We start from the raw sequence: 57,671 nt of genomic DNA, 5'->3' as shown, positions 1-57,671 counted from the left end.
TGAGTCTGCTGTTCTGCCTGCTCTTGCTCTAAATCTTGAGCGTCTTGATTTTGCTCAGTTGCCATTGATTTACTCCGTTTAAATGGGTTCTTAAACATGTACAGTCCCTTAAGGCGTCAGTGTTAACTGGGTTAATCTGAACTGCCATGCGTTATTGAATTCATGATTACTGTAAGAGGTCGGGGCAAGCCTTAAAAATTCAAGATGCCTGTGGGACAAAATTTAATGAAAATGGAAGAAATACTGAAGCTGTGAATGATTGCGCTAAAATTGCGGTACCTGATCTGTTGAGCCCCACTTCAGTCTGAGAGACTGAATTTTTTACTGGATGGTACAGAAAGTCGGGGTGTAACTGCCTTGCAGGTATAAAAAATAATCAAAATAAATCAAACATGTATAATAATTATACTTAAAAGCAATAAATTGATTGTTTTATCGTCTTTTACAGCGGTTACGGATTTATCTAAACTCATATTCAGATTCTATATCGCTGTAGTTTCTTTTTTGTCTTTCTGAATTGTGTTTTCAACGCCCATCCATCCTTGGATGGGCTTTTTTTTATTCAAAATACGGTTTTATGTTTCAAACCCTGGTGAAGTGTAAGTTTAGGCTGGCTTTACTGGAGTCTTCTGCTGTCATGCTCAGATCTGACAGACATATTATCTGAATATCTAAAAAGTCTGATTAAGCTGTATCTTTATAATAAAAAGAGCATTTTATTGTTTTGTTCGCTGTATTCTGAGCTGAAAAAAGATTGCTGCAGAATTAATAAAAAATTGCATAAGCACAACTCAGAGGGATAAAACCTTAACGATTTATGCGGGCAGCCCTGGGAATGTTGGGTCATGATGGCTCGGTCAAAGCAGGACTTTGGCGTTTATTACTCAATAACTCAGGAAAAAGTTATGAAAAAATCAGGTTTATTCTCTTTAATTATTTTGGGTGCATCACTCGCTGCTGTGGGATGTTCATCTGCAGAAACGGCTCAGGCTCCACAAAGTGCCCAGACACCTGAAACTGCTGCAAACTCAGGTGGGGCTCAGCCAGGCAGTGTGTCAGCAGTGGATACAGTGGATCAGTCGGGTGCAGTAACACAGGCAGACCCAGCAGAACAGTCTGCTCCGGTTCAGTCTGAGTCTGTTGAAGAAGCACCGGTGGTTCAATAATTCATACTCATCTGCATAAGAACAGTCGCTATATACTGAGCTGGATGCCTTCAGTAATCATGCAGTACATGGCGAATGTTTTGAGACAGAACATTTCCTGCTCAGCACAGCTCAGGTGGACAGACTGCTGAATCCGCCTGTATATAAAGCACGGGATCCATCAAAGAAAAACCCTGTAAAAAATTACAGGGTTCTGTGTTTAAAGCTCAGCTGGAATATCAGTCTTTGTGGCGGTCAGACCATCTTTGCTGACGGTTTTCCTGCTGCTGTTTACGTTGTTCAGCATATTTCTGGCGCTGGTTCTGTACGCGCTCACGCTGCTGTTCAGATTTTTTACGATTCCATTCCGCGCGTTTCTGACGCTGTTCTTCAGCTTTTTTACGCAGTTCTTCCCGGTTCTTCCGGTCAGCTTCCCGTCTGCGTTGATCCCACTGAGCTTCCTGCTGACGCTTCTGTTCCCATTGTCTGTGGTCATGTTCCCGCTGTCTGCGTTCAAGCTCGATTCTTTGCTGACGCTGTTGATATTCCCAGCGCTGACGGTTGTGATTGTGGTCATAACGGTTATCGTAATCACGGTCATAGCGACGGTCATAACGATTGTCATATTGACCATTGTAATAGCCACCATCTTCTGGAAAAGCGACACAGCCTACAGCCAGAAATGTTGTGGCTATGGAAAGCAGAATCAGTTTTTTAGCCATAACCTTTATCCTTTATCTGAACAGAGTAGCAAAACGACTCTGTTATTATCGTGAAAATTGTCAATGACAAGCAGTTAAAAGAAGATTAGCGTATTGTAGTTTCAGCTGTGTATGCAGATGACATGTCTTATATAACAATATGGTCACATGAATGCTGATCATGTAGGAAATATGAAGAATACAGATAAGGAAAGACTCGCCATGGTTGCTTTCAACACTAAAATTCAAAAAATGATGGAAAAGGGACAGGGTGCAGCAGCACGGACGCTGGACCGTTTGCCTGGCATTGCTCAGGAAACATTAAGCAAGGCACTGGGATATCCATACCATTATCCAGACCTTGATCCTTTTATTAAATGCATGATGGCAGCGCAGATCAAGCAGGGGAAAATCGGTTTTATTGGAGACGATCCTGCCCATTCCCGAAAAGTGTTTGATCAGCAGATGCAGTCGATCCGTGCCCAGGCAACACCTGTTAAGCGGATTGAAGATCTACGTTTGCCTTTACACAGTGGAACCATTTTCGCCCGTCATTATCATCCTGCGCCGCATAAAAAGCTGCCTATGATTGTGTTCTATCATGGGGGCGGTTTTGTGGTTGGCGGAATGGACACTCATGATGAAGCATGCCGTCTGATTGCAGTACATGCAGGTGCACAGGTATTAAGTATTGATTATCCACTGGCACCTGAAGCCAGCCCTAAACAACTGATTCAGACCTGCGAAGATGCACTGGCCTGGGTTTATCAGAACCGCAGACAGTTTAAAATTCTGAAAAACAGAATTGCTGTGGCAGGTGACAGTGCAGGCGGCAACATCAGTGCAGTAGTGGCACAGCGCAGTGCAAACAAAGTGTATGCACCTGAAGCTCAGTTTCTGATTTATCCTGTGGTGGATTTTAAAAGCCGTCACCCGTCATTTTATGCTTATGAAAATGGACTGGTGCTGACGGGGGCTGATGTGAGTTATGTGACAGACTATTATGTCACTCAGCATGATTTTCAGCTCGATGATCCCATGATTTCACCTACTTATGGCAATCTGAAAAGACAGCCTCCTGCATTTGTGGTGACTGCAGGGCATGACCTGCTGCATGATGAAGGCGAAATCTATGCACATAAACTCAGACATCAGGGCAATAAAGTGGAGTATCAGGAATACAGTGATCAGACCCATGGATTCATCAATCTGACTCCGGTTTCCAGACGGGCAAAAAAAATCACAATCGAAATCAGTAAGAATTTCCGAAAATTCTGGGACAGACAGCGTTAAGTACGGACAGATTAAGGCGTTTCCATTTGAAACGCCTTTTTTTATGCTTCTTCGATCTGAGCTTCAGGAAAGATCAGCTGAAATTCAGGAATATAAAAGCTTTTCAGTGCAGTCGCTTTAGAAAAATCAGGAAAGATGTCCTGAGTATTGATCCATTCTATAGATTGCATTGGTTTCAATGCACCCGAAAACTGGGGTGCAAAACTGAACGTCCGACTCTGATCATGCTGTTTGATTTTCAGGATCAGATCGGGCAGATATTTACTGCTGACCAATGCTGTCTGAGTGGCTGGTTTTTTCATCAGTTTAACGGACATGATCTGTTCGCCGAACTGAATCTGACAATAGCAGGTGTTTTCACGTTCCAGCCATTCAAATTGAGCCAGTTCCTTTGGGATACCCCAAAGCGCTTGACCATGCTGAACCGAGACCTCGGTAGATACATATATTTTAGGAATAAAGGAAAGACTGCCACCATATTTAATGCTGTGATCAAGTAACAGCAGTTCATCATAGGGGCCGACAGGCGATGTTTCATAGCGCACCAGCATGACCTGAACCATTCTGCCCAGATAAGACGGCGCAATTCCAAAATGGGCTGATGCTTTGGTTAAAGCAGGGCTCAGCCAGTAATTCATAATAAAAGCATCGCCATTCAGGTGCCATGGCGGTGGATGAGTCACAACAGGATTAAGTAAATTTTTATTCATTTTATTCTCATAGTGAAGCAAAGACAGCTCAGTGAATATATTGTATGATTCTTATGCGATAATCCATGCGCATTGAGCGATACAGAGTAAGGATATGTTAAAGCAGACATTATTTGCCGTTTGTGCAATGACTACAAGTTTCAGCCTGATGGCTGCCAATACCGTGGTGGAAATGAAAACCTCCCTGGGAAATATTGAAATTGAGCTTTTCAATGATCAGGCACCCGTTTCAGCAAAAAACTTTGAAAACTATGTAAAAGCGGGCTTTTATACCGATACGCTTTTTCATCGCGTCATTCCGGGTTTCATGATCCAGGGTGGTGGTTTCAATGCAGATATGAGCGAAAAGCAAACTCAGGCTGCAATTAAAAATGAATCATCCAACGGTCTTAAAAATACCCGTGGCACTCTGGCTATGGCACGGACCAACAATCCTGACTCTGCAACCAGTCAGTTCTTCATTAATGTTGCAGACAATGCCTTTTTGAACAGAAGTCCAATGAATGCAGGCTATGCAGTATTTGGTAAAGTGACCAAAGGTATGAATGTTGTCGATAAAATTACGGCTGTTCCAACAGGAAACTATGGAATGCACCAGAATGTTCCAAAGCAAAGTGTGAAAATACTGGGTGTGCAGATCAAAACAGCAGCAGCATCCAAATAAAGTCAGTTTTTGGTGCAGATTTATAAGATGTTATATTTTTGCACCATTATCAAACAGTTAAATGCATTTTTTAGTATTTTGAAAGAAGTTTAGCGTATAAAAATACAACACTCGATAAAACAATCAGTTAAAAGCACTTGCACGTGTAAGAAATTGTCCTATAATGAGCTCATCCCGACGCGATACAGCAAACGAACTTAGCTCAAAGGGTTAAGTTGTTAAATGTTTATTGCGTTTTATTTATCACTGACGAGGTGATAAATAATTCATTAAGAGAATATGAAGAACAACTTGTGTGGATTTTTACTGATTGATCGATCGAAATTATTTTCATTGATTGAATGGTTTAAATTACTCGAAGTTTATTTGAGAGAATTTGTCAGAAAATTGATGAGCCAAGATTGGCACCCTTTAAGGTGCTAGCAAGTATTAAACTGAAGAGTTTGATCATGGCTCAGATTGAACGCTGGCGGCAGGCTTAACACATGCAAGTCGAGCGGAGAGAGGTAGCTTGCTACTGATCTTAGCGGCGGACGGGTGAGTAATGCTTAGGAATCTGCCTATTAGTGGGGGACAACATTCCGAAAGGAATGCTAATACCGCATACGCCCTACGGGGGAAAGCAGGGGATCATTAGACCTTGCGCTAATAGATGAGCCTAAGTCGGATTAGCTAGTTGGTGGGGTAAAGGCCTACCAAGGCGACGATCTGTAGCGGGTCTGAGAGGATGATCCGCCACACTGGGACTGAGACACGGCCCAGACTCCTACGGGAGGCAGCAGTGGGGAATATTGGACAATGGGGGGAACCCTGATCCAGCCATGCCGCGTGTGTGAAGAAGGCCTTTTGGTTGTAAAGCACTTTAAGCGAGGAGGAGGCTACTCTGGTTAATACCTGGAGATAGTGGACGTTACTCGCAGAATAAGCACCGGCTAACTCTGTGCCAGCAGCCGCGGTAATACAGAGGGTGCGAGCGTTAATCGGATTTACTGGGCGTAAAGCGTACGTAGGCGGCTTTTTAAGTCGGATGTGAAATCCCTGAGCTTAACTTAGGAATTGCATTCGATACTGGGAAGCTAGAGTATGGGAGAGGATGGTAGAATTCCAGGTGTAGCGGTGAAATGCGTAGAGATCTGGAGGAATACCGATGGCGAAGGCAGCCATCTGGCCTAATACTGACGCTGAGGTACGAAAGCATGGGGAGCAAACAGGATTAGATACCCTGGTAGTCCATGCCGTAAACGATGTCTACTAGCCGTTGGGGCCTTTGAGGCTTTAGTGGCGCAGCTAACGCGATAAGTAGACCGCCTGGGGAGTACGGTCGCAAGACTAAAACTCAAATGAATTGACGGGGGCCCGCACAAGCGGTGGAGCATGTGGTTTAATTCGATGCAACGCGAAGAACCTTACCTGGTCTTGACATAGTAAGAACTTTCCAGAGATGGATTGGTGCCTTCGGGAACTTACATACAGGTGCTGCATGGCTGTCGTCAGCTCGTGTCGTGAGATGTTGGGTTAAGTCCCGCAACGAGCGCAACCCTTTTCCTTATTTGCCAGCACTTCGGGTGGGAACTTTAAGGATACTGCCAGTGACAAACTGGAGGAAGGCGGGGACGACGTCAAGTCATCATGGCCCTTACGACCAGGGCTACACACGTGCTACAATGGTCGGTACAAAGGGTTGCTACCTAGCGATAGGATGCTAATCTCAAAAAGCCGATCGTAGTCCGGATTGGAGTCTGCAACTCGACTCCATGAAGTCGGAATCGCTAGTAATCGCGGATCAGAATGCCGCGGTGAATACGTTCCCGGGCCTTGTACACACCGCCCGTCACACCATGGGAGTTTGTTGCACCAGAAGTAGGTAGTCTAACCGTAAGGAGGACGCTTACCACGGTGTGGCCGACGACTGGGGTGAAGTCGTAACAAGGTAGCCGTAGGGGAACCTGCGGCTGGATCACCTCCTTAACGAAAGATTGACGATTGGTAAGAATCCACAACAAGTTGTTCTTCATTGATGTATCTGAGGGTCTGTAGCTCAGTTGGTTAGAGCACACGCTTGATAAGCGTGGGGTCACAAGTTCAAGTCTTGTCAGACCCACCATTCTGACGAATCAGCACAGAAACAGATATATCGGGATCTTAACTGGGGACTTAGCTTAGTTGGTAGAGCGCCTGCTTTGCACGCAGGAGGTCAGGAGTTCGACTCTCCTAGTCTCCACCATCACATTAAGTGAAGTTCTGAATTATAGAATTTAGTGAATATGACGATCATCTGATCTCAGTTTATTAAGTTCTGTGATTTATCACAGTTTGCTACCTGCTGACGAGGCGGTAGTTAATCATTAACAGCATATATTTGAGTTGAAATAAATTGTTCATACTCATGACCGACATTAACACTGACAGTAATTTATTACTGTGATGTGAAAATGAAGGAAATGAGAAACTAGCGATTAAACTGAATCAAGCGTTTTGGTATATGAATCTAATTGAAGCTGTACAGTGATTAATTTCACAGACGCCAACTGTATGAGAGTGATGAGAAATCGTCGCGATCTGTTGCTCATCCTACTTGTAGGGATGAACGACTGTTTGGGGTTGTATAGTCAAGTAATTAAGTGCATGTGGTGGATGCCTTGGCAGTCAGAGGCGATGAAAGACGTAATAGCCTGCGATAAGCTCCGGGGAGGCGGCAAATATCCTTTGATCCGGAGATTTCTGAATGGGGAAACCCACCTGCTATAAGGCAGGTATCGTAACATGAATACATAGTGTTACGAGGCGAACGAGGGGAAGTGAAACATCTCAGTACCCTTAGGAAAAGAAATCAATTGAGATTCCCTCAGTAGCGGCGAGCGAACGGGGAACAGCCCATTAAGTCATATAAGCTTTAGTGGAATGCTCTGGGAAGTGCAACCATAGTAGGTGATAGTCCTGTACGCGAAAGGGCTTATATGATGATGTCGAGTAGGGCGAGGCACGTGAAACCTTGTCTGAATATGGGGGGACCATCCTCCAAGGCTAAATACTCCTGACTGACCGATAGTGAACCAGTACCGTGAGGGAAAGGCGAAAAGAACCCCTGTGAGGGGAGTGAAACAGATCCTGAAACCGCATGCATACAAGCAGTGGGAGCCGACTTGTTCGGTGACTGCGTACCTTTTGTATAATGGGTCAGCGACTTATATTCAGTAGCAAGGTTAACCGTATAGGGGAGCCGTAGGGAAACCGAGTCTTAATAGGGCGTTCAGTTGCTGGGTATAGACCCGAAACCGGGTGATCTATCCATGAGCAGGTTGAAGGTTGGGTAACACTAACTGGAGGACCGAACCCACTGTCGTTGAAAAGCCAGGGGATGACTTGTGGATAGGGGTGAAAGGCTAATCAAACTCGGTGATAGCTGGTTCTCCCCGAAAGCTATTTAGGTAGCGCCTCGGACGAATACCATTGGGGGTAGAGCACTGTTTCGGCTAGGGGGTCATCCCGACTTACCAAACCGATGCAAACTCCGAATACCAATGAGTACTATCCGGGAGACAGACTGCGGGTGCTAACGTCCGTAGTCAAGAGGAAAACAATCCAGACCGCCAGCTAAGGCCCCAAAATTATAGTTAAGTGGGAAACGATGTGGGAAGGCATAGACAGCTAGGAGGTTGGCTTAGAAGCAGCCACCCTTTAAAGAAAGCGTAATAGCTCACTAGTCGAGTCGGCCTGCGCGGAAGATGTAACGGGGCTAAAACTATATGCCGAAGCTGCGGATTTGCAATTTATTGCAAGTGGTAGGGGAGCGTTCTGTAAGCCGATGAAGGTGGATTGAGAAGTCTGCTGGAGGTATCAGAAGTGCGAATGCTGACGTGAGTAACGACAAAACGGGTGAAAAACCCGTTCGCTGAAAGACCAAGGGTTCCAGTCCAACGTTAATCGGGGCTGGGTGAGTCGACCCCTAAGGCGAGGCCGAGAGGCGTAGTCGATGGGAAACTGGTTAATATTCCAGTACTTGTGTGTAATGCGATGAGAGGACGGAGAAGGTTAAGTCAGCCTGGCGTTGGTTGTCCAGGTGGAAGGATGTAGGCATGTATCTTAGGCAAATCCGGGGTACTCTATGCTGAGATCTGATAGCAAGCTGTACTTGTACAGTGAAGTGGCTGATACCATACTTCCAGGAAAAGTCTCTAAGCTTCAGTTACACAGGAATCGTACCCGAAACCGACACAGGTGGTCAGGTCGAGTAGACCAAAGCGCTTGAGAGAACTCTGCTGAAGGAACTAGGCAAAATGGTACCGTAACTTCGGGAGAAGGTACGCTGCCGGCGGTGATTTCCCTTGCGGAATGAGCGGCCAGCAGCCACAGAAACCAGGCCCCTGCAACTGTTTATTAAAAACATAGCACTCTGCAAACACGAAAGTGGACGTATAGGGTGTGATGCCTGCCCGGTGCTGGAAGGTTAATTGATGGGGTTAGCGTAAGCGAAGCTCTTGATCGAAGCCCCAGTAAACGGCGGCCGTAACTATAACGGTCCTAAGGTAGCGAAATTCCTTGTCGGGTAAGTTCCGACCTGCACGAATGGCATAATGATGGGGGCGCTGTCTCCAGCAGAGGCTCAGTGAAATCGAATTCGCCGTGAAGATGCGGTGTACCCGCGGCTAGACGGAAAGACCCCGTGAACCTTTACTGCAGCTTGACATTGAACTTTGATCTTACCTGTGTAGGATAGGTGGGAGGCTTTGAAGTAGTGACGCCAGTTGCTATGGAGCCATCCTTGAAATACCACCCTGGTAATATTGAGGTTCTAACTCTGTCCCGTTATCCGGGACGAGGACCATGTCTGGTGGGTAGTTTGACTGGGGCGGTCTCCTCCTAAAGAGTAACGGAGGAGTACGAAGGTGCGCTCAGCGTGGTCGGAAATCACGCGTAGAGTATAAAGGCAAAAGCGCGCTTAACTGCGAGACCCACAAGTCGAGCAGGTACGAAAGTAGGTCTTAGTGATCCGGTGGTTCTGTATGGAAGGGCCATCGCTCAACGGATAAAAGGTACTCTGGGGATAACAGGCTGATACCGCCCAAGAGTTCATATCGACGGCGGTGTTTGGCACCTCGATGTCGGCTCATCTCATCCTGGGGCTGAAGCAGGTCCCAAGGGTATGGCTGTTCGCCATTTAAAGAGGTACGCGAGCTGGGTTTAGAACGTCGTGAGACAGTTCGGTCCCTATCTACCGTGGGCGCTGGAAATTTGAGAGGATCTGCTCCTAGTACGAGAGGACCAGAGTGGACGAACCTCTGGTGTACCGGTTGTGACGCCAGTCGCATCGCCGGGTAGCTATGTTCGGAAGGGATAACCGCTGAAAGCATCTAAGCGGGAAGCCTACCTCAAGATAAGATTTCCCTAGGACTTTATGTCCTCTAAAGAGCCGTTGAAGACTACGACGTTGATAGGCTGGATGTGGAAGCACGGTGACGTGTGAAGCTGACCAGTACTAATTGCTCGTGAGGCTTGACTATACAACACCCAAACAGTTGTTGTATAAAGCTCAGTTGATTCGATATTCATCAGAATGACTTGATTCAGAATCGCAACAGTATGACAATGTTCCAACTCAGATAGAGCTGTTAATAACTCATTTGGAAAAAGCATTGGCATCTAAATAAGACCAAAGCAAGTATCCATAAACAGTTGTGCTGGCGACAATAGCAAGAGTGAACCACCTGATCCCTTCCCGAACTCAGAAGTGAAACCTCTTTGCGCTGATGGTAGTGTGGGGTTACCCATGTGAGAGTAAGTCATCGCCAGCTCATTATTCTAAAAAGCCCCCGCAGTTAATACTGCGGGGGCTTTTTCTCGTCGGAATGAAAGGAAAAGCAAAAGACATGGAGGATCCAGGGTATAATCCAGTTCTGTTAATAATGAATAAGAATGGAACAGCTTTGGATCAGTCAAAGTTCAAACAAATTAAAGCTGAGTTGAGTGCTGATGGAATAGTTAAGCTGTCTCAGTTTATTGCTAAAAAAGAAGTAAATTTAATCAGACAAAGTTTGATGAGTGAGCTGAAACGTTTAAAAATTTATGAAAATAATAAAATAATTTCTAAAGAATTAAAAAATCTGAGTCATTTTCAACAGATTGTAATGCTCTCCAAGGTGGTTAAACAGCCGAAAGCACTGGAAAATTATTCAGATATTTTCGGTGAAATTTTATTTAAAATTTTTGCTGAAAAGTTTCATTTTGATCAGCAGCAACAACTTCTGTTGACATTACCTCAACAGGAAAAGTGGACACTGAATGATTTAAAATGGCATGTCGATTCACATTCAACAGCTTTTGAGTCACTGCAGTTTTTTTTATTAATTGATGATATTCAATCGCATGGTGGAGGAACTCTGATTTTAAAAGGTTCACATCATTTATCTGAACGATTATCTCTAAGTCAGTTGAACAGCCTGTTGAGTCTGAAAAATTTAAATCAGCCTTTTGATTTTCAAAATAAAAAATTAGAGATCATTGAATTAACCGGTGTACAAGGTGATGTTTATTTAATGGATATGAGAGTTATTCATTCTCCAGCGATCAATGCTGCAAAAAAGATAAGAATGATGGCAACGTACAGATATTTTCAGAATATTTAAAGATAAATAAAGAAAACCCCATCATCCTGATGGGGTTTCTTCGTATTGGTTCGTTAGGTAAACTCCTGTATTACCTCACTTCCTGTTGCTCAGACCGATTATTGTTGTTTTTGTCTGGGAAACTTCCTGTTCCCTATAACTGTAGAATAGCCAGTTCGATGCCGGATCAAAATAGCTGTTGACGGCATGCAGTGTACGCAATTTCGTACACTATCATTTTTAGAGGCAGTATGGTCTGAAGCATTAAAAAACTCAGTGAAGAACGCTGGATCAGTGTATTTTTCTACTTTCAACAGAGCATTCAATGGGGCAAAGATCGACAATTTTCAGATCAAACCCTCTTTAGTCTTAACTGGTATATTATATTTTCTAACATATTGTTTGATATCAATAAAAATACGTGAACTGAAGTTCACAGAAAAAAATACAAGAGAAAGGCTCATTTTTATATGGAAAATTACTGACATTTTCTACCAGAATGATTTTTTATACCCTGGGGGTATGACTGTATGCCTTTCAGGTTTTGGACAAAAGTCAGGCAGAAATTCATTGTATGTTGAAATTAAATCTCACAATTGGAGGTGAGTCTCAATGACAGCGAAAACAATGAATGTAAATGCTGTAGTGGATCATGCAAAATTTAACAAGTCGCATTTGAGCATCGTACTTTGGTGCTTACTGATTATTGTTTTTGATGGTTATGACCTTGCAATTAATGGGGTCGCACTGCCTTTACTGATGAAAGAGTGGGGACTGACCACAGTTCAGGCAGGTATGCTGGCAAGTACGGCATTGTGTGGGATGATGTTCGGAGCAATGCTGTTTGGAACACTGGCTGATAAAATTGGCCGTAAAAAGGTCATTATGATCTGCGTTTTTCTTTTCAGTGGCTTTACGTTCTGGGGTGGTTTTGCTTCCAGTCCGACAGAATTTGGTGTTTTACGTTTTGTGGCTGGTTTAGGCATTGGCGGTGTATTGCCGAATCTTGTAGCTCTGACTTCAGAATATGCGCCTAAAAAACTGCGCAGTACACTGGTGACAACCATGTTCAGTGGTTATGCCATGGGCGGTATTATGGCCGCATTATTTGGTTCATGGTTTACTGCAGACCATGGCTGGCAGATCATGTTCTATATTGCAGGTTTTCCTTTGCTGTTTTTACCTCTGGTATGGAAGTTCCTGCCAGAATCACTGACTTTTCTGGTTAAGGTGGGTAAGCATGATGAAGCCCGTAAGATGATCAATGCAATTGCACCTGAACATCAGGTCAGTGCATCGACTAAGCTCGAGCTGGATGAAGTGGTCGTACCTGGGGGAACAACAGTCAAAGCACTGTATCAGCAGGGACGTAGCCTCGGGACTGCACTGTTCTGGCTGTGTTTCTTTATGTGCCTGCTGACACTGTATGCTTTAGGCAGCTGGTTGCCGAAACTGATGATGGCAGCGGGTTATTCACTGGGCAGCAGTCTGATGTTCCTGCTGGCAATGAATATTGGTGCCGTGATTGGTACAGTTGGTGGCGGTATTCTTGCAGATAAGTTCCATCTGAAACCTGTCATTATGACCTTATGTGTTTCTGGTGCGCTGGCACTTTACGGCTTAGGTTTTAATTCTCCGCCATTTGTGCTGTATTTCCTGGTTGCCGTTGCTGGTGCTGCTTCAATTGGTTCGCAGATATTACTTTATAGCTATGTTGCACAGTATTATCCATTGTCTGTCCGTTCTACAGGCATTGGCTGGGCTTCAGCAGTAGGACGCACGGGCGCAATTGTGGGACCTATTCTGATTGGATTCCTGCTGTCCAAAGAACTGCCGCATCAGCTGAATTTCATGGCAGTTGGTATTCCTGTCATTATTGCTGCGATTGCACTGATTTTCATTCGTACACCTGTTACTCAGTCAGAGCAGGTACCGGTATCGACTGTAAAAAGAAGACGTTCATACAGCAGCTGATACTGATCTGAATAAAGAGAGCTCCTGAAAAGGGGCTTTTTTTATGGGAGAATCCATCTGAAATTAAAAAGCCCCCGACATCCTGTCGAGGGCTTTTTATATTCGTTATAGGTATAACTCCTGTCGTACCTCAGCATCCTGCTGTTTATTTTCATGTTGTTATTTTTATGCTCTGAACACTTCCTGTGTCCTGATGAAATGTATATTAGCAAGAGAGGATCAGCAGTGGAATCCGCAAAAAGTTGCAGTTCATGTAAGCTGAAACGTACATCACTGGGTATAAAAAAAGCAGCTCCGGAGCTGCTTTCAGGTTTTGAAGATGAATCATTTAAAAATGTGCAGCGAGTCCAATATATGGACCTTTAAATTCATATTCAATCTGTTCATTTTTCGATTCTTCAATTTCGATTTTCATGATCCGGTATCCGACTTTTGCACCGATATCCAAAGCAATGCTTTTGACAAAGTCGTATTGCAGTTCTGCCTGAGCATCAGTCATTTTCGTATCATTAATATCAGTTACGATCAGTTCAGCATTGGCACTTAAGCCTGTAAAAGGCAGCTTTGCACCAGCCTGTGCATAAAGAAACGGAGTTGAACCACTGATATCGTAGTCTGTATATAAGCCTGCAGTTGAGATACGGGTTGTACCATCAAGATAGGCAAGTCCTGCACCAATATCGGCACTGATGATATTATCCAGGATTTCATAATAAAGAATTAAGTCTGTATTGGTCAGTTCGGTTTTTGAACGGAATGCGGAGTCTCTGGATTCGTTGTCCAGATTGGCATATTTAAGTTTTACATTGGGCAGTAAAGGTACAGGATGCTCAAATGCAGCTGAGAGCTGAACGGTTCCCTGACGGTCCAGTTCATAGGTTCTGTTCAGATCTGTGGCGATGCCAGGAACGGAATGTTCAGTGCGGGTATGTCCATCAAAATTCCAGTAACTGATATCTCCTTTTAATCCGATAAAATCTGCATTTGCTAAAGAACTCAGTCCGAACGCGACAGATAAAACAGCCATTCTGGTCAGTTTCATATTATTCCTTTTGATTGTCATAAAAATTATAGTGGTTGATCGTTTTGTTACTTAAATACATTTCATTGATCTATGAACTGAGGGCATGATATAGGGGATTAAAAAAATTTGCATTATCAGAATAAGGATCGCTACAAATGGTAAAAACAACAACAGCAACCCAGATTCTGGAATCTCCATTGTATGTTGCGGGTAAGGCGGTCAAAACCGGACAATGGCTTGAGGTACTCGATAAATATTCTTTACAGCCCTATGCCAGAGTAGCACTGGCAGATGCCCGTGTCCTTGAAAAAGCAATTGATGCTGCGGTTAGAGCCGAACAGGAAATGGCAGATTTAAAACCATTTCAGAAACAGAAAATTTTATTGCACTGTGTCAGACGCTTTTCTGAAATAAGGGATGAACTGACTGAAATTTTAATTGCAGAAGGGGGCAAACCCCGTAAGGCGGCAGTCGCTGAAGTGGAGCGGCTGATCAATACTTTTCAGCTGGCAGCCGATGCTGTGACACAGCTTGATGATGGACGTATGCTTCCTTTAGCCGTAACAGCTGCAGCAGCAGGCTATCAGGGCATAATGAAACAGGTTCCGGTCGGTGCAGTTTCACTGATCAGTCCATTTAATTTTCCATTGAATCTGACGGCACATAAAATTGCACCTGCAATTGCTGCTGGTTGTCCCTTTGTGCTGAAACCCGCCAGTCTGACGCCTGTATCTGCGCTTAAAATTGCTGAGGTTCTAGCAGAAACAGATTTACCGAAAGGGGCTTTTTCCGTACTACCATGTCCACGTGAACATGCAGATGTTCTGGTGACCGATGACCGTTTCAAACTGCTGAGTTTTACAGGTTCAGATCAGGTGGGCTGGGATATGAAAGCCCGTTCAGGTCGGAAGAAAGTCACGCTGGAACTGGGAGGCAATGCGGCGGTACTGATTGAACCGGATACTGAAGTGACGGATGCCTTGATTGAGCGTTTGATCGGCGGGGCATATAACCATGCCGGTCAGGTCTGTATCAGTGTGCAGCGGATACTGGTGCATGCAGACATCTACAGTGAATTAAAGAAAAAACTGGTGACCCGTCTGAAAAAACTGAAAGCAGCTGACCCTGCTTCAGACAGTACAATTGTGGGACCCATGATCAAAGAAGCTGAAGCAGTCCGTTTAAAGAAATGGGTGGATCGGGCTGTGAAAAAAGGTGCAAAACTGCTGGCAGGGGGTGAACTGAAAGGCGTGATGTTTGAACCGACCTTACTTGAAAATGTCGATGAATCTCTGGAAGTTTATAAAGATGAAGCCTTTGGACCTGTGGCTGTCATTGAAAAATATAAAACTTTTGAGCAGGGAATTGAACGGATCAATCAAAGCCGTTTTGGACTGCAGGCAGGTGTTTATACTCAGAATCTGAACAGGATGATGTATGCCTGGGAACACTTACATGTGGGTGGTGTCATTATTAATGATATTCCTTCTTTCAGGGTGGACAACATGCCCTATGGCGGTGTGAAGGATTCAGGGCTGGGACGCGAGGGTATTCAGTTTGCCATTCGGGATATGCAGGAATCACGTATTTTAGTGATACGAAGTGCTGACTAAGTATCCATCATGAGGAGTAGCGTGGATGATCAGACGATTTACAGGAACAGCCATTTTTCTGTTGTCTTTGGTGATCAGTGGAGCAGGATGGGCTTTTTCTGGCTCTAAAATGGTGCAGGATGCACGTTCTCAGATTGGTCGGACGCTTTATTATGACCCTGCTTATACTCAACTGACGTACCCAGGGGGCGATGTTCCCCTCGTGAAAGGTGTCTGTACGGATGTGGTGATCCGGGCTCTGCGTCATCAGGGCATTGATCTCCAGCAGCGTATTCATGAAGATATGACCACCAGTTTTAAAAGATATCCTCAGAAATGGGGTTTAAAAAAAGCGGACAGAAACATTGATCATAGGCGGGTTCCGAATATTCAGACCTATTTCAACCGCAAAGAGTACAGTGTTCAGGGACAGCATTTTTTACCTGGAGATATTGTCACCTGGGATCTCGGGCGTGGATTGGTTCATATCGGCATCGTTTCAGACAAAAAAGCACTTTTCAGTTCCACACCTTTAATTATTCATAATATTGGACGTGGAACAGAGGAAAATGATTTACTGTTTAAATATAAGGTTACAGGGCATTTTCGAATTCCTGCGACTGTGAAGTAAAACTGAAATGACATATTCAATAAGGAGATTGAATATTTGGATAAAAAAATAACCAGTTGGGATCAATGACAGCCTTTAAGCATGAAATTAGTGTCGAAATTACAGAAATATTCCACAAAAACGAGTATTGTTGCCTCATTAAACAGCAATATTTGAACATAATTTCTTAACCAGAAAGCGGTTCTTTGTGCTGGTTTGTAATTAGAACAAAGTGCTCAAAAGGTGCTGTCTTATTCAAACAACAAAATTTTTATTATTCGGCTTTGCATGCCTGTGTCATCAAAATGAAAATAAGCAGCGTGTGAGGGCATCTACAGAATTAGGTGTTGTATGACAGATACTCGTGAAAGCTGGTCGGCACGATCAGGCTTTATTTTAGCGGCGATTGGTTCAGCCGTGGGTTTGGGTAACATTTGGCGTTTCCCCTATGTTGCTTATGAAAATGGTGGGGGAGCATTTTTAGTCCCTTACCTGGTTGCAATCTTTGCAGCCGGTTTACCGCTGTTATTTTTAGACTATGCAGTTGGTCATAAATATCGCAAAGCACCGCCTACAGCTTATAAAAAGTTAATGAATACTGAATCACTGGGCTGGTGGCAAGTGATGGTGACTCTGGTCATCGGGATTTATTATGCCAGTGTTCTGTCATGGGCTGGCAGTTATATGTACTACTCCATTGGTCAGCAATGGGGCGCAGATACAGAAGCTTTCTTCTTTAAAAGCTATTTGCAAAATGGCGAGGGGCTTGCCTTTGGTTTCGTACCGACTTTATTTTTGGGCTTAGTTATTGTCTGGGCAGTGGTGATGTTTATTCTCTATGGCGGGGTACGTCGTGGGGTGGAACTTGCCAATAAAATCTTTATGCCATTACTGGTGATTTTATTCTCGATTCTGGTGATTCAGGCATTACGTCTACCTGGTGCAACGGACGGCTTAAATGCGTTCTTTACTCCGAACTGGGAAGCGATGGCGAACTATAAAGTATGGTTAGCTGCCTTTGGTCACATCTTCTTCTCACTGTCTGTGGGCTTCGGGATCATGCTGACCTATTCATCTTATCTGAATAAAAAAGCCAACATGACAGGTTCGGGTGTAGTCGTGGCATTAGCCAACTCATCCTTTGAAATCTTAGCTGGGATCGGGGTATTTGCAGCTCTTGGTTTCATGGCGCAAAGCTCAGGCGTACCTGTAAAAGAAGTGGTTTCGGGTGGTATCGGTTTAGCCTTTATTGCATTCCCGAAAATCATTTCAAGCATGGGCGCAGGTGGTGACTTATTTGGCTTCTTATTCTTCGCTTCACTTGTGGTGGCAGGGATCACCTCAATGGTCAGTATTTTGCAGGTACCGATTGCAGCATTCCAGGATAAGTTAGGCTGGTCTAAGAATAAAGCTGTAACAATTATTGGTGGTGTTTCAGCAGTCATCTCTACAGTTTTATTTTCGACACACAGTGCCATCACGTTCGTTGATATCATCGACTACTTTGCCAATAACATTGGTATTGTGGGCGGTGGTTTATTGTCTATTATTCTGGTGTCCTGGTTCCGTCGTCCATTGATGAAACAACTTCAGGAACATGTCAATCAATACTCAAGTATCAAGCTGGGTGCAGGTTGGAATTTCTTACTTACCGTGATTACACCACTATCTTTACTGGTTGCATTATTGCTGACGATTAAAGCGGTGATGACTGAAGGTTATGGTGGTTATCCTGCTTCAACTTTATGGTTGATTGGTGGTGCTGTACTGGTATTCTTCGTTGTTGGTTCAGTGTTATTGAGTATTGTAAAAGACAAAACTTCGGAGGAGAAATAACATGAATACATCTGCAATTATCATGATGATTCTGTCGATTGTTCTGTTGTGGGGCGGTCTGATTTTAGCAACGATTCATCTGGTGAAAAACCCAGATGAAGCTGAAGATTGATTCTGCTGAGTTGAAATAAAAAATGCCCGATCATGTGATCGGGCATTTTTTATAGCCTTTCAGTGAAGCAAAGGCTCATGCAGTTTTCTGGATTTTACAATAATAAAAACCATCACCAAACCCAGTTTCAGGCAATAACTGACGACCGTGAATCTGAGTTAAACCCCATTTCGCTTCAATTTTCACTTCCTGAGCATCTGCATGTTCAGCAAAGAAATTCACCATCTGTTGCTCATTTTCAACTTTTAAAATTGAGCAGGTGATATAAAGCATCGTGCCACCAACTTTCAGTTGTTGCCACATGTGGTTCAAAATCTGCTTTTGCAAATCAACAGTTTTTTGAATATCGGTAGACTGACGCAGTAAACGAATATCAGGATGACGACGCATCACGCCGATGGCAGAACATGGCGCATCCAGGACGATACAGTCAACAGCTTGCTCGGCTGTCCAGGTGGTTGCATCCGCGGTGATAATTTCAACATCCGCATGTGCATTTAATTCAAGACGTTCTAAGTTTTCAGAAACACGGACCAGACGCTTTGCATCATGATCAAGTGCGATCAGTTTCTTAGGATTAAAACGTTCTAAAATATGCGCGGCTTTGCCACCAGGTGCAGCACAGGCATCGACCACAACTTTGCCATCTAAGTCTGGAAGTAAAGTTGCACAGAGTTGAGCATGCTCATCCTGAACTGAAAAACCACCTTCTTCAAAACCTGGTAAACTGGTGATATTCCCTGTTTGATCAAGTACGATCCCAACATCAGAAAGTTCACATGCATGAGCTTCAATGTTTTCTTCTTCTAAAATTTCGAGATACTCATCACGGCTGATCTGACGCTCATTCACACGGAGGGTCAGTGGCGCAACCTGCTTCAGGTTATGGCACAGTTCAGGCAGTTGTTCAGGCCAGTCCTTTTTCAAGCGTTTGAATAACCAGCTCGGTAGACCATGAGCTTCATCCAGTGCAGTCTGGAATTCTTCTGTTTCACGTGAAACACGACGCAGAACGGCATTGACCAGACCACTCATTGGCTCAAAACCAAGTTGTTTAACAGCATTCACCGTTTCAGAGATCGCAGCATGTGCAGGGATACGGGTACATAAAAGCTGATATAAACCGAGATATAAACAGCTTTCCAGGGCTTCATTGTCCAAAGGCTTGGTCAGTAAAGGCAGCGTAATTGCTTTTAGCCCATACCATTGACGTAAACAACCCAAACTTAACTCATGGTACAAACCACGATCACGTTCAGAAACAATATTTAAATGCTGATTCAGAACAGATGTTAAAGATTGACCATTTTGAACAGCTAACAGCGTTTTCACCACTTGAGCACGCAAATTCAAGTTTTTTGCTGATGATTGAATCTGGCTCATGAGAATGTATGTCCTACAGAAAGTTTATGACTTTGCAAAATTTGTACTGCGTTAATGGCTTTACCACCTGGCCATTGTAAGCTTGAAAGACAGATTACACCTTCTCCACAAGCAACATGCACGCCGTGTTTATTGATCTCAATAATCGTCCCTTCGGACTCACCATTGGCAACGACGTCTGAGATCTGAGAATTCCAGATGCGTAAACTATTGCTTTCATCAATTGGGGTAAAAGCCACAGGCCAAGGATTGAAGGCGCGAATATTACGGTCAATCTCAATGGCAGATTTTGACCAGTCCACTTGAGCTTCAGCCTTTGAAAGTTTATGTGCATAAACCGTGAATTGCTCGTCCTGAACTTCACGAGTATTCAGGTAGTGCTCTAAAGTCTGTTCAGTTTCCACAACTGTGCAAATCGCTTCCGCACCTTGAATGGCAAGTTTGTCATGCAGGGTTGCTGAGGTATCTTCGGCAGTGATTGGACACAGGGTTTTATACATCATGTCACCGGTATCCAGTCCCGCTGCCATTTTCATAATGGTTACACCTGTTTCGGTATCACCTGTGGCGATGGCACGCTGAATCGGGGCTGCACCACGCCAGCGGGGCAGTAACGAACCATGAATATTCAGGCAGCCATATTTTGGGGTGTTCAGTACAGACTGAGGGAGAATCAGACCGTAAGCAGCAACAATCATGACATCGGCATTCAGTTCAGCCAGTTCCTGCTGTGCTGCCAGACCTTCTTCGGTGGATGCTTTAAAATGTAGCGGTTGATAAACGGATAAATTATTTTCCAGGGCGAGCTGTTTGACAGCAGAAGCTGACAGCTTTTGACCTCGACCTGCTTTACGGTCGGGTTGGGTATAAACAGCAACGATCTCATGATCTGTCTTTAACAGTGCCGCCAGGGCAGTTGCTGCAAATTCTGGGGTACCTGCAAAAATAATTCTCACATGAACAACCTGAAAGGAAATAAAAATTATAGCAAATATCGCAATTTTAAGGGGATTTGATTGATTGGTTAAAAATCAGTACATCAAAAGAATAAATACTGTAAAAAACAGCGCATTAAAAAGACAGAAAAAAGCTGTTCAGGAATCTGTGAAAATTACATTCAGAAACATTTTCTCATGATCGCTGATGTTTGTTTTTTATTCATGATTGTTTAATTAAAAAACATATTCATTTTATATATATCAATGATTTAATTATTAAATAAAAATAAATAATTTATGTGAATTTGATTTATTTTTATTGAAAAGAGGGCTGTTTAAGCAATAAACACATATTTATAGTATGTGATTGTGTAGATTTGTATGCTAATTGTACCGAGGGTATTATGTGCTCTTTCATGTGATTTGCATAGTTTTGGTGTATTAAATGAACAGGGTTTATCGGGTTGTCTGGAATGTTTCTGCGGGAGCGTGGGTTGCTGTTTCTGAACTGGCAAAAGGTCATTCAAAAACAAAATCAAAGAGCGTGCAGTTACTCGCATTACCTGTCATTGCCATGCTGACATTTTCCTCTGATGCCTGGTCCGCTTCTTATGCAGCAGGTGGGGGAACAGCAAGTGCGACCAACTCTGTTGCAATAGGAACAGATGCAAGTACAGCCAGTAAAGTCAATGGGGCGAATCAGTCTGTTGCGATTGGTTATGCAAGCAAGGCATCGGGTGATCAGACGGTTGCTCTGGGTGCCAATGTCATCGCTTCAGGCAATTCAGCAGTTGCAGTCGGTGGTGATGATATTGACCGTATTGCATCAGATAAAACAATCAACGATTCATATGAAGCACTGACCGGTGTCCGCCTTGTAGGTGGGAATGAAACAGGCGGAAGTTACCGTTCGACTACAGCCAGTGGTGCAGGTTCTGTTGCGATGGGGACTCAGTCTGCTGCCTCAGGTCATTTTTCAACAGCTCTGGGGATGACGTCAACAGCTTCTGGTGATGCCAGTTCTGCACTGGGTGTCTATGCAAATGCATCGGGTGGTGCTGCGCTGGCGATTGGGGCAATTTCAAAGGCTGAAGCTGAGCAGAGTATTGCACTGGGAACAAATTCAAAAGTTGCAAAATCGGCAGATAACTCAATTGCGATGGGTAATGGTGCTGTAGCAACCAATAAAGACTCGATTGCGATTGGTTCAGGCTCATCTGCAAGCAGTACAACGCTGTCTGATCAGGCATTTCTGGTGGGGGGAACTGCCAGAGGTGAAATGAATATTGGTGACCGTCGTATTACTAGCGTCAGCGCAGGTTCTGCCGATACGGATGCCGTGAATGTGTCACAGCTGAAAACAGTATCTGGTAAATTGAATCAGGGGTTCAACCTGTCCAGTAACGGTGCGGATCAGGGCAATGTTCAGATGGGTGATACCATTGATATTGGGACTGCAGCAGATGAAAAAAATCTGAAAGTGACCAAATCTGGAAATACCATTGATTTTACGCTGAGCCAGGATCTGGAGCTGAACTCTGTTCAGACAGGGGACAGCACATTGAACAGCAATGGACTGAGCATTGCCAATGGTCCAAGTGTGACTGTCAGCGGTATTGATGCGGGTAATAAAAAGATCACGAATGTTACTAAAGGTGATCTTTCAGCAACATCTACAGATGCCATCAACGGCAGCCAGCTGAATCAGGCACAGAACAATGTTGCCAGTGTGATTGGCGGTAATGCAGCGGTGAATAATGCAGGTGATGTAACCGTTTCGAATATTGGTGGTACTGGTAAAAACACCATTGATGAAGCTGTTGCTGCGGCAAAAACCACAGTGACTCAGGGCAAAAATGTGGTTGTGACTGAGACGAAGAATACCGATGGCAGCAGTAACTACGAAGTCAAAACAGCGGATGATCTGAATATTAATTCTGTGACTGCAGGTGGTACAGTTCTGAACAGCAATGGACTGAGCATTGCCAATGGTCCAAGTGTGACTGTCAATGGTATTGATGCGGGCAATAAAAAGATCACGAATGTTGCTAAAGGTGAACTTTCAGCGATATCTACAGATGCCATCAATGGCAGCCAGCTGAATCAGGCACAGAACAATGTTGCCAGTGTGATTGGCGGTAATGCAGCGGTGAATAATGCAGGTGATGTAACCGTTTCGAATATTGGTGGTACTGATAAAAACACCATTGATGAAGCTGTTGCTGCGGCAAAAACCACAGTGACTCAGGGCAAAAATGTGGTTGTGACTGAGACAAAGCATACCGATGGCAGCAGTAACTACGAAGTCAAAACAGCGGATGATCTGAATATTAATTCTGTGACTGCAGGTGGTACAGTTCTGAACAGCAATGGACTGAGCATTACCAATGGTCCAAGCGTGACCGTCAGTGGGATCAATGCTGGTAATCAGAAAATCACCAGTGTTGCAGCAGGCGATATTACAGCAACATCTACAGATGCTGTGAATGGCAGTCAGTTATTTGCACTGAAAGATAAACTCGATACAACAATCATCAATGCTATTGACGCTGCTCAGCCGAAAATTTCGCTGGCTTCAGATGGCAAGGATCAAAGCATTATTGCCGATCAGGATGTGATTGATATTGGCACTGCCGCAGGTGAAACCAACCTGACTGCAACGAAAACAGGCAATACCATTGATTTTGCGCTGAATAAAGACCTGAATGTTTCATCTGTAACTGCGGGCGGCACAACGCTGAATAAAGATGGACTGAGCTTCCAGCAACTTGCTTCTGATGGTGTGACACTGGTTCAGACAGGTCCTTCTGTGAAAGCTGATGGTATTGATGCCGGTGACACAAAAATGACCAATGTTGCCAATGGTGACATCTCAGCGATCTCTAAAGATGCCGTCAACGGCAGTCAGCTGTTTGTAACAGATACGATTGCCAGAAATGCACTGGATACAGCAAACAAAGGTTTTGCACTGACAGCGCAGGACGGTAAAAAAGTTCAGAAAGCACTGGGTGAATCGGTTGAAGTCGTCGGTGCAGACAAAAATATTTCCACTCAGGTCAGCAATGGTCAGATTCAGATTCAGCTGGCAGATGACATTGAGGTAAAAAGCATTACGGCTGGCGGCAATACGCTGAACCAGAAGGGGCTGACTGTAGGTGATACAGCAGTGACCAGTAATGGCATGACTATTGTGAATGGTCCAAGTATTCTGGCTTCGGGTATTGATGCGGGCAATAAGAAAATCACCAGTGTTGCCAGTGGCAATGTGTCATCCACATCGAAAGATGCAGTGAATGGCAGTCAGTTGTATAACGCGCAGAACAATGTCGCAGGTGTGATCGGCGGCAATACGAAAATTGATCCGAATACAGGCAATATTTCCACTTCAAATATTGGCGGTACAGGTAAGAACACCATTGATGAAGCTGTGGCAGCTGCAAAAACTACAGTGACTCAGGGTAAAAACATGGTGGTTAAAGCCACTGAAAATACCGATGGCAGTACAAACTATGAAGTGGCAACAGCTGATGACCTGGATGTGACCTCACTGAAAGCTGGTAATACCACTATTAGCAACAATGGTCTGAGTATTGCAGGTGGTCCGAGTGTTCTGGCTTCAGGTATTGATGCAGGTAATAAAAAGATCACAGGTGTTGCCAGTGGTGACATTTCGGCGACATCGAAAGATGCTGTCAATGGCAGCCAGCTGAATAAGGCTCAGAACAATGTTGCCAGTGTGATTGGTGGCAATGCGGCTGTAAATCACGCAGGTGATGTGACGGTATCCAATATTGGTGGTACGGGTAAAAACACCATTAATGAAGCCGTCGCAGCAGCAAAAACCACTGTCAGCCAGGGCAAAAACATGGTGGTGACAGAGACGAAGAATGCTGATGGCAGCAGTAATTATGAAGTGAAAACCTCAGATAACCTGGACGTGACTTCATTAAAAGCGGGTAATACGCTGATCAACAATAATGGTCTGAGCATTACAGGTGGTCCAAGCATACTGGCATCAGGGATTGATGCAGGGAATAAAAAAATCACCAGTGTTGCCAATGGTGATATGTCTTCCGTCTCAAAAGACGCTGTGAATGGCAGTCAGTTATATGCTGTGGATTCGCGTATTGATGACATTATCAATAAAAATATTGCGAACCTGGAGCAGGGTTTCAGTCTGAGTTCCAATGGTCTGAATACTGGTGCAGTCCTTGCAGGGGCAACCATTGATATTGGTACTGCCGCAGGTGAGAAAAATCTGACCGCAACCAAAACAGGCAATACCATTGATTTTGCACTGAATCCAGACCTGGATGTGACTTCTGTTACCGCAGGTGGCACGGTACTGAACCATAATGGATTGAGTTTTGTAAGCGATGATGGCAAAGGAAATCTGGTTCAGACAGGTCCTGTCATCAGTGCCAGTGGTATAGATGCAGGGGCTAAGAAAGTCACCAGTGTTGCCAATGGTGATGTTTCTGCAACATCGAAAGATGCAGTGAATGGCAGTCAGCTGTATAACGCACAGAACAATGTTGCGGGTGTGATCGGTGGCAATACCAAAATTGATCCGAATACAGGCAGCATTTCGACTTCAAATATTGGCGGTACAGGCAAAAACACCATTGATGAAGCTGTGGCGGCTGCAAAAACTACAGTGACCCAGGGTAAAAACATGGTGGTTGCTGAGACAAAAAATGCCGATGGCAGCAGTAACTACGAAGTCAGAACTGCCGATGATCTGGATGTAAATTCACTGAAAGCAGGTAATACGACTATTAACAGTAATGGTCTGAGTATTGTTGGTGGTCCAAGCATACTTGCTTCTGGGATTGATGCAGGGAATAAAAAAATCACCAGTGTTGCTAAGGGTAATATTTCTGCGACGTCCAAAGATGCAGTGAACGGTAGTCAGCTGTATAACGCGCAGAACAATGTTGCGGGTGTGATCGGTGGCAATACCAAAATTGATCCGAATACAGGCAGCATTTCCACTTCAAATATTGGCGGTACAGGCAAAAACACCATTGATGAAGCTGTGGCAGCTGCAAAAACCACAGTGAATCAGGGTAAAAACATGGTGGTGACTGAGACTAAAAATGCCGATGGCAGCAGCAATTACGAAGTTAAAACAGCTGATGACCTTCAGGTGAATTCAGTGAAAGCCGGTAACAGTATTCTGAACAATCAGGGACTGAGCATTACCGGTGGTCCAAGTGTGCTGGTTTCAGGCATCAATGCCGGAAACAAAAAAATCACCAGTGTTGCCAATGGTTCAGTCAATTCATCTTCCACCGATGCAGTCAACGGAAGCCAGCTGTATGCAATTGATTCACGTCTTGATGACATCATTAACAAAAATATCAATGCACTGGAAAAAGGTTTCAGCCTGAGCAGTAATGGTGAAAACACCAAGAGTGTGCTGGCAGGTGAAACCATTGATATCGGGACGGCAGCAGATGAGAAAAATCTGAGCGTCAGTAAAACAGGCAACACGATTGATTTCGCACTGAATCCTGAGCTGAATGTGGATTCAGTCAATGCCGGTGGTACGGTCATCAACAGCAATGGTCTGAGCTTCCTGACACTGGATGCTGACGGCAACATGATCAGTATGGGGCCAAGTATCAGCTTTGCAGGTATCAATGCGGGTAATACCAAAGTGACCAATGTGGCAAACGGTGACATCTCCAGTACTTCAAAAGATGCTGTAAATGGCAGTCAGCTGCATCAGACACAGGATAACCTGGCAGGTCTGATCGGAGGCAATGCGCAGCTTGGCAACAATGGCAATGTCACTGTCAGCAATATTGGTGGTACAGGTCAGAATACGATTCATGATGCGATTGAGTCGATCAATCAGACGGCTAACAATGCCAATCAGGGCTGGAATGTCAGCACCAATGGTGGCACTGCAAGTAATGTGAAACCAGGCAATACAGTCGATTTTGGCAATACAGACGGTAACGTCAGCATCAGCAATGATGGCAACAACATCATGGTCAACATGAACAAGGATCAGAACCTTGGTGCTGATGGCAGTATGATCGTAGGTGACAGTAAACTCGATAACAATGGTCTGACGATTGATGGCGGTCCAAGCATCACCAAAGACGGTATTGATGCTGCTGGCAATAAAGTGACCAATGTTGGCGATGGTCAGATCGCAGCAGGTTCACAGGATGCTGTGAATGGTGGTCAGATTCATGACATGCTGGGACAGGGGGCATTTGATGCCAATGGCAATATTTCAAATATTGGTGGTACAGGTGCTGACAACATCAATGATGCGATTGCAGCGGTCAATAAAAATGCCACTGAATCCAAATCTACAGTGACTGCAGGTGACAACATTGTTGTATCGACCAGTAAAAATGACGATGGCAGTACCAATTATCAGGTATCTACCTCACCGAATCTGAAAGTGGACAGTGTGGATGCTGAACGTTTCACTGCTGGGAACACCACCATTGACAGTGATGGTCTGACGATTAAGGATGGTCCAAGTATTACTTCAGGCGGTATAAATGCCGGTAATAAAGTTGTGGAAGGTGTCGCCAATGGGAATATCAGTTCTTCTTCTCAACAGGCAGTCAACGGTTCACAGCTGAACTCAACCAACCAGGCGATGGCTGAATATCTGGGAGGAAATGCAGGTTATGACAACATTACCCAGAGCTTCACAGCACCGACCTATACCATTGGGCAGGGTGCAGATGCCAAAGATTATCATAACGTTGGCGATGCACTGGGTGCGCTGAATGCTGCCGATCAGCAGCTGGGTGACCGCATCACCAATCTTGGTGATCAGTTACAGCAGGCATTCCAGTCAACCAGCAAGCGTATTGATGATGTCGAGAAAAAAGCGAACGCAGGTATTGCAGCAGCAATGGCACTGGAAAATGCACCATATGTACCGGGTAAATATACCTATGCAGCGGGTGCAGCATATCACGGTGGCGAAAGTGCGATTGGTGTGACTTTACGTAAAACTGCCGATAACGGTCGCTGGTCATTGACAGGTGGTATTGCAACAGCATCTCAGGGCGGTGACCCAAGTGTGCGTGTTGGTATCAGTGGCGTCATTGATTAATACACAGCAGGGAAAGGTATTGCCTTTCCCATCCGGTATCTGAATTAGCTAAAGAATGAGATCAACATGAAAACCGTTTTAACCCAACTTGCAGGCTGTGCACTGAGCTTGCTGGCAATCAGCACCACCGCTTCGGCATCTGAACAACTGAATTTACAGATGGCTGATGAGAGTATTCATTTTCCAGCTGTGAAAAAAAGCTACCTGGATCAGGTTCAGCGTTTTGAATATGATCAGGTGAAACGTCTCGATACAGGCTTGAACAAAGACCAGATCCGTTACGTACTTGGGCACCCGCATTTCAGTGAAGGGCTGTTTTTTGTGCGTGAGTGGAATTATGTGCTGGACATCCGTGTACCTGAAACACAGAACTATAAGCGTTGTCAGCTGCGTATTGATTTTGACAAAAATTATCTGGCAAAAGCCTATTACTGGAAAGGTGAAGCCTGTCAGGGACTGGCTCAGTATGGTGCCAACAGTGAGCCTGTAGCGACAGATGCTCTGGTGGCAGATGGTCTGGATGTTCATGCTGCGCAGGCAAGTGTGCTGTTTGCATTTGACCGATATGATGAAGCGGCAGTGAACCGCGATTTCAGCCGTATTGAAGATATTGCAGCGGCGATCAGGGCATCAGGCAGTCAGAAAGTATTGGTGACAGGTTATGCAGATCAGCTGGGAAATTTCACCTACAATCAGGCACTGTCTGCACAGCGTGCAGATACCGTTACTTATCTGCTGGTACAGCAGGGAGTCCAGCCAGGTCAGATCAAAGTGAATGCCAATGGTTCAACCCGTCTGTACAAAGCCTGTGAAGGGCAGACAAAGTCTGCTCAGACCGTAAACTGTCTGGCACCGAACCGCCGTGTCAATATCAGCTGGTAAACGGTTATCAGGAATGCCCTGAACAGAGCATTTCTGCTGAGATAAAAGCGTATCCGAAAGGGTGCGCTTTTTTGTGGACATCGGTTTTATGACTGTTTTTACAGGCGGCTTAATGATAAAAAATATGAATGGAAAATTAAAAAATTATTCATGAAAGTTTTGTATTTCAGCTGGCTGTATCGGTTATATTAGATTTCATACCCGATGAATCATCGCTTTTGTTGAAATATCAGCAGACCATGAATGAAAATAAAGATCATGGCTGTGGTCATCTGTTAAACAGTATCCTGTATGATATCTGTATTTCGACTGAAATCTCAGTAATTCTGCCAGAGCAGACCTGACCGTCCGGCTCAAGCTCAACATGTTGGAAATGCACAATGCCTGACTATCGTTCAAAAACATCGACACACGGAAGAAATATGGCTGGCGCACGTGGCTTATGGCGTGCGACAGGAATGAAAGACGAAGATTTTGGCAAACCGATTATTGCCGTGGTCAACTCATTTACACAGTTCGTACCAGGTCATGTGCATTTAAAAGATCTGGGTCAGTTGGTTGCCCGTCAGATTGAACAGGCGGGTGGTGTTGCCAAAGAATTCAACACCATTGCTGTGGATGACGGGATTGCCATGGGGCATGACGGTATGCTCTATTCACTGCCTTCACGTGATCTGATTGCAGATTCAGTGGAGTACATGGTCAATGCACACTGTGCAGATGCCATGGTGTGTATTTCCAACTGCGACAAAATCACACCGGGAATGCTCATGGCATCCATGCGCCTGAACATTCCAGTGGTTTTTGTATCCGGTGGACCAATGGAAGCGGGTAAAGTCAAAATCCGTGGCAATGAACATGCAATTGACCTTGTTGATGCCATGATTGTTGCGGCTGATGACAGCTTCACTGATGAAGAAGTTAAAGAATACGAACGCTCTGCATGTCCAACCTGTGGTTCATGTTCAGGAATGTTCACAGCAAACTCAATGAACTGCTTAACTGAAGCTTTAGGCTTATCTTTACCTGGTAATGGTTCAACACTGGCAACGCATGCCAACCGTAAAAAATTATTTGAAAAAGCAGGTCAGCTGATCGTAGAGATTACGAAACGTCACTACGAACAGAATGACTTCAGTCTGCTGCCGCGTTCAATTGCAACCAAAGCTGCTTTTGAAAATGCAATGACACTGGATATTTCCATGGGTGGCTCGACCAATACTGTACTGCACTTGCTTGCAGCAGCACACGAAGCCGAAGTTGACTTCACCATGACGGATATTGACCGTTTATCCCGTAAAGTGCCGGTACTGTGTAAAGTTGCACCTGCAAAACAGGATGTACACATGGAAGATGTACACCGTGCAGGCGGTATCATGTCTATCCTGGGTGAACTGGACCGCGCCGGTTTACTGGATACCTCAGTGCCGACCGTCCATGAAAAAACCATGAAAGATGCGCTGGACAAGTGGGACATAATCCGTACAGAAAATGAAGATGTGTATCAGTTCTTCAAATCTGCACCAGGTGGTGTACCGACTCAGACTGCATTCTCTCAGGACCGTTACTATTCACGTCTCGATGGTGACCGTGAAAAAGGTGTGATCCGTAATGCAGAACATGCATTCTCTCAGGATGGTGGTCTGGCAGTACTTTACGGCAACATCGCACTGGATGGCTGTATTGTAAAAACAGCAGGCGTGGATGATTCCATTCTGAAATTCAATGGTACTGCACGTGTTTTTGAAAGTCAGGACGCTGCGGTGGAAAGCATTCTGGCAGGTGGTGTGAAAGCGGGTGATGTGGTTGTGATCCGTTATGAAGGACCGCGTGGTGGACCGGGTATGCAGGAAATGCTGTATCCAACCAGTTATTTAAAATCCAAAGGTCTGGGTAAGGACTGTGCTTTATTGACGGATGGTCGTTTCTCAGGCGGTTCATCAGGTCTGTCCATTGGTCACGTTTCACCAGAAGCTGCTGAAGGCGGTGCAATTGGTCTGGTGGAAGAAGGCGACCGTATTGAAATTGATATTCCAAACCGTACCATTCACCTTGCTGTGACTGATGACGTGCTGGAAGCACGTCGTAAAGTTCAGGATGAAAAAGGCTGGCATCCAGCTGAACCTCGTCCACGTAAGGTATCCAAAGCACTTAAAGCCTATGCGATGCATACAACGAGTGCATCCAAAGGTGCTGTACGTGAGGTTTAAAGGCTGAATCCAGCAGAAAAATAAAAAACACCCTGCGGGGTGTTTTTTTATTGTCCGTCAGATGACAGTCGGACTGATCAATCTGTTCAGTGAATCTGGAATCTAAAACATTGAACAATTGGTGATGAATTGTTATAAGTTTGAGTGAAGAACTCTAATTTTTAGCATCCACAGAAGTGGATACCTTTCCTGAGTACAGTCATTATTCGGACTGACTCAGTATTCATATCGAGGCTTATCTCATGTCACTGTTACGCCGCTGGTTTGATCCGCTCCGATCGAGTTGGTTTTATGACAAACCATCTCGACAGGAGGTGTTATCCACGGACAATGGCTTGAGTGTGCATTTGCGTCTGGATGATGTTTACAGTTACCTTGCGGCACAGCAGTTACCTGCACTTGAAGAGATTTTAAATGACGAGCTCAAACCGCTGAAGGTCATTATTTCCAGTCAGACGGCTGAACCGCCCAATCATATGTCGGCAGAGGAATGGCAGAATTACTGCCTGAATGATGCAAAAATTCTGTCCCGACAGCATCGCTTCAGTTTTCATGAAACCCCTGAACAGCCAACAGCGGAAGCACTGGTTCAGGCAGAAACCATTCTGAGAAATACACCACTGAGAGGGCAGGATTTTCTTTATCTGCTGGAAGATGTGTTCCATATGCTGTGGCAGAAACAGTATGGAAAACTGCGCACCCTGTATGCTATGGCCAGTCAGCACCATCAGCCACAGGATTTTCCTGAACGTATTTTTAATGATGATGCAGTGCTTGCGGCTTATTTTGAGTTTGGTGAGCGTAAGTACCACGCCGTGGATGATCTGCTTCGTCTGACCCGCCGTCTGAAACAGCAGAAGCTGCTGACGGATAATCCGATTTTTTTAATTAATCATATTGAATGGCGTGAACACCTGATCAGTGATGCAGAAGAACTGAATGAAATTCAGGGGCTTGATCCTGAGCTTGATCTGTATATTGCACTTGAAGATCCTGTTTCATGGCTGCTGCTGGCGTATATCCGTGAGGAACTGGCGAACTATTACAACATTCAGTTACGTGTCTATCCGCTCAGTTATCATGGGCGTGATCTGTTTGACTGGAGTCTGGCAACACGGCTGTCCAAACGGACAGATGTGAAATTTACACCGTTCTGCCGTCCGACTCAGGCGGCAACGGATGAAATGGCAAGACTGTTTTACAGCGTGCCTGAAGAACAGCGTGTAGATGCCATGTACAGTATTTTACAGGCGGTCTGGACCAAAGGGCGTGACCTGTCCTGTAAGTCTCATTTTGATCGGATGAAGCAGGAACTTGAACTGCAACAGCTCACTGAAGATGATGTTGAAGCCCGACTCAAAGAAAATGACATGCTCTGTGAAATGAAGTCACAACCTGATTTTCCTGTGCTGGAACTGCGTATAGATGGTCAGACCTATGTCTTTAACAGTCTGTATCGGGTCTGGATGATTGAAAGTATTTTCAGCAATGTACTGGAAGAAAAATATAAAAATGAAACCGAGACAGAGCAGGGACAGCAAAATGAAGAAAGAGAAGTGTGAAAGCCTGGAACAGGTACGGGCACATATAGATGCCATAGACCGTGACCTGATTGAACTGCTGTCTGCACGGCAGTTTTATGTTGATCAGGCTGTCAGGTTTAAAAAGACAGTCGATGATGTTCAGTCACCGGAGCGTGTTCAGCAGGTGATTGATAAAGTCCGTCAGCAGGCAACGGAGCAGAATCTCAGTCCTGAACTGGTGGAAAAAATTTATCGGGAAATGATTCAGCATTTTATTCAGCGGGAGCTCAGGGAAATCAGACCCTGAGCCGGACTGGTCAGGTCTGCTAAATTCCCCATGCCATTTCAGAAGCAGTAATTTTATTCTGCACAGACTGATATTCTGCTTTTTTGCAGGTCAGCCACAGACTGACAAATGCCGCTCCCAGATAGCCTTTTAACAGGGAATGATCTGCCAGTAACTTCAGGGCTTCTGGCTGTTGTTCGGGCAGGAAAATGTGGCTTGAATTCAGTTGCTGATGGGCATGACTGTCAGGTAGTGCAGGTGAATGTTCAAGTCCATGTAAAGTCCCTGCAAGCAGAACAGCAATACTCAGATAAGGATTGGCATCCGCTCCTGCAACACGGTATTCAAGGCGTTGATTGGTCTGGTCTGCACAGGGAATACGGATGGCAACATTACGGTTATTGAAGCCCCAGCTGGCTTCTAGTGGAATATGATGACCATACTGAAAACGGCGGAATGAATTAATATTGGGTGCAAGCAGCGCCATGGACGCGGGCATGAAGTCGAGTAAACCTGCAATCACCTGTGCAAAAACAGGCTGCATGTGTTCAGGCGTACTGCCACTGAACAGATTCTGCCCCTGAGCATTTAACAGGCTCATGTGAAAATGAAGCCCACTGCCTGCCATCTGCATGACAGGTTTCGCCATAAAACAGGCTTTGAGTCTGTGCTGTGCTGCAACCTGACGCACAATCCGTTTAATCGCAATCATGTCATCACATAATTTCAATAAGTCGGCACTGTGCTGAATATTGATTTCATACTGCCCAGGAGAGCTTTCAGCAACGATTGCTGTCATTTCAATCTGCTGGCGCCGTGCCTCACGTTCAATATGTGCAAGTACCTGACTGTCATGGGTCGGGATATCTATATCAAAGCACTGACAGCTGTTGAGATCACTGTCGGTTGCTGAATGTTCAGCAAACAGATAAAACTCCAGTTCACCTGCCATGACAGGATGAACATTCTGCTGATGGAGCTGCTGCAACAGCCTTTGCAGAATATTTCTTGGGTCATATTCACAGGCAGTGCCATCTTCGTTCAGCATGCTCAGATACAGCTGGGCATGGGTTTCAGGTGCATCAGCACAAGGGCGCAGACTGCCTGGAATGGGTCTGCAAAGGCGGTCAGGTTCGCCAATATATTTCCCCAGTCCGCTTTCCTCAATGACTTTGCCATCCAGGCTCATGGCATATACAGACAGTGGGAAATAACAGCCTTTGCTCAGATTTTTCAGGGACTGCAGATCAATACGTTTACCGCGCAGATGTCCGTTCAGGTCATGCAGACAGAGATCGACATGGGTGGTCTGAGGAAACTGCTCCAGATATTGCTGAACCTCCTGCTCAAATGCAGTGTGTTCAGACTCACAGCAGGGCTGGGGTGATGGTTGAGCGTTTGAGGATGGTTCAGGATACGCAGGATGAGACATTGTTTTTGTGGGGTGATCGACAGACATATTCATTGGAATGAATCCATTTGGGGATAAAAAATTATAGAAATGTCCATCCGTGCAGTAACGTAAAATGAATGTAAATTTTATATCCGGTGCTAGGATTTAAGCCTCAATCTTTGCCTGAGGCTTGCTTCGGAAATCAGTGATTTTTCCGCCAAAGTGAATCTTTTAACATGAGCCCTGAACACAGAGGGCAAAACAGATGATAGGTTTGGTTATTGCAGTATTTGCAGTTGCAGGCATGATTAAAGGGACAATTGGGCTTGGACTTCCTGCCGTGGCAATGGGACTGCTGACCCTGGTGATCAGTCCTTTTCAGGCTGCAATGCTGCTGATCGTTCCCTCCATGGTGACCAACTTATGGCAACTGTTTGCTGAAGGTGGTGTTCTGCGGTTGATCCGCCGTTTCTGGACACTGTTGCTGGGGATTATTGTCGGTTCCATCTGGACAGTGTTTCCGACTTTGAGCGAAGGAAACAGTGGTTTTCACAGTGAAGCACTGCTGGGTGGCATGCTGGCACTGTATGGGCTTTATGGATTATTTGCCAGAAGTATGCCCAATCTTGCCCCGCATGAAAAATGGCTGTCACCGATCATCGGTTATCTGGGCGGAGCACTGACCGTGGCAACGGGTGTCGTGGTGATTCCAGTGGTTCCTTATATTCAGTCCCTGCAACTGAAACGGGATGATCTGGTCCAGTCTCTGGGGCTGGCATTTACCGTATCCACCATTTGTCTGGCGATATTTCTGCATCAGAATCCTGTAGATCAGATGCCTATAGATTATAAAATGTCGATGATTGCTCTGATTCCGGCTCTGGTTGGTATGTGGGCAGGGACAAAAATCCGTTACCGTATCCCAGAGCAAAAATTCCGTAAAATTTTCTTTTGTGGTCTGGTGATTTTTGGGTCATATTCAGTGCTGCATCAGGCTGGTGTGCTCTGAATCTCTTTCAGATGACTGTTTAAAACTGCTGAAAACAGCCTGTTTTTTATCTAATCCAGCCGTTCCAGCTGAGATTTCTGCGCCAGCAGGAACTGAGCAAAATGCTGATAGCCGGCAGGTAGCGCATCAAAATTCTGTGCAGCCAGCAATAGTTTACGCTGTGCCCAGCTACCGGACAGTTCCACCTGGTGAAAGGCATGGAGTTTGCTCAGTCTCTGCGCAGCCCGTTTGGGCATAATCGCAATACCGACACCATTGGCAACCACCTGGGCAATCGCAGCAAAATTGGGTAAACGTAAACGGTACTGAATGGCACAGTTCAGCTGTTTTGCCTGGTTTTCAACTGACTGCTGTAAAGAGTGGTACTGCATTAAACCCACAAAGGGATAGTTCAGTGTTTCGACCAGCTGGAGCTGTGAATGCTGGCTCAGCACATGATCTCTGGGGCAGATCAGCACCAGCGGATCATCGGAAAACTCCAGCGTCTGTAAATCCTGCGCATGAAAAAAACCGGAGATCAGCCCCAGCTGAGCCGTACCTTTCTGCAGGGACAGAATCATTTCACTGCTTTCTGCTTCTTTCAGTTCAATCTGAACATGCGGGTTTTCCAGCAGATACTGAGGCAGTAACAGCGGCAGGTATTCACTTTGTGCTGAAGAGTTGCACCATAAGGTCATCTGCGTGGTCGCCCCCTGAGCATAGGGCAGCATGATCTGTTCCAGTCTGCGGTACTGCTGCACCATCAACAGTGCCTGTTCTGTAAAGCTCTGTCCTGCCTGGGTCAGTTTAACGCCTGTGGCATGTCTGCTGAACAGACTGGTGGCATAGTGCTGTTCCATTTTTTTAATGCGTTCACTGGCTGCTTGTAATGAAATAGCAGAGCGTTCAGCCCCTTTGGTCAGACTGCCTGTTTCCACAATATTCAGAAAGAGTTGTAAGTCAAAAAAGTCGAGGCGCATGGGCGGGATATTCTCTGGGGCATTTTTATATCTTACTTAAATCCTGCAATAAAAAAAGCAGCCTTTCGGCTGCCTGTAAAATCACACTTATTCTGCATCAGTCTCTCAGTTTCTATTTCTATATTGCGCTGAGATGAAAGGAATCATGCAGACTCAGTATTTACGATTTATCTTTTAAGCTGAAGAACCAGTTCAGGATCAGTGCTGCAAAAGTTGCTGTACCGATACCGCCCAGGTTGAAGTTACCAAACTGCAGGGCAAAGTCACCTGTACCTAGAATAATCGTTACTGCTGCAACCATCAGATTTTTGTTTTTAGAAAAATCGACTTTGTTTTCAATCCAGATTTTTGCACCGGCAATGGTGATCAGACCAAAGACCACAATCGATGCACCCGTCAGAATGGCAGTCGGAATGGTATGGATAATTGCGCCGAATTTAGGTGAAAAACCTAAAAAAATGGCAAAAACACCGGCAATGACAAAAACAATGGTGGAGTAAACACGGGTCACAGCCATCACACCAATATTTTCACCATAAGTGGTCATACCTGGTGCGCCAACACTTCCTGACAGCGTTGTAGCAATACCATCTGCAACAAATGCTTTACCGATATGCGGATCAAGATTTTCTCCGGTCATGGCACTGACGGCTTTAATATGTCCGAGGTTTTCAGCCACCAGAATCAGTGCAATCGGGGCAATGATCAGCATGGCATTAGCATTGAATTCAGGAGAATGGAAGGTTGGCATACCAAACCAGGCAGCCTGCTGGATCGGTGCAAAATCAATTGGGGTGCCGTTGCCCAGTACATTGGATACAATGAAATAGATCAGATAAGCCAGCAGTAAACCGACCAGCAACAACAACCGCTGTAACAGACCTTTAGTAAAGACGGCAATTGAACCCATGCACAGCACAGTGATCAGAGACATCCACATATTAAAGTTATTGCCTGCCACACCCTTTACAGTTACAGGTGCCAGATTTAAGCCGATAATCATGACCACTGCGCCTGTGACGACGGGCGGCATGAGTTTTTCAATCCACTTCGTCCCTGTTGCCATCACAATAAAACCAAAAATGGCATACAGAATACCGCAGGCAATAATCCCGCCCGCAGCCACAGCCAGGTTAGGGTTCAGTGCGCCTGTGCCTGATGCGGTATAACCGGTTGCGGCAATGACCACACCAATAAAAGCAAAACTTGAGCCCAGATAACTTGGAACACGACCACCTGTCATCAGGAAAAACAGGATGGTACAGATCCCTGACATTAAAATGGCCAGGTTCGGGTCAAAGCCCATTAAAAATGGGGCAAGAACCGTTGCACCAAACATGGCAAAGGCATGCTGGACACCCAGTACAGCACTTTGCATGGGTGGAAGATATTCATTGGTACCAACAGGTCGGGCATCAATACTGCCTGAATAAGGTCGCCATTTAGGGAACCAGCTGGACATAAAGTGAGCACTCAAAAAACAAATTGAGCACATCATACGCTCTTTACTCTGTTTTTTTTATCCCTGAGTCAGACTAAGGACTTGTGATTGTTCATCTTTATCTGATTTATATACCGCTTGGTAAAATTGTTACTGTGTGTATCCAAGTAAAATCAACAGATTAAAAAAATGCAGGACTGAAGTGAAAAAATAGAATATTTTGCAATTGTTTAAGTTTTTTTATGAGTCTGGGATTGAATCATACGGATCAGAGACATTCAGACTGTTTTGCAGCACCCACAATAAAAAAAGGATGTATATGCACTGCATATACATCCTGAAAAGGAAAGACTGAAATCAGCCGGTATTACGCAGACCAGCGGCAATTCCTGCAATGCTGACCATCAGTGCATGATCGACAGGGGTCTGTTCGCTTGGACTTTCCTGTAAATAGCCACGACGACGTTTCATCAGTTCAGCCTGGAGCAGATGTAAGGGTAGCAGGTAGGGTTTGCGTACCTGCATGGACTGATCCAGAACATCGTTGGAACTGAGCAGTTTGGATTCACCTTTCAGTACAAGCAGCGTCTGTACCGCATCATGCAGACGCTGACGCAGTTCTGCGCCCAGCACTTTCAGGTCTTCATCCTGTGTCAGATGTGCTTCGTAGTAAAGCGCAATATTAGCATCTGCTTTGGACAGAACCATTTCCAGCATATCAATCAGGGTCTGGAAATATGGCCATTCGGTCAGCATTTCATCCAGTGTCGCTTTCTGACCCTGATCAATCACCTGGTTAATGGCAGCACCTGTGCCGAGCCATGCAGGCAGCATCAGACGGATCTGTGTCCAGGCAAATACCCAGGGAATGGCACGTAAGGATTCAATACCACCACTGACTTTACGTTTTGCAGGACGTGAACCTAAAGGCAGCATCTGCAGTTCAAGCTCAGGTGTGACAGTACGCAGATATTTCACAAAATGCGGATTTTCACGGACGGTCTGACGATAGACCTGAACAGACAGATCAGTCATGCTGTGCATTAAATCCCGCCATTGCTGTTTCGGTTCTGGCGGAGGCAGCAGGGTGGCTTCCAGAGTTGCTGCGGTATAAATTTCCAGATTCTGTAAGGCAATTTCTTCGAGTCCGAACTTGAAGCGGATCATTTCGCCCTGTTCTGTCACACGGATGGCACCTGAAATGGAGCCTGGTGGCTGAGAGAACAGTGCCTGCTGAGTTGGCGCACCGCCGCGACTGATGGAACCGCCGCGACCATGGAACAGTGTCAGCTGTACCGCATGCTGTTTTGCGACAGCAGTCAGTTCTTCCTGAGCGCGGTACTGCGCCCAGTTGGCAGACATGAAGCCTGCATCTTTGGCAGAGTCTGAATAACCGATCATGACTTCGTGTTTGCCCTGAATATGCTGTTTGTACCAGTGCATACTGAACAGCGTATTCATGGTGGATGCAGCACCATCCAGGTCTTTCAGTGTTTCAAAAAGTGGTACAACACGTAATGGATGTTCAATGCCTGCTTCTTTCTGCAGTAACAGTACCGCAAGCACATCACTTGCATATTCCGCCATGGAAATAATATAAGCACCCAGACATTCTTTTGGCTGTTCCGCCAGCGTCCGCATGGTGGCAAATACTTCCTGAACATCAGGGTGATCAATCAGGCTGCCTGCCGGAACATCCAGATGCTTCGGCAACAGTGGACGTTTGCTTTGCAGTTCCTGAATTAAAAAGTTCTGACGCGCCTGTTCAGTCCAGGTTTCAAAATTCCCCAGTCCCAGGTATTCAGTAATGGCTGAGATGGCCTGACGGTGCCGTCCTGATTCCTGTCGGATATCGAGTTTCAGCAGTTCAATCCCAAAACAGTTCACACGGTAAATAAAATCGAGCAGTTTGCCGTTGGCAATTTCAGGCAGGTTACATGCCATGAGTGAACGCCAGCAGAGCAGCAAGGGCTGCAACAGTTCATCTTTATAGCGGATGATCAGGTTACGGTCCACATCCGAGTGCTGTCCCTGAAGTTTGCTTGCCAGCCATGAACGGGTGATCTTCAGGCGTTCACGTGTGGCACGCAGATATTCACGGTAAGGTTCTGGATGGGTGTAGCCCAGTGCCTGAGTCAGTTCATCAGAGCAGGCTTCCAGTGACAGTTCCCAGCGCAGGTCTTCAATATCACGGACATACAGATCAGCTGCTTTCCAGCGGGACAGCCACAGGACTTCCTGGGTAATGTTGTGGGTGACATTCGGGTTACCGTCACGGTCACCACCCATCCATGAGGCAAAACGGATCGGAGAAATATTCAGCGGTAAAGCCTGCTGACAGTTGTCCTGTACCAGTTCATCCAGTTCGCGGATAAATTTTGGCACTGCATTCCACAGCGTCTGCTCAATGGTGGTGAATCCCCATTTAGCTTCATCTACAGGAGTCGGGCGGTGCTGACGGATTTCATCAGTCTGCCATGCAGAACAGACCAGCTGTTTCAGGTCGGCAAGCACTTCATTGCGCTGTTTAGGCGTCAGTTTCTGCTGATCAAATCTGGACAGACAGTTGTTGATGCCATCATATTTCTGAATCAGGGTACGGCGACTGACTTCAGTCGGGTGTGCAGTCAGCACCAGTTCAATTTTCAGTTCACAGATCTGTTTATATAAAGTGGCTGTATCGATCTGACGGTTTTTAAATTTTTCAAAGAGGTGATCGAGTACGTTAGGCGATGGTGCGGTGACATCAAATTCACTCTGGCGCCGGCTGCGTACCACATGATATTGCTCAGCAATATTGGCGAAGTTCAGAAAGTGTGAAAATGCACGGGTCAGAGGCAGAATTTCTTCATCTTTTAAATTTAAAAAAAGCTGTTCCAGCTGTTTTTCTGCTTCCAACTGACCGTCTCTTGCACCTTTGGCGAGCGCACGAATCTGTTCAATCTGATTAAACAAATCCTGCCCTGCATGTTCTTTCAGGGTTTCGCCCAGCAGATTTCCGAGTAAGCGGACATCTTCGCGCAGTGGAGCATCAATTTGTTGAATCATTTTACACTCTCCGGTTTTTCTTCATTTGAATATGCACTTGATCATGCCACATGCCAAGTCGCTACAGACAAAAGTATGTAAGCGTCTGAACAATTCATCAGCAATTTTTCTGCCATAACAGTATGACACTTTGATATGAAAGCATGATTTAAAAGGGAGCTTTACAGGGGCTGAAAACAGCCTGTATTTCTGTTGTTTAAGTGACCGGTGGATTATTGTTTAAAAAAACAGTGATCTGCTTGTTATGAAAGTGTCTGCGATGCATGACAGACATGCTGTTCATACAGAAAATCAATGAAAAACTGTAAATGATGACGGCACTGAATGATGCGTCGTCTGAATTAAACTGACAACTTGTAATAAAACGCAATCGGTTGCATCTGTTATAATGCGAGGCAACTTTTTTCAGTGAAAAATCAGGACGAATTATGCGTATTGACCAGCGAGCTTTAGATCAGTTACGTGAGATTAAAATTACCCGTAACTACACACGTTATGCGGAAGGTTCAGTACTGGTTGAATTTGGTCATACTAAGGTTCTCTGTACTGCAAGTATTGACCATTCTGTACCCCGTTTTCTCAAAGGTCAGGGACAAGGCTGGGTGACTGCTGAATACGGCATGCTGCCACGTTCAACCCATACCCGCAGTGACCGTGAAGCTGCCCGTGGTAAACAGTCTGGTCGTACTCAGGAAATTCAGCGTTTAATCGGACGCAGTTTACGTGCCATGGTTGACCTGAAAAAACTGGGTGAAAACACGATTACCATCGACTGTGACGTGATTCAGGCAGATGGCGGTACACGTACAGCATCCATCACTGGTGCTGCAGTGGCTTTAATTGATGCCATGAATGTGCTGCTGGAGAAAAAGAAAATCAAGCATGACCCATTGAAAGGTCTGGTTGCTGCGGTTTCAGTCGGTATTTATCAGGACGACGTACTGCTCGATCTTTGCTATGAAGAAGATTCAAACTGTCAGACTGACCTGAACGTGGTGATGACTCAGGCAGGTGAATTTATTGAAATTCAGGGCACAGCCGAAGAGAAACCTTTTACCCGTGCGCAAAGCAATGCCATGCTGGAAATGGCAGAGAAAGGGATTCAGGAACTGGTGAAAAAACAGCAGGAAGCACTGGGCTGGTAAGTCACAGATTCCTGTTAAACAGACGCACCTTCGGGTGCGTTTTTGTTTTTTAACAGGACTGCAATAAAACGATCACGCTGATGTCATGCTTTTTTTATATCAATAAGTCCGCACAATAAAAACAGGAAAGGACGATGCGAAGTTTACTGACAGTTTTTCTGCTCGGTTCAGCGCTACTGCTGAGTGGCTGTAATGATGACAATGATCAGGCACAGGTGAATCCGCCTGTGGTTAAACCTGAACCTGGCTGCAAAATTCACTGTGCTCCCTGACCGCTGAAGGAAAAAATGTGATGAACCGTCGTGATTTTATAATCAATTCTTCAAAAACGGCATTTGGTGCCGCAGCACTGGCCAGTTTCCCTCTGAGTATTCAGAAAGCACTGGCGATTGATGCAAAAGTGGAAAGTGGCACGATTCAGGATGTGAAACATGTGGTGATTCTGACTCAGGAAAACCGTTCCTTTGATAATTACTTTGGAACGTTTAAAGGAGTCAGGGGCTTTGGTGACCGCTTCAGCATACCGTTGAAAGGTGGGCGTACCGTCTGGGAACAGTACGATGCAGATAAAAATAAAGTCCTGCCTTATCATTTAGACAGCCGGCTGGGCAATGCACAGCGGGTCAGTGGTACACCTCACTCATGGAAAGACGGTCAGGCAGCGTGGGACTGTGGGCGCATGGGAAACTGGGTACAGCACAAACAGCCACAGTCCATGGGTTACTACAAGCGCAGTGAAGTTGAATTTCAGTTTGCACTGGCGGAGGCATTTACCTTATGTGATGCTTACCACTGTGCCATGCATGCAGGAACAAATCCGAACAGATCATTTATCTGGACAGGAACGAATGGCGCAACCTCGGGTGTTGCCAGCGTGGTCAATGAATTTGACGGTATCGGTTCATCGCTGTCAGGTTATGACTGGACGACTTATCCTGAACGCCTGCAACAGGCTGGAGTCAGCTGGAAAGTCTATCAGAACATGCCGGACAACTTTACTGACAATCCGCTGGCCGGTTTTAAACAGTACCGCCGTGCCAATGAACTGTCGGGCAAGCCAGTCAGTCATGCAAATCCATTCTGTCCGCCTTATGATGAAAAAATTGATGCTGCACAGCCCTTATATAAAGGGATTGCCAATACCATGCCTGATGATGGTGGATTACTGGGACAGTTCAAAAAGGATATTGCGGCAGGCAAACTGCCGCAGGTCAGCTGGATTGTGGCACCGGCTGCCTACAGTGAGCATCCTGGACCTTCCAGTCCGGTACAGGGAGCATGGTATATCCAGGAACTGCTGAATGCGCTGACCGAAAATCCTGAGATCTGGAGTCAGACTGTTCTGCTGGTCAACTTTGATGAAAATGATGGTTTCTTTGACCATGTTCCGTCACCATCTGCGCCTTCAAGAGAGATCAATGATCAGGGACAGATTCTGAAAACCCATGGTAAGACCACACTGAGTGATCAGGATGTTTCCTATGAATATTTTAATCACCCACGGGTTGCTGCTTCGACTGCACAGCCTTTACTTAAGTTCGTAAACGGCAAAAATGACAACTTCTGGCATGGTGTTTATGGTCCAGGAGTACGGGTGCCCATGTATGTGATTTCGCCGTGGAGTCGTGGGGGCTGGGTCAATTCTCAGGTGTTTGACCACACTTCCATTATCCGTTTTCTTGAGCATCGTTTTGGGGTCAAAGAAAGCAATATCAGCCCGTACCGCCGTGCGGTATGTGGTGATCTGACCTCTGCTTTTAACTTTAAAAATCCAAATCTGGAGCAGGTGCCTGATCTGGATGGAGAAAAAACCAAAGCTCAGGCAGATTTCATCCGCTCCAGTCAGGAAGCCATGAAACAGGTTCAGGTTCCTGCTGCCCAGAAATTTCCTGTTCAGGAAAAAGGCATCCGTTTTTCCAGAGCCTTGCCCTATATTCTGCATACCAGTGCAAAAGTGGATGCGGTCAGTCAGCAGGTCAAACTGATTTTTTCCAATACAGGTGAACAGGGTGCTGTTTTCCATGTTTATGACAGACTGAACCTGGATGCTGTGCCACGCCGTTATATGGTTGAAGCGGACAAACAGCTGGACGATGTATGGGATGTATCCAATGGGGGCTATGATCTGTGGGTGCTAGGGCCGAATGGTTTTCACCGCAGTTTTAAAGGCGATCTGAAACAGAAAACTCAGGTGGATGCATTGCCAGAAATCAGAGTCTGTGTCGAAGAATGTTCAGCTAAAATCTATCTGAAAGTCCGTCATGATGGACAGCAGTCTGCTCAGCTGACGGTCAAAGCAAACGCTTATCTGAATCAGAAAAACTGGACGATTGATACTGTGGCGGGCAAAGAGGTTGAGTTACTGCTGGACATGAGCTCCGTATATGGCTGGTATGATTTTACTGTCAGCGCAGCCGATGGTCTGTATGAGCGTCGTTTTGCAGGCAGAGTGGAAACGGGGCAGGACTCTTATACCGATCCGTTTATGTAAAATCTATAAAGATACCAATCAACCAGGGAAGCAGATGCTTCCCTGGTTTCATGTGGAACATCGGACTGGCAGAATCAGCGGCTGACTCGCTGGATTGCCTGTTCATAACTGGTTGTAGGCTTAAACAGATTTGCCTGCTGGAAGTGGTACAGCGCCTGGGACAGATCACGATGATCTTCGTAAATACGTCCGATATTGTAATGTGAATAGGCTTTGGTGTTGTTATTGGTCGCCAGAGCAATCGCTTTCTGGTTGGCAAGCAGAGCTTCTGCTGAACGGTTCAGTTTCTGATAGGTCACTGCCAGATTACTGTACACCTGACCTGCATTTGGATTGTAATCAATGGCCTGTTGATAGAGCATTGCCGCCTGTTCATAACGGCTGTTTTTATAAGCTTTGTCTGCCGCCAGATTCAGAGATTTAGCACGCGCCTGAGCTGCTGCGGAAACAGGAGCCAGGCGAACCTGTGTACTGCTGTTCTGATAGTCTGACACGGTTGACCCAATACGGTCTGCATTGCTTCGGGTACCTGAGACCTGATTGATGTCCTGTATTTCGCCCTGTGGTGAAATACGGAAAACCGTCCATAAGTTCCCTTTTTTATCTGTCGGGACATAGTAGGAACGGATCAGGGATTCACCGGCATAGACCATGACTTTTGCCTGACTGCTGGCAAGATTTAAAGTGTCAGGTCGGGTTCTGTCCGTATAGTCATGTACAGAGTACACATAGTACTGATTGTCCAGACGTCTCTCGATGGTGACCGTTTCAGGACCGTATGAATCGGTATCGTCCACATCCAGGTTGGCATCCTGCCCCTGCTTTCTCTGCCAGAACACATGCTGATCTTTATAACTGAGATGTGAATCCAGATCGGCAGGTGTTTTGCCCCAGTTCAGAACAATACGCATACTGTTCAGATCTTTCAGGACAGGGCTGAGGGCATAAGTCATGCCGTCACATGGACATTTGGCAACAAGGGTGGAATACCCAGGTTTCTTAATAATCAGCAGGTTGTCAGAGGTATCGCTCAGACTTCTGCTGATCTGTGTTCTGCCATCACTTCCTGTACGGGCAGTTGCAGTATTTTCACCATTCTTCTGTAAAAAAACTTCCGCATCCGGAATATTCTGGTCTTTGATGGTTGCACTCAGTACATGAATGCTGACGGGTGCTGCAATGGCGGAGGCGGATATGCACAGGGCTATACTGCTGCTGAGTAGCGGGATTGTTTTTTTCATGATTTTTCACTTTTATTATTTGGGAGTGGATGGTTTTTTCGTATTGCCATTATGGATTGTGGCAGACAGAAATCCATGATTAATGATCAAATTCTGCCTATGGAATAGCGGTGCTGCTGTAATTTTTTGTGCAGCAGAACCTGGATTCTGCTGCGGTGTCTTATCATCTTAAAAAGCGCAGGGCATCACGCGTTGAAGCGCATGGATAAGTCCACAGCCTTAACATCTTTGGTTAAAACACCCATCGAGATATAGTCAACACCCGTGGTTGCCACTTTACGTAAATTTTCAATGGTAATGTTGCCTGATGCTTCCAGTTTACAGCGTCCAGCAACGTGTTTAACAGCATCAATCATCTGCTGCTGACTGAAGTTGTCCAGCATGACGATATCCGCCTGTGCTTCAAGTGCCTGATTCAGTTCATCCCAGGTTTCCACTTCAACTTCCACAGGTTTACCTGGTGCAATTTCATGCGCACGGGCAATCGCCTGAGCAATACCGCCTGCTGCCATAATATGATTTTCTTTGATCAGGAAGGCATCAAACAGTCCCAGACGATGGTTTTTACCACCACCCACTGCAACAGCATATTTCTGTGCAATGCGAAGTCCAGGCAGGGTTTTGCGGGTATCCAGCAGTCTGGTGTTCAGTCCGTCAAGTTCCCGCACATATTCTGCTGTTTTGGTCGCAACCGCAGACATCGTCTGAATGAAATTCAGCGCAGGACGTTCGACAGTCAGCAGACTGCGGGCAGAACCGGCAAGTTTATAAATGGTTTCATTGGCTTTGACCAGTTCGCCATCATTTTTTAACCAGGTGATCTGTACAGTCGGGTCAAAAGCCTGAATGAGGGCGTTGACCCACGGCTGTCCAGCCAGAATCATATCTTCACGGCTGATAATCGTTGCTGTTGCCTGTTCATCTTCAGGTGTCAGCAGTGCAGTAATGTCACCGTCCCCAATGTCTTCCTGTAAAGCCTGCTGAACGTTGATCTGGATGGATTGTTCCAGTAAAGCCTGAGATATGCTCATCTGATTTTCCGTATCTTTTTTAACCCATGGAAATTGCGCGCTATATTAACATTGTTCATCTGCAAGAGCGTATTTTTAAGCAAAATTATCCATTCAGTGCAAATAATCCAGGATGAAAGTTTCAGGACTGGTTTAATATGTTGAACAGTCAGTTATTTTATACAGGGAATATTTATGCAGCTTGCACCCTCATTTCAGGTCATAGATGGACAGTTGACCGGTGCGCGGCAGCTTCCTTCACCCAATTTTAATCAGCGTCCTGATGATACTGATATTCAGCTTGTGGTCATACACAATATCAGTCTGCCGCCATCACAGTTTGGTGGTGGTTATATTGAGCAGTTTTTTCAGAATCAGCTGGACTGGTCTGTGCATCCGTATTTTCAGACAATTGAAGGAATGCAGGTTTCTGCACACCTGCTGATTTTACGTTCAGGCGAAGTGCTGCAGTTTGTCAGTTTTAAGGATCGGGCATGGCATGCAGGCCGTTCCAGCTATCTGGCAAAAAAAGAATGTAATGATTATTCTGTGGGCATCGAACTGGAAGGCAGTGATGACCTGCCTTTTGAAGAAGAACAGTATCAGGCGCTGGCGGAGGTGGTGGCGGCTTTGCAGCAGGCTTATCCAAAAATTCAGCAGCATCTGGCAGGTCACTCAGATATTGCACCTGGACGTAAAACCGACCCAGGTCCTTTTTTTGACTGGCAGAAGTTCAGGACAGTTCTGAGCGGGCTGAAACAGCGTAAACAATAAAACCAATAAACTGTGGCTTTGTTGAACGATTAAACAATGAAATAGTGGTTTAAGTTTCATTACAATAGCGACTGAATTTTTTAATGGATGGTTACGATGGCATTGTGGCGATCGACCTTTATTGTCAGTGCGATGACAATGCTGTCCCGTGTGCTTGGGCTTGTACGGGACGTTGTCTTACTGAATGTATTTGGTGCAGGGAAAGATTTTGATACCTTCGTGGTTGCATTCCGCATCCCGAACTTTTTCAGGCGACTGTTCGCCGAAGGGGCATTTTCACAGGCATTCATTCCTGTACTGACTGAATATAAGACCAGTAAGGCACATGCTGAAGTACAGATCCTGATCAGTCGGGTGTTTGGCTGTCTGTTAACGGTCATGACTCTGCTGACATTCATTGCCATGGTGGCAGCGCCTGCGGTGCTGTATATCTATGCACCGGGTTTCCATGATGATCCAGAGAAGTTTGCTCTGGCAGTGGATATGTTCCGTCTGACCATTCCCTATCTGCTGTTCATGTCGCTGACGGCTTTTGCCAGCAGTATTCTGAACAGTTATGGCTCATTTTCGACACCGGCTTTTGCTCCGGTGCTGCTGAATGTTGCCATGATTGCAGGGGCATGGTGGCTGACGCCCTATATGGCTGAACCGATTATGGCACTGGGCTGGGCGGTGATCGTGGCTGGCGTTTTACAGCTGGCGATTCAGATTCCTGAGCTGTGGCGTAAAAACCTGCTGATTCCACCAAAAGTCGATTTTAAACACGAAGGGGTGGACCGCATCATGAAACTGATGCTGCCTGCTCTTTTTGGTGTGTCCGTCACCCAGATTAACCTGCTGCTGAACACCATCTGGGCATCTTTCATGCAGGATGGTTCAGTGTCCTGGTTGTACAGTGCTGAGCGTATGACTGAACTGCCACTGGGGCTGATCGGTGTTGCGATTGGTACAGTTATTTTACCGTCGCTTTCAGCACGGCATGCAGAGCAGGATCAGACGAAGTTCAGAGGGATGATGGACTGGGCTTCACGGGTGATCATGCTGGTGGGTGTGCCTGCCAGTATTGCGCTGTTTATGCTCTCCACACCTATTATTCAGGCACTTTTCCAGCGTGGACAGTTCACCTTTGAAGATACACAGATGACAGCACTTGCCTTGCAGTGTATGAGTGGAGGGGTCATCTCCTTTATGCTGATCAAGGTATTTGCACCTGGTTTTTATGCACAGCAGGATACCAGAACACCGGTACGCGTCGGTTTGATGGCTGTTGCTGCCAATGCCATTCTGAACGTTGTATTTATTGGGTTCTTTAAACTGATTGACTGGCATGCAGAGCATATGGCTCTTGCGCTGGCGTCTACAGGCTCAGCACTGGTCAATGCAGGAATGCTGTATTTCTATCTGCATAAAAAGAATATTTTCCGTTTTGGTGCTCACTGGAAAAAACTGTTTGTACAGTTCGCTGTTGCTAATACCGTCATGATTGCAGCTCTGTGGTATGCCATGAGCTGGTATAACGGTGATGTATCTCAGTGGATGCGTGTGGTGGAAGTGATTCTGCTGTGTGTGGTGGGTGTGGTTGCCTATGGCGCAGGTCTGCTGGCAGCAGGGTTCAGACCACGTCAGTTAAAACCGAATGTATAAGGTTTAAACGTATAATACAGGCTGAATAAAAAAGACCGCATGGCGGTCTTTTTTATGCGCTTTATAAAAGCTTATTTTGAAAGGATTTCCAGCAGTTCCACATCAAAAATCAGCGTGCTGTTCGGCTCGATGACATCGCCTGAACCGATCTGTCCATAAGCAAGTTTTGCAGGAACAAAAAAGCGGTATTTAGAACCTTCTTTCATCAGCTGGACACCTTCAGTCCAGCCCTGAATCACCTGGCTTAACTGAAACTCGGCAGGGTGGTTACGTGCAATGGAGCTGTCAAACACAGTACCATCCAGCAGGCGACCTTCATAGTTCACCTTAACTTTTGAGGTGGCTTTCGGAGATTTTCCTTTACCCGCCTGTAGCACGAGATACTGCAAACCTGAGGCAGTGACCTGAACACCAGGTTTCTTCGCATTTTCAGCCAGGAAAGCAGCACCCTGTTTTTCATTTGCTTCAGCTTTCTGTTTCAGTTCAATCAACAGTTTTGCTTCAGACTGTTTCTTGTACTGTGTCAGTACACGAGCCATTTCTTCATCTGTTAATGATGCAGTCTGACCTTTGGAGGCTTCTTTTAAGCCCTGAACAAAAGCATCCAGATCCAGATCTTTAATGGAGTCAGCATTGTTGCGCCCCATTAAATATCCAAAGCTGTAACCCACCTGCTGGGCTGCGGAACTTTTACTCGTGACAGGTTGTGCAACAACAGCAGATGTACAGAGCATCAGGCTGAGCAGGGAAATTGTTTTTTTCATGATGTTTTCTCAAATAAATAAGGAGAGCAATCGCTCTCCTTAAACTGTCTGTGTTATTTAACTTTAATCAGTTCAACATCAAAAATCAGTGTGCTGTTCGGTGGAATAGTTCCAGGAACGCCCTGTGCGCCATAACCCAGGTTGGATGGGATATACAGCGTTGCTTTTCCGCCTTCTTTCATCAGCTGAAGACCTTCAGTCCAGCCTGGAATCACCTGATTTAATGGGAACTCAATCGGTTCGCCACGGTCAATTGAGCTGTCAAAGACCTTACCGTCAACGAGCTGACCTTTATAGTGTACGGTAACCATGGAGCTGGCAGCAGGTGCTTTGCCTGTACCTTCTTTGGTCACTTTATACTGTAAGCCGGATGCTGTAGTGACAACACCTGGTTTCTTTGCATTTTCAGCCAGGAAAGTATCATTGCTGCTTTGAGCCTGTTTTGCCTGATCGACCTGTTTCTGCTGCATTTCCTGCTGGAACTGTTCATATGCTTTTTGCAGTTCTTCTTCTGTATATGCCGGTTTACCACGAGCATGACCTTCACGGACGCCTGTTACAAAACTGTTGATATCCAGCTCAGGAGGAGTCTGATGTGCAACTTCATAGCCTAGTGCATAGCTTATTTTCTGTACAGCAGTGGCATTTTTAGAGGCTTTTGATGTTACTTCAGCAGGGTTCTGAGTTGCGTAGTAAACAGGTACAAGTGCAGCACCGCCTAAAATTACAGCGACAGCGATGGGTAAGGCTTTACTCATAGGTTTTCCCAAATTCGAATAATAAAATCTGCTCTGATCTTAGCAGACTTTTACAGTTAAACACGTGTTTTGAGTCGTGTGTAGACCAAGGACTCAATATATTCTTCTCTCTGGGGATATTCTATAACAGACGGAATATCAAAAACATTTTTTATACAATAAAAAATATCCCGCCTGTGTTTAAAGACCTGTTGCAGGGTTCAGGATTTTGCCTGCTGCCATGACTGAAATCCACAGTTTCAGTCAGGAAAATTGCTGTAATCAGCGGCACTCAGCTGATTTTCAGCCTGTTCTGGGAGATGTACTGTCAGGACAGGCAGAGCCTGATTCAGTTTTGTGTCCAGTACTTCCAGCACATACTGCTGCTGTGCTTCTTTTCTGCACTGAAAGCGTATTTCAGGCTGTTGCAGAATGCCGAGCATAACGCCGTGTACTGTGGGCTGACGGTAAATATACTCCACATTCTGCTGGGCGTTCAGCTGCTGCTGTTCCCAGAATTTGAACTGACCCAGGTGCTGCGCATTTAAATAACCATCAATCAAGGATTTACAGATAAAGCCATGACGCTGTTGCTGGATTTGCGTTGCTGTGGGTTTTTCACAGCCTGCCAGTAATAAAAGTACGCTGCACAGCATTAAATTTTTCATTGTGTCCATTCCTCTGTATCTGTACACAGAGCATAAATTGAGCTTTAATCTGGATACAGATACAGTAAATACTAAAAAAAGGACACAGGCATGGCTTTTCAGTATCAGCTGCTGGCACAGCAGATTGCGCAGAAAATATATTGTGGTGAACTGCATGCAGAACAGCGCCTGAGTTCATTACGCCAGTTTGCTGAACAGCAGAAGATCAGCCTGAATACTGCCAGAAGCTGTTATGAACTGCTGGAAGCTCAGGGCTTGATTTATGTACGGAACAAAGCAGGTTATTTTGTGCAGACTCAGCAAGCTAAAGCTCAGACTGCTGTGCCACTGCATCCGGACTTTAAATCCAGACCCCGTGAAGTTTCCAATCTGGAACTGCAGATACAGATTCATGAAGCATCGGCCAACAACCGTTTGATCCATCTGGGTTCAATCCAGTTATCACCGAATTTTATTCCTGTTGAAGCGTTGAGACGTTCGATTCAGCGTGCATTAAAGCATTGCAGACCCGAAGATTTTTTATATAACAATCGGCAGGGACATCCTCAGTTACGTGAAGCTTTATCAGCACACTGGGCAGAAGATGGTTTTTTTATTGCTCAGGATGATATCTACATCAGCAATGGTTGCATGCCTGCATTATCAGTGATGCTCCAGAGTGTCAGTAATGAAGGTGACAGCATTATTGTCCCGACACCGAACTATAATGGTCAGTTGCAGTTACTGGCACTATTGAAGCGAAAAATCATTGAAATTCCTGCAAATACCGATGGATTTGACCTGGAGCGCCTGGAGCAGGTAATGCAGAATTCAGGGGTAAAAGTATGCCTGTTGACTGCAAACTTTCAGAACCCTTTAGGTTTCTGTCTGAGCAATGCCGATAAGGAAAAAATTGCTCAGTTGGCTGAAAAATATCAGTGCTACGTGATTGAAGATGATATTTATGCCGAATGCAGTTTCAGCCAGAAGCGTCCCTTACCGATTAAATACTGGGATCAGGCAGGCTATGTGATTTATTGCGGTTCAGTTTCCAAATCGTTATCGCCTTCTTATCGACTGGGATGGTTCTGTTTACCTCAGCGTTTAAAACATTTACATGCAAATCTGATTTTACAGAATGATTCTGTAAATACGCCTTTGCAGCTGGGGCTGGCAGATTTAATTTTCAGTCGCGCCTATCGTCAGCATCTGAGTGAGTTGCGTCCAAAATTGATGGCACAGGTTGAGGCATACAGACAGTTTATTTCTCTGGCTTTTCAGGGGGTGGAAATCCGTCTGAACCAGCCGCAGGGCAGTTATGCGCTGTGGTTGCAGTTGCCTGAACAGATCGACAGTCTGGCGATGTATTATTTTGCTCAGCAGCACAGCATCAATATTGTACCTGGACAGGTCTTTGGTGAGGACAGTCGTTATAACAACTGTATACGGCTGAATGCCGGACATGAATTATCCACCGAGATTCAGGATGCCATCCGACTGCTGGGGGAATGGGTGCGGGGACAGTTGTCTGAACATAAAGTGGCTTAAGGTTTAAATTTTGCAGTGATTGAAACAAAAAAAGTCCCTTCTCCCTTTGGGAGAAGGTCAGGATGAGGGATAGATTAAAAATCTGCTTTCAGCACAATCCGGTAACGTGCTTTGCCCGAATGTAAACGCTCCAGCGCTGCATTGATTTCAGACATGGGATAAAGCTCAATCTGTGGGGCAATGTTTTTACGTGCTGCAAACTGTAACAGCTGACGCAGGGCAAACGGTGAACCAGTTGGAGAACCGGTCACTGATTTTGCACCGCTGATCAGCGTACCGGCAGGAATCGCCATGGGTTCCAGTACCATGCCCAACATATGAATATTGCCATTCGGAGCCAGGGTATTTAAATAGGCTTTCCAGTCCAGCGATACATTGACGGTACACAGCAACAGGTCAAATTTGCCACGCTGAGTCTTGAGCGCAGCCGTATCATGGCTGTTGACCACATGATCTGCTCCCATGGCTTTAAGCTCATCGGTTTTATCCAGGCTGGATGTAAATGCAGTAATTTCACAGCCCCAGGCTTTCAGCAGTTTAATCGCCATATGCCCCAGTCCGCCAATTCCGATCACACCGACATGATGCACAGCCTGGATCTGATGTTTCAGAATAGGATCAAATACGGTGATACCGCCACATAATAAAGGTCCGGCACTTTCAGGATCCAGTTCTTCAGGCAGGGGAATAATCCATTGCCAGCCTGCACGGACTTTATCTGCAAAGCCACCGGCATGACCGACAATGGTTGCAGTTTTACTGCCGGTACATAGTACCTGTTGTCCGCTTACACAAGGGTCACAGTGCTGACAGCTTTCTGCAGTCCATCCAATGCCCACACGCTGACCCACTTTCAGCCCTTTTGCTTCAGAACCCAGCTGGGTGATCGTTCCAATAATTTCATGTCCTGCCACGACAGGGTAGACAGAATTTCCCCATTCATTATTAATCACTGAAACATCGGAGTGACAAAGACCGCAGTATTCAACCTGGACTTCAACCTGATGGGGCTGTAATTCGCCTGCATCAAACTGATAGGATTCCAGAGGCTGTCCTGGCTGCATGGCAGCGTATGCGTGAACTGTATTACTGGTCATCTGATCTTCCCTGTATTTTGAGATTTATTGGTTTTTCTTAAAATCACAGTCATTTTCATGGTCATCCACCATACCGACAGCCTGCATAAAGGCATACATGGTGGTTGGACCCACAAATTTAAAACCCTGCTTTTTTAAGGCTTTTGAAAGTCGCTGGCTGACTTCGGTCTGAGCCGGAGCCTGCCGGTAGTCAGGAACGTGATTGATCTGAATCTGCTGCCCGACAAAGTCCCAGAGCCATGTCACCATATCATGTCCCTGAGCCTGCATGTTCTGCCATGCAACGGCATTGTCCCGAATGGCTGTGAGTTTGCCGATATGGCGGATCAGTCCTGCATCCTGCACTTTTAACTGAAGTTCGGCATCGCTGAACTGTGCAATCTGAGCAATCGGATACTGAAAAAAATGCTGTCTGTAACATTCCCGTTTTTTCAGTACGGTTATCCAGGACAGACCTGCCTGTTGTCCTTCCAGGCAAAGCATCTCAAACAGATGCTGTTCATGATGTACAGCTTTGCCCCATTCCTGGTCATGATAGGCAATATAAAGAGGGTCATCTGAGCACCAGCCACAGCGTTTGAAAGACATAAAGTGATGCTCCTTATTTTAAGTGACAGGGAATTCGATCCACTGATCCTGTTTGTTGTCCCAGTAATACAGCTGTGCCTGTTGCAGGTCAGTAAAGCTGATCCACATATCTTTACCGGTTTTTTCAGCAAAACCTGTACTGATCAGCAGGGCGTCTTCAGTTATTTCCATCACCCAGCCCTGATGGCTTTGTCCGGACAGCACCACTTTCTGCTGATTACCTGACTCTGCAAATTTCACCAGACGGTTGATTAGTGCTTCAGACATGAAAAATTCCTGATTGTTTAACGTAAATAGGGATAAGGATTGACTGCGCCACGACCTTTACCGTTCAGATAGATGCCATAGTGCAGATGTGGGGAGGTATGTCTGGCATTTCCAGTGTTTCCGACATAGCCGATCAGATCTCCCTTTTTAACATAGTCACCGACATTTAAGCCACGCTTATGCTCATTCAGATGAGCATAGTAATGCCATGTGCCACCAGGTCCAAGAATCCAGATCACTTTTCCACCCAGATTGTTGTTACGCAGATCAGCCACCAGTCCTTCCGTTGAGCTGTACACTCTGGTACCACGTTCGGACATGATGTCGATGCCTTCGTGCGTGCGTCCACTGCTGCGGGATGCTCCCCAGGTATCTTTCAGCTGTTTTGGCTTTATTCCCTGAACAGGGACAGGCAGTCTGGAGGGAAGCGTCATGCTTTTCAGTCTGGCAGTCTGATCCGCAGGTAGGGGTGCAGGCGGGCGGGTCGGTGTGGAGCTACAGGCAGAAATCAGTAATATACACAGACTCAGAGCAGCAGCAGACAGATTGCGAAGCACAGTATTTTTCCCTTTTACGATTTTATCTGGTCAATAAAACTTTCAATGACTGTGCCTGAATATGTCATAGATTTACAGCTGAGATCAATTTTTTCATGGCAGTGGGAATACCCATTTCTGTAGCAATTTGTGGCTTTAACCACTGTCCGCCAAGTTCTGCCATCAGATATTCCTGCTGGTCAGTTTCCAGTTCAATCACATGTGCATTCAGCAGCCAGGTAAAATGAGTGAAACTGTGTGAGATCTGCACTGAAGATGCCAGAGGGGGCAGATGCAGACGCTGGCAGAGCTGAATAAATTCACTTTCAGACTCAGCGATAGGCAGTGCCCATAATCCTCCCCATAACCCCGTTGAAGGTCGTTGTTGCCAGAACCATTCCTGCTGACTGTGAATGAGCAGGACATGTGCGGATTTTACCGGCACTGCTTTTTTAGGTTTTTTATAGGGCAGTTCGGTTTCAAGCCCCTGCTGATGTGCCTGGCAGTGCTGCTGCATCGGGCAGTACAGACATAAGGGCTTTTTCGGCGTGCAGACCGTTGCGCCCAGATCCATGATGGCCTGGGTGTAATCATGATTGCGCGTTTCAGGGCAGAGCTGTTCAGCCCGCTGCCACATCGCACGTTCATGAACAGGTTTGCTCAGGTCGTCCTCGACAGCGAAAAAACGTGAAAGTACACGTTTGACATTGCCGTCCATAATCACGCCATACTCGCGTAGACCGAGTGACATCAGCGCTCCAGCGGTTGAAGGTCCTATACCTGGCAGTTCCATCCACTGTTCGCGTGTCTTTGGGAAATGACCCTGCTGAGCCACAACTGAAGCCGCTTTATGCAGATTGCGTGCCCGTGCATAGTAGCCGAGTCCTGCCCAGTAGGGGGCAACGTCATCCCAGCTGGCTGTTCCCAGGTCTTTGACTGTCGGGAAGCGATTGATGAAGCGTTCAAAGTACTGAAGAACTGTTTTGACCTGGGTTTGCTGTAACATGATCTCTGATACCCAGACTTTGTACGGATCATCTGCGACCTGCCAGGGGAGGTCATGGCGACCATGGACATCGAACCAGGCAAGCAGGGCATCAGAAAATGAAAAATCAGGCATATCAGCAGGGAAAAATGGAAAAGTTCAGTATAGCGGACTTGGAGAGTCAGACATAAAAAATGATGCCTGAGCATCATTTTTTGATTGAGAACGGTCTGAAATTATGGATTGACCATACCCCAGCGTTCATCCAGTTTCAGAGCCTGACCTTCATAACGGGGAATGATGTGAATATGCAGATGCTCAGATACTTCACCAAAGACATTGCCGTCATTGAATCCGACATGAAAACCGGCAGGCTGATGACGGATCTGAAGTTCGTTGCGTGCAAGTTCCAGTAAGGACTGCAGGCTCTTGCGTTCTTTATCGCTGATCTCGAAAAAAGAGCTGATATGACGCAGAGGGACAATTACACAGTGACCTTTGGACAGTGCATTGGGTTCGGGCAGAATGACACCAAACTCGTTTTTATCAATGATGTCATATTCATCAAAATTGCAGTAAGGGCAATTGTTATCAGTCATTATTGTGTCCTCTTTTCATCATGATTAGCGGTATTCAGGCATCCCGAGAGGATGGGAAAGTACAGTTATTTATACTGTACTTTGAACCTGATGTTATTGACCCAGGCGACGGTCAAGCAGTTCATACATGGCAATCAGTCCCTGTTTTTCAGCTTCTGCACTGTAACCGAGGTCGACAGCATTGGCTTTTGCACGCTCATCTGCCTGTGGATTACTGAAACCATGCTTGGCATTTTCAAAAATAATCACTTCATGGCTGACTTCAGCAGCATGCATTTCTTCACGGAATGCATCGACATCATCCAGGCTGACCATGCTGTCATCTTCACCATGCAGTACAAGGATTTCAGCCTGTACCTGTCCTTTCTGCGCTGGTGCTTTCGGTGACAGGTTTGCATGGAAAGTCACGACCGCTTCAAGCGGTGCACCAGAACGGGCAAGATCCAGAATGACTTTACCGCCATAACAGAAACCGATTGCTGCAAGTTTATCTGCATTTACTTCTTCCTGTGCAGCTAATGTTGCCAGTCCTGCTGACGCACGGGTCACAATCGTATCGGGATCTTCAAATGTCTGCATCATCCATGCATAAGCCTGCTTTGCATCGGTTGTGACATTTTTGTCTCCATACATATCAATGGCAAATGCGGCATATCCGTGTTCAGCCAGCTCTCTTGCACGCTGTTCAGTGTATTCATTCCGACCCCACCACTCAGGTGACACAATCACGCCTGCTACAGGTGCAGTGGACTCAGGCGCAGCAAAGTAGCCAGTAAACTGTTTACCGTCTAGGGTTGAATAGTTAATTTCACGGGTTTTAATGCCAGAAGCCATAGACTCAATTCCATATGAAGCTGAAAATAAAATGATTAAAGCATAAAAATATGACAATGGTTCTGAAAATTCATGCAATGCATACAATCAAACTGTGAGAAATTATTTTTATTCAGCATATAAAAAGAGAAGGAACAATCCTTCTCTTTCTGGGAAGCTGGTCTGTTTTTTAGACTTTTCCTCGGGAAAGGAAGCCGACGATCGCCAGTATGACCGCGACAATCAGCAGAATGATAGCAAACTGCTTGGATAAACCTGCTACTCCGCCAAATCCTAACAAGCTGGCGACCAGTGCAATCACTGCAAAAATTATTGCCCAGCGGAACATATGTTTCT

44 protein-coding genes, 2 tRNA genes and 3 rRNA genes (1 of these 49 only partly in view) are annotated in these 57,671 nt (G+C 45.6%); 26 read left to right on the top strand and 23 right to left on the bottom strand.

The genetic code is table 11. From position 1 onward, the window contains the following. A protein-coding gene (gene grpE, locus CDG60_RS17945) for a nucleotide exchange factor GrpE (RefSeq protein ID WP_087513898.1) crosses the window boundary here: on the bottom strand, window positions 1-65 show its 5' portion. The gene continues 475 nt to the left of window position 1, outside the view; 65 of the gene's 540 nt are visible here — the first part of the coding sequence; its start codon is at window positions 63-65; its stop codon lies beyond the left edge, outside the window. Window positions 66-905: 840 nt separating this feature from the next. Here grpE and CDG60_RS17940 point away from each other — a divergent pair. Then, the gene (locus CDG60_RS17940) at window positions 906-1,166 is read left to right on the top strand and encodes a hypothetical protein (protein WP_087513897.1); all 261 of its coding nucleotides are present in this window, start codon (window positions 906-908) and stop codon (window positions 1,164-1,166) included. 218 nt (window positions 1,167-1,384) lie between these two features. On the opposite strand, the gene CDG60_RS17935 is transcribed toward CDG60_RS17940, so the two are convergent. Next, entirely contained in the window at window positions 1,385-1,867 is a 483-nt protein-coding gene (locus tag CDG60_RS17935) for a cell envelope integrity TolA family protein (RefSeq protein ID WP_087513896.1), read from the bottom strand. Between the two features lie 201 nt (window positions 1,868-2,068). Between CDG60_RS17935 and CDG60_RS17930 the strand changes: the two genes are divergently transcribed. Beyond that, the gene (locus CDG60_RS17930) at window positions 2,069-3,139 is read left to right on the top strand and encodes an alpha/beta hydrolase (RefSeq protein WP_087513944.1); all 1,071 of its coding nucleotides are present in this window, start codon (window positions 2,069-2,071) and stop codon (window positions 3,137-3,139) included. Between the two features lie 41 nt (window positions 3,140-3,180). On the opposite strand, the gene CDG60_RS17925 is transcribed toward CDG60_RS17930, so the two are convergent. Beyond that, window positions 3,181-3,849 (bottom strand): acetoacetate decarboxylase family protein, encoded by a 669-nt coding sequence (locus CDG60_RS17925; RefSeq protein WP_087513895.1) that lies wholly within the window; start codon window positions 3,847-3,849, stop codon window positions 3,181-3,183. Between the two features lie 94 nt (window positions 3,850-3,943). Between CDG60_RS17925 and CDG60_RS17920 the strand changes: the two genes are divergently transcribed. From CDG60_RS17920 to CDG60_RS17880, 8 genes are all read left to right on the top strand, one after another. After that, window positions 3,944-4,513 (top strand): peptidylprolyl isomerase, encoded by a 570-nt coding sequence (locus tag CDG60_RS17920; protein ID WP_087513894.1) that lies wholly within the window; start codon window positions 3,944-3,946, stop codon window positions 4,511-4,513. A gap of 431 nt (window positions 4,514-4,944) precedes the next feature. Beyond that, window positions 4,945-6,481 (top strand): 16S ribosomal RNA (locus tag CDG60_RS17915). A gap of 59 nt (window positions 6,482-6,540) precedes the next feature. Further along, a tRNA-Ile gene (locus tag CDG60_RS17910) sits at window positions 6,541-6,617 on the top strand. Window positions 6,618-6,661: 44 nt separating this feature from the next. Continuing rightward, window positions 6,662-6,737 (top strand) — tRNA-Ala (locus CDG60_RS17905). 383 nt (window positions 6,738-7,120) lie between these two features. Beyond that, window positions 7,121-10,014, top strand: a 23S ribosomal RNA gene (locus CDG60_RS17900). A 176-nt stretch (window positions 10,015-10,190) separates the two neighbouring features. Next, a 5S ribosomal RNA gene (rrf, locus tag CDG60_RS17895) occupies window positions 10,191-10,305 on the top strand. The 16S, 23S and 5S rRNA genes sit together here with 2 tRNA genes alongside, the layout of an rRNA operon. A 54-nt stretch (window positions 10,306-10,359) precedes the next feature. Next, on the top strand, window positions 10,360-11,136 hold the full coding sequence (locus tag CDG60_RS17890) for a phytanoyl-CoA dioxygenase family protein (protein ID WP_119023838.1): 777 nt from the start codon (window positions 10,360-10,362) through the stop codon (window positions 11,134-11,136). Window positions 11,137-11,727: 591 nt separating this feature from the next. After that, entirely contained in the window at window positions 11,728-13,089 is a 1,362-nt protein-coding gene (locus tag CDG60_RS17880) for an MFS transporter (RefSeq protein ID WP_087513617.1), read from the top strand. Window positions 13,090-13,417: 328 nt separating this feature from the next. On the opposite strand, the gene CDG60_RS17875 is transcribed toward CDG60_RS17880, so the two are convergent. After that, on the bottom strand, window positions 13,418-14,131 hold the full coding sequence (locus tag CDG60_RS17875; RefSeq protein WP_087513619.1) for a TIGR04219 family outer membrane beta-barrel protein: 714 nt from the start codon (window positions 14,129-14,131) through the stop codon (window positions 13,418-13,420). Window positions 14,132-14,268: 137 nt separating this feature from the next. Between CDG60_RS17875 and CDG60_RS17870 the strand changes: the two genes are divergently transcribed. The 4 genes from CDG60_RS17870 (at window position 14,269) to CDG60_RS17855 (ending at window position 18,263) form a co-directional block, all read left to right on the top strand. Then, on the top strand, window positions 14,269-15,726 hold the full coding sequence (locus tag CDG60_RS17870) for an aldehyde dehydrogenase family protein (protein ID WP_087513620.1): 1,458 nt from the start codon (window positions 14,269-14,271) through the stop codon (window positions 15,724-15,726). A 25-nt stretch (window positions 15,727-15,751) separates the two neighbouring features. Continuing rightward, window positions 15,752-16,336 carry a DUF1287 domain-containing protein gene (locus CDG60_RS17865; RefSeq protein WP_087513621.1) on the top strand — a complete coding sequence of 195 codons (585 nt, stop codon included), beginning with the start codon at window positions 15,752-15,754 and terminating at the stop codon, window positions 16,334-16,336. 330 nt (window positions 16,337-16,666) lie between these two features. Beyond that, window positions 16,667-18,151: a sodium-dependent transporter gene (locus tag CDG60_RS17860; protein ID WP_087513622.1), complete on the top strand. Its 1,485-nt coding sequence runs from the start codon at window positions 16,667-16,669 to the stop codon at window positions 18,149-18,151. A 1-nt stretch (window position 18,152) separates the two neighbouring features. Beyond that, the gene (locus tag CDG60_RS17855; RefSeq protein ID WP_086322749.1) at window positions 18,153-18,263 is read left to right on the top strand and encodes a methionine/alanine import family NSS transporter small subunit; all 111 of its coding nucleotides are present in this window, start codon (window positions 18,153-18,155) and stop codon (window positions 18,261-18,263) included. A gap of 75 nt (window positions 18,264-18,338) precedes the next feature. Here the strand turns inward: CDG60_RS17855 and rsmB are convergent, their stop codons facing one another. Together rsmB and fmt are read right to left on the bottom strand one after the other, a co-directional pair. Further along, window positions 18,339-19,646 (bottom strand): 16S rRNA (cytosine(967)-C(5))-methyltransferase RsmB, encoded by a 1,308-nt coding sequence (rsmB, locus tag CDG60_RS17850; protein WP_087513623.1) that lies wholly within the window; start codon window positions 19,644-19,646, stop codon window positions 18,339-18,341. Next, the gene (gene fmt / locus CDG60_RS17845) at window positions 19,643-20,602 is read right to left on the bottom strand and encodes a methionyl-tRNA formyltransferase (protein ID WP_087513624.1); all 960 of its coding nucleotides are present in this window, start codon (window positions 20,600-20,602) and stop codon (window positions 19,643-19,645) included. The genes rsmB and fmt overlap by 4 nt, the downstream gene beginning before the upstream one ends. Before the next feature lie 427 nt (window positions 20,603-21,029). Between fmt and CDG60_RS17840 the strand changes: the two genes are divergently transcribed. From CDG60_RS17840 to CDG60_RS17820, 5 genes are all read left to right on the top strand, one after another. After that, window positions 21,030-27,677 carry an ESPR-type extended signal peptide-containing protein gene (locus CDG60_RS17840; RefSeq protein ID WP_119023837.1) on the top strand — a complete coding sequence of 2,216 codons (6,648 nt, stop codon included), beginning with the start codon at window positions 21,030-21,032 and terminating at the stop codon, window positions 27,675-27,677. Window positions 27,678-27,743: 66 nt separating this feature from the next. Next, window positions 27,744-28,559 (top strand): trimeric autotransporter adhesin/peptidogylcan-associated protein TpgA, encoded by an 816-nt coding sequence (gene tpgA / locus CDG60_RS17835; protein WP_087513625.1) that lies wholly within the window; start codon window positions 27,744-27,746, stop codon window positions 28,557-28,559. A 380-nt stretch (window positions 28,560-28,939) separates the two neighbouring features. Then, the gene (gene ilvD / locus CDG60_RS17830; protein WP_087513626.1) at window positions 28,940-30,769 is read left to right on the top strand and encodes a dihydroxy-acid dehydratase; all 1,830 of its coding nucleotides are present in this window, start codon (window positions 28,940-28,942) and stop codon (window positions 30,767-30,769) included. A gap of 242 nt (window positions 30,770-31,011) precedes the next feature. After that, a complete protein-coding gene (locus tag CDG60_RS17825) occupies window positions 31,012-32,331 on the top strand; it encodes a hypothetical protein (RefSeq protein WP_087513627.1) in 1,320 nt (439 codons plus the stop codon). Beyond that, window positions 32,312-32,599, top strand: coding sequence for a chorismate mutase (locus tag CDG60_RS17820; RefSeq protein WP_087513628.1), 288 nt, complete (start codon window positions 32,312-32,314; stop codon window positions 32,597-32,599). Before CDG60_RS17825 ends, CDG60_RS17820 begins: the two co-directional genes overlap by 20 nt. Before the next feature lie 19 nt (window positions 32,600-32,618). Here the strand turns inward: CDG60_RS17820 and CDG60_RS17815 are convergent, their stop codons facing one another. Continuing rightward, complete coding sequence (locus CDG60_RS17815; RefSeq protein ID WP_087513629.1) at window positions 32,619-34,043, bottom strand: glutamine synthetase family protein; 1,425 nt, start codon at window positions 34,041-34,043, stop codon at window positions 32,619-32,621. A 193-nt stretch (window positions 34,044-34,236) separates the two neighbouring features. Between CDG60_RS17815 and CDG60_RS17810 the strand changes: the two genes are divergently transcribed. After that, window positions 34,237-34,980, top strand: coding sequence for a sulfite exporter TauE/SafE family protein (locus CDG60_RS17810; RefSeq protein WP_087513630.1), 744 nt, complete (start codon window positions 34,237-34,239; stop codon window positions 34,978-34,980). 50 nt (window positions 34,981-35,030) lie between these two features. On the opposite strand, the gene CDG60_RS17805 is transcribed toward CDG60_RS17810, so the two are convergent. The 3 genes from CDG60_RS17805 to ppc form a co-directional block, all read right to left on the bottom strand. After that, entirely contained in the window at window positions 35,031-35,939 is a 909-nt protein-coding gene (locus CDG60_RS17805) for a LysR family transcriptional regulator (RefSeq protein ID WP_087513631.1), read from the bottom strand. A 160-nt stretch (window positions 35,940-36,099) separates the two neighbouring features. After that, window positions 36,100-37,401: a solute carrier family 23 protein gene (locus CDG60_RS17800; RefSeq protein ID WP_087513632.1), complete on the bottom strand. Its 1,302-nt coding sequence runs from the start codon at window positions 37,399-37,401 to the stop codon at window positions 36,100-36,102. Window positions 37,402-37,737: 336 nt separating this feature from the next. Further along, window positions 37,738-40,428: a phosphoenolpyruvate carboxylase gene (ppc, locus tag CDG60_RS17795; protein WP_087513633.1), complete on the bottom strand. Its 2,691-nt coding sequence runs from the start codon at window positions 40,426-40,428 to the stop codon at window positions 37,738-37,740. A gap of 428 nt (window positions 40,429-40,856) precedes the next feature. On the opposite strand from ppc, the gene rph reads away from it, so the two are divergent. The 3 genes from rph to CDG60_RS17785 all read left to right on the top strand — a co-directional run bounded on the left by rph (window position 40,857) and on the right by CDG60_RS17785 (window position 44,064). Beyond that, the gene (rph, locus tag CDG60_RS17790; protein ID WP_087513634.1) at window positions 40,857-41,573 is read left to right on the top strand and encodes a ribonuclease PH; all 717 of its coding nucleotides are present in this window, start codon (window positions 40,857-40,859) and stop codon (window positions 41,571-41,573) included. A gap of 134 nt (window positions 41,574-41,707) precedes the next feature. Beyond that, window positions 41,708-41,845 carry a hypothetical protein gene (locus CDG60_RS18245; RefSeq protein WP_160117081.1) on the top strand — a complete coding sequence of 46 codons (138 nt, stop codon included), beginning with the start codon at window positions 41,708-41,710 and terminating at the stop codon, window positions 41,843-41,845. A 20-nt stretch (window positions 41,846-41,865) separates the two neighbouring features. Further along, window positions 41,866-44,064: a phosphocholine-specific phospholipase C gene (locus CDG60_RS17785; RefSeq protein ID WP_087513635.1), complete on the top strand. Its 2,199-nt coding sequence runs from the start codon at window positions 41,866-41,868 to the stop codon at window positions 44,062-44,064. Between the two features lie 74 nt (window positions 44,065-44,138). Here CDG60_RS17785 and CDG60_RS17780 read toward each other — a convergent pair whose 3' ends face one another. Both CDG60_RS17780 and nadC read right to left on the bottom strand, forming a co-directional pair. Continuing rightward, a complete protein-coding gene (locus CDG60_RS17780; protein ID WP_087513636.1) occupies window positions 44,139-45,305 on the bottom strand; it encodes a YfaP family protein in 1,167 nt (388 codons plus the stop codon). A gap of 185 nt (window positions 45,306-45,490) precedes the next feature. Beyond that, window positions 45,491-46,336: a carboxylating nicotinate-nucleotide diphosphorylase gene (gene nadC / locus CDG60_RS17775; RefSeq protein ID WP_087513637.1), complete on the bottom strand. Its 846-nt coding sequence runs from the start codon at window positions 46,334-46,336 to the stop codon at window positions 45,491-45,493. A 174-nt stretch (window positions 46,337-46,510) separates the two neighbouring features. Here nadC and ampD point away from each other — a divergent pair, with 174 nt between their 5' ends. After that, window positions 46,511-47,089: a 1,6-anhydro-N-acetylmuramyl-L-alanine amidase AmpD gene (gene ampD / locus CDG60_RS17770; protein WP_087513638.1), complete on the top strand. Its 579-nt coding sequence runs from the start codon at window positions 46,511-46,513 to the stop codon at window positions 47,087-47,089. An 87-nt stretch (window positions 47,090-47,176) separates the two neighbouring features. Continuing rightward, window positions 47,177-48,733, top strand: coding sequence for a murein biosynthesis integral membrane protein MurJ (murJ, locus tag CDG60_RS17765; RefSeq protein WP_171405472.1), 1,557 nt, complete (start codon window positions 47,177-47,179; stop codon window positions 48,731-48,733). A 71-nt stretch (window positions 48,734-48,804) separates the two neighbouring features. Here murJ and CDG60_RS17760 read toward each other — a convergent pair whose 3' ends face one another. The 3 genes from CDG60_RS17760 to CDG60_RS17750 all read right to left on the bottom strand — a co-directional run bounded on the left by CDG60_RS17760 (window position 48,805) and on the right by CDG60_RS17750 (window position 50,902). Then, window positions 48,805-49,497, bottom strand: a complete 693-nt coding sequence (locus CDG60_RS17760; protein ID WP_087513640.1) for an FKBP-type peptidyl-prolyl cis-trans isomerase — start codon at window positions 49,495-49,497, stop codon at window positions 48,805-48,807. Between the two features lie 53 nt (window positions 49,498-49,550). Next, entirely contained in the window at window positions 49,551-50,255 is a 705-nt protein-coding gene (locus CDG60_RS17755; RefSeq protein WP_087513641.1) for an FKBP-type peptidyl-prolyl cis-trans isomerase, read from the bottom strand. A 239-nt stretch (window positions 50,256-50,494) separates the two neighbouring features. Continuing rightward, window positions 50,495-50,902: a hypothetical protein gene (locus CDG60_RS17750; protein ID WP_087513642.1), complete on the bottom strand. Its 408-nt coding sequence runs from the start codon at window positions 50,900-50,902 to the stop codon at window positions 50,495-50,497. Window positions 50,903-50,992: 90 nt separating this feature from the next. Between CDG60_RS17750 and CDG60_RS17745 the strand changes: the two genes are divergently transcribed. Continuing rightward, window positions 50,993-52,429, top strand: a complete 1,437-nt coding sequence (locus CDG60_RS17745) for an aminotransferase-like domain-containing protein (RefSeq protein ID WP_087513643.1) — start codon at window positions 50,993-50,995, stop codon at window positions 52,427-52,429. Window positions 52,430-52,503: 74 nt separating this feature from the next. Here CDG60_RS17745 and ahr read toward each other — a convergent pair whose 3' ends face one another. The 8 genes from ahr to CDG60_RS17705 all read right to left on the bottom strand — a co-directional run bounded on the left by ahr (window position 52,504) and on the right by CDG60_RS17705 (window position 57,663). Continuing rightward, on the bottom strand, window positions 52,504-53,526 hold the full coding sequence (gene ahr, locus CDG60_RS17740; protein ID WP_087513644.1) for an NADPH-dependent aldehyde reductase Ahr: 1,023 nt from the start codon (window positions 53,524-53,526) through the stop codon (window positions 52,504-52,506). A gap of 24 nt (window positions 53,527-53,550) precedes the next feature. Further along, the gene (locus CDG60_RS17735) at window positions 53,551-54,114 is read right to left on the bottom strand and encodes a DNA-3-methyladenine glycosylase I (RefSeq protein ID WP_087513645.1); all 564 of its coding nucleotides are present in this window, start codon (window positions 54,112-54,114) and stop codon (window positions 53,551-53,553) included. An 18-nt stretch (window positions 54,115-54,132) separates the two neighbouring features. Next, a complete protein-coding gene (locus CDG60_RS17730) occupies window positions 54,133-54,381 on the bottom strand; it encodes a hypothetical protein (RefSeq protein ID WP_087513646.1) in 249 nt (82 codons plus the stop codon). Window positions 54,382-54,398: 17 nt separating this feature from the next. After that, on the bottom strand, window positions 54,399-54,938 hold the full coding sequence (locus CDG60_RS17725; RefSeq protein WP_227542901.1) for a M23 family metallopeptidase: 540 nt from the start codon (window positions 54,936-54,938) through the stop codon (window positions 54,399-54,401). Between the two features lie 64 nt (window positions 54,939-55,002). Beyond that, entirely contained in the window at window positions 55,003-56,037 is a 1,035-nt protein-coding gene (gene mutY, locus CDG60_RS17720) for an A/G-specific adenine glycosylase (protein WP_087513647.1), read from the bottom strand. A 101-nt stretch (window positions 56,038-56,138) separates the two neighbouring features. Further along, window positions 56,139-56,501, bottom strand: coding sequence for an HIT family protein (locus CDG60_RS17715; protein WP_087513648.1), 363 nt, complete (start codon window positions 56,499-56,501; stop codon window positions 56,139-56,141). A 93-nt stretch (window positions 56,502-56,594) separates the two neighbouring features. After that, on the bottom strand, window positions 56,595-57,335 hold the full coding sequence (locus CDG60_RS17710) for a dienelactone hydrolase family protein (RefSeq protein ID WP_087513649.1): 741 nt from the start codon (window positions 57,333-57,335) through the stop codon (window positions 56,595-56,597). Between the two features lie 169 nt (window positions 57,336-57,504). Continuing rightward, entirely contained in the window at window positions 57,505-57,663 is a 159-nt protein-coding gene (locus CDG60_RS17705) for a DUF1328 domain-containing protein (protein ID WP_087513676.1), read from the bottom strand. Window positions 57,664-57,671 lie beyond the last annotated feature (8 nt).

The sequence above is a fragment of the Acinetobacter chinensis genome (assembly GCF_002165375.2).
GTDB lineage: Bacteria > Pseudomonadota > Gammaproteobacteria > Pseudomonadales > Moraxellaceae > Acinetobacter > Acinetobacter chinensis.
Note: the sequence above shows the minus strand (reverse complement) of the source record. Positions and strands in the feature narration are given on the sequence as shown.

Excerpts from the sequence above, each read along its gene's own strand:
- CDG60_RS17940 (WP_087513897.1), top strand. The coding sequence starts at position 906 with ATGAAAAAATCAGGTTTATTCTCTTTAATTATTTTGGGTGCATCACTC.
- CDG60_RS17935 (WP_087513896.1), bottom strand. The coding sequence starts at position 1,867 with ATGGCTAAAAAACTGATTCTGCTTTCCATAGCCACAACATTTCTGGCT.
- CDG60_RS17930 (WP_087513944.1), top strand. The coding sequence starts at position 2,069 with ATGGTTGCTTTCAACACTAAAATTCAAAAAATGATGGAAAAGGGACAG.
- CDG60_RS17925 (WP_087513895.1), bottom strand. The coding sequence starts at position 3,849 with ATGAATAAAAATTTACTTAATCCTGTTGTGACTCATCCACCGCCATGG.
- CDG60_RS17920 (WP_087513894.1), top strand. The coding sequence starts at position 3,944 with ATGTTAAAGCAGACATTATTTGCCGTTTGTGCAATGACTACAAGTTTC.
- CDG60_RS17890 (WP_119023838.1), top strand. The coding sequence starts at position 10,360 with ATGAAAGGAAAAGCAAAAGACATGGAGGATCCAGGGTATAATCCAGTT.
- CDG60_RS17880 (WP_087513617.1), top strand. The coding sequence starts at position 11,728 with ATGACAGCGAAAACAATGAATGTAAATGCTGTAGTGGATCATGCAAAA.
- CDG60_RS17875 (WP_087513619.1), bottom strand. The coding sequence starts at position 14,131 with ATGAAACTGACCAGAATGGCTGTTTTATCTGTCGCGTTCGGACTGAGT.
- CDG60_RS17870 (WP_087513620.1), top strand. The coding sequence starts at position 14,269 with ATGGTAAAAACAACAACAGCAACCCAGATTCTGGAATCTCCATTGTAT.
- CDG60_RS17865 (WP_087513621.1), top strand. The coding sequence starts at position 15,752 with ATGATCAGACGATTTACAGGAACAGCCATTTTTCTGTTGTCTTTGGTG.
- CDG60_RS17860 (WP_087513622.1), top strand. The coding sequence starts at position 16,667 with ATGACAGATACTCGTGAAAGCTGGTCGGCACGATCAGGCTTTATTTTA.
- CDG60_RS17855 (WP_086322749.1), top strand. The coding sequence starts at position 18,153 with ATGAATACATCTGCAATTATCATGATGATTCTGTCGATTGTTCTGTTG.
- rsmB (WP_087513623.1), bottom strand. The coding sequence starts at position 19,646 with ATGAGCCAGATTCAATCATCAGCAAAAAACTTGAATTTGCGTGCTCAA.
- CDG60_RS17840 (WP_119023837.1), top strand. The coding sequence starts at position 21,030 with ATGAACAGGGTTTATCGGGTTGTCTGGAATGTTTCTGCGGGAGCGTGG.
- tpgA (WP_087513625.1), top strand. The coding sequence starts at position 27,744 with ATGAAAACCGTTTTAACCCAACTTGCAGGCTGTGCACTGAGCTTGCTG.
- ilvD (WP_087513626.1), top strand. The coding sequence starts at position 28,940 with ATGCCTGACTATCGTTCAAAAACATCGACACACGGAAGAAATATGGCT.
- CDG60_RS17825 (WP_087513627.1), top strand. The coding sequence starts at position 31,012 with ATGTCACTGTTACGCCGCTGGTTTGATCCGCTCCGATCGAGTTGGTTT.
- CDG60_RS17820 (WP_087513628.1), top strand. The coding sequence starts at position 32,312 with ATGAAGAAAGAGAAGTGTGAAAGCCTGGAACAGGTACGGGCACATATA.
- CDG60_RS17815 (WP_087513629.1), bottom strand. The coding sequence starts at position 34,043 with ATGAATATGTCTGTCGATCACCCCACAAAAACAATGTCTCATCCTGCG.
- CDG60_RS17810 (WP_087513630.1), top strand. The coding sequence starts at position 34,237 with ATGATAGGTTTGGTTATTGCAGTATTTGCAGTTGCAGGCATGATTAAA.
- CDG60_RS17805 (WP_087513631.1), bottom strand. The coding sequence starts at position 35,939 with ATGCGCCTCGACTTTTTTGACTTACAACTCTTTCTGAATATTGTGGAA.
- CDG60_RS17800 (WP_087513632.1), bottom strand. The coding sequence starts at position 37,401 with ATGTCCAGCTGGTTCCCTAAATGGCGACCTTATTCAGGCAGTATTGAT.
- ppc (WP_087513633.1), bottom strand. The coding sequence starts at position 40,428 with ATGATTCAACAAATTGATGCTCCACTGCGCGAAGATGTCCGCTTACTC.
- rph (WP_087513634.1), top strand. The coding sequence starts at position 40,857 with ATGCGTATTGACCAGCGAGCTTTAGATCAGTTACGTGAGATTAAAATT.
- CDG60_RS18245 (WP_160117081.1), top strand. The coding sequence starts at position 41,708 with ATGCGAAGTTTACTGACAGTTTTTCTGCTCGGTTCAGCGCTACTGCTG.
- CDG60_RS17785 (WP_087513635.1), top strand. The coding sequence starts at position 41,866 with ATGAACCGTCGTGATTTTATAATCAATTCTTCAAAAACGGCATTTGGT.
- CDG60_RS17780 (WP_087513636.1), bottom strand. The coding sequence starts at position 45,305 with ATGAAAAAAACAATCCCGCTACTCAGCAGCAGTATAGCCCTGTGCATA.
- nadC (WP_087513637.1), bottom strand. The coding sequence starts at position 46,336 with ATGAGCATATCTCAGGCTTTACTGGAACAATCCATCCAGATCAACGTT.
- ampD (WP_087513638.1), top strand. The coding sequence starts at position 46,511 with ATGCAGCTTGCACCCTCATTTCAGGTCATAGATGGACAGTTGACCGGT.
- murJ (WP_171405472.1), top strand. The coding sequence starts at position 47,177 with ATGGTTACGATGGCATTGTGGCGATCGACCTTTATTGTCAGTGCGATG.
- CDG60_RS17760 (WP_087513640.1), bottom strand. The coding sequence starts at position 49,497 with ATGAAAAAAACAATTTCCCTGCTCAGCCTGATGCTCTGTACATCTGCT.
- CDG60_RS17755 (WP_087513641.1), bottom strand. The coding sequence starts at position 50,255 with ATGAGTAAAGCCTTACCCATCGCTGTCGCTGTAATTTTAGGCGGTGCT.
- CDG60_RS17750 (WP_087513642.1), bottom strand. The coding sequence starts at position 50,902 with ATGAAAAATTTAATGCTGTGCAGCGTACTTTTATTACTGGCAGGCTGT.
- CDG60_RS17745 (WP_087513643.1), top strand. The coding sequence starts at position 50,993 with ATGGCTTTTCAGTATCAGCTGCTGGCACAGCAGATTGCGCAGAAAATA.
- ahr (WP_087513644.1), bottom strand. The coding sequence starts at position 53,526 with ATGACCAGTAATACAGTTCACGCATACGCTGCCATGCAGCCAGGACAG.
- CDG60_RS17735 (WP_087513645.1), bottom strand. The coding sequence starts at position 54,114 with ATGTCTTTCAAACGCTGTGGCTGGTGCTCAGATGACCCTCTTTATATT.
- CDG60_RS17730 (WP_087513646.1), bottom strand. The coding sequence starts at position 54,381 with ATGTCTGAAGCACTAATCAACCGTCTGGTGAAATTTGCAGAGTCAGGT.
- mutY (WP_087513647.1), bottom strand. The coding sequence starts at position 56,037 with ATGCCTGATTTTTCATTTTCTGATGCCCTGCTTGCCTGGTTCGATGTC.
- CDG60_RS17715 (WP_087513648.1), bottom strand. The coding sequence starts at position 56,501 with ATGACTGATAACAATTGCCCTTACTGCAATTTTGATGAATATGACATC.
- CDG60_RS17710 (WP_087513649.1), bottom strand. The coding sequence starts at position 57,335 with ATGGCTTCTGGCATTAAAACCCGTGAAATTAACTATTCAACCCTAGAC.
- CDG60_RS17705 (WP_087513676.1), bottom strand. The coding sequence starts at position 57,663 with ATGTTCCGCTGGGCAATAATTTTTGCAGTGATTGCACTGGTCGCCAGC.